At 71.2% G+C, this 52975-nt stretch carries 63 protein-coding genes and 1 tRNA gene (2 of these 64 running past the window's edge); 27 read left to right on the forward strand and 37 right to left on the reverse strand.

The annotated features are described in order from the left end of the window. The 3 genes from FHS08_RS03480 to FHS08_RS03490 all read left to right on the forward strand — a co-directional run. A protein-coding gene (locus FHS08_RS03480; protein ID WP_167035487.1) for a VOC family protein crosses the window boundary here: on the forward strand, window positions 1-18 show its final stretch. The gene continues 399 nt to the left of window position 1, outside the view; 18 of the gene's 417 nt are visible here — the last part of the coding sequence; its start codon lies off the left edge, out of view; the stop codon is at window positions 16-18. Window positions 19-88: 70 nt separating this feature from the next. After that, window positions 89-313: a hypothetical protein gene (locus FHS08_RS03485; protein WP_167035489.1), complete on the forward strand. Its 225-nt coding sequence runs from the start codon at window positions 89-91 to the stop codon at window positions 311-313. 53 nt (window positions 314-366) lie between these two features. Then, window positions 367-552: a DUF1918 domain-containing protein gene (locus tag FHS08_RS03490; protein ID WP_167039570.1), complete on the forward strand. Its 186-nt coding sequence runs from the start codon at window positions 367-369 to the stop codon at window positions 550-552. Window positions 553-865: 313 nt separating this feature from the next. Here the strand turns inward: FHS08_RS03490 and FHS08_RS03495 are convergent, their stop codons facing one another. Then, window positions 866-1705 (reverse strand): MerR family transcriptional regulator, encoded by an 840-nt coding sequence (locus FHS08_RS03495; RefSeq protein ID WP_341800297.1) that lies wholly within the window; start codon window positions 1703-1705, stop codon window positions 866-868. Window positions 1706-1833: 128 nt separating this feature from the next. Here FHS08_RS03495 and FHS08_RS03500 point away from each other — a divergent pair, with 128 nt between their 5' ends. Further along, the gene (locus FHS08_RS03500; protein WP_167035490.1) at window positions 1834-2577 is read left to right on the forward strand and encodes an SDR family oxidoreductase; all 744 of its coding nucleotides are present in this window, start codon (window positions 1834-1836) and stop codon (window positions 2575-2577) included. Here FHS08_RS03500 and FHS08_RS03505 read toward each other — a convergent pair. Further along, window positions 2541-3206 (reverse strand): hypothetical protein, encoded by a 666-nt coding sequence (locus FHS08_RS03505; RefSeq protein WP_167035492.1) that lies wholly within the window; start codon window positions 3204-3206, stop codon window positions 2541-2543. The genes FHS08_RS03500 and FHS08_RS03505 overlap by 37 nt on opposite strands. Then, complete coding sequence (locus tag FHS08_RS03510) at window positions 3203-3844, reverse strand: hypothetical protein (RefSeq protein WP_167035494.1); 642 nt, start codon at window positions 3842-3844, stop codon at window positions 3203-3205. Before FHS08_RS03510 ends, FHS08_RS03505 begins: the two co-directional genes overlap by 4 nt. Before the next feature lie 103 nt (window positions 3845-3947). Here FHS08_RS03510 and FHS08_RS16745 point away from each other — a divergent pair, with 103 nt between their 5' ends. Continuing rightward, window positions 3948-5414: a helix-turn-helix transcriptional regulator gene (locus tag FHS08_RS16745; RefSeq protein ID WP_167035496.1), complete on the forward strand. Its 1467-nt coding sequence runs from the start codon at window positions 3948-3950 to the stop codon at window positions 5412-5414. A gap of 13 nt (window positions 5415-5427) precedes the next feature. Here the strand turns inward: FHS08_RS16745 and FHS08_RS03520 are convergent, their stop codons facing one another. The 4 genes from FHS08_RS03520 to FHS08_RS03535 all read right to left on the reverse strand — a co-directional run bounded on the left by FHS08_RS03520 (window position 5428) and on the right by FHS08_RS03535 (window position 10170). After that, window positions 5428-6063 (reverse strand): NADPH-dependent F420 reductase, encoded by a 636-nt coding sequence (locus tag FHS08_RS03520; RefSeq protein ID WP_167035498.1) that lies wholly within the window; start codon window positions 6061-6063, stop codon window positions 5428-5430. A 199-nt stretch (window positions 6064-6262) separates the two neighbouring features. Continuing rightward, entirely contained in the window at window positions 6263-7108 is an 846-nt protein-coding gene (locus tag FHS08_RS03525; RefSeq protein ID WP_167035500.1) for an aldo/keto reductase, read from the reverse strand. A 54-nt stretch (window positions 7109-7162) separates the two neighbouring features. Next, window positions 7163-7978: a Cof-type HAD-IIB family hydrolase gene (locus FHS08_RS03530; RefSeq protein WP_167035502.1), complete on the reverse strand. Its 816-nt coding sequence runs from the start codon at window positions 7976-7978 to the stop codon at window positions 7163-7165. 98 nt (window positions 7979-8076) lie between these two features. Next, window positions 8077-10170, reverse strand: coding sequence for a glucose PTS transporter subunit IIA (locus FHS08_RS03535; protein ID WP_167035504.1), 2094 nt, complete (start codon window positions 10168-10170; stop codon window positions 8077-8079). Between the two features lie 150 nt (window positions 10171-10320). On the opposite strand from FHS08_RS03535, the gene pgi reads away from it, so the two are divergent. The 4 genes from pgi (at window position 10321) to FHS08_RS03555 (ending at window position 14165) form a co-directional block, all read left to right on the forward strand. Then, complete coding sequence (pgi, locus tag FHS08_RS03540) at window positions 10321-12003, forward strand: glucose-6-phosphate isomerase (RefSeq protein WP_167035506.1); 1683 nt, start codon at window positions 10321-10323, stop codon at window positions 12001-12003. A gap of 231 nt (window positions 12004-12234) precedes the next feature. After that, a complete protein-coding gene (locus FHS08_RS03545; RefSeq protein ID WP_167035508.1) occupies window positions 12235-13071 on the forward strand; it encodes an aggregation-promoting factor C-terminal-like domain-containing protein in 837 nt (278 codons plus the stop codon). A gap of 113 nt (window positions 13072-13184) precedes the next feature. Next, window positions 13185-13376: a hypothetical protein gene (locus FHS08_RS03550; RefSeq protein ID WP_167035510.1), complete on the forward strand. Its 192-nt coding sequence runs from the start codon at window positions 13185-13187 to the stop codon at window positions 13374-13376. 3 nt (window positions 13377-13379) lie between these two features. Then, complete coding sequence (locus tag FHS08_RS03555) at window positions 13380-14165, forward strand: sulfite exporter TauE/SafE family protein (RefSeq protein ID WP_167035512.1); 786 nt, start codon at window positions 13380-13382, stop codon at window positions 14163-14165. Between the two features lie 20 nt (window positions 14166-14185). Here the strand turns inward: FHS08_RS03555 and FHS08_RS03560 are convergent, their stop codons facing one another. Further along, complete coding sequence (locus FHS08_RS03560) at window positions 14186-15034, reverse strand: formate/nitrite transporter family protein (RefSeq protein WP_167035514.1); 849 nt, start codon at window positions 15032-15034, stop codon at window positions 14186-14188. A 200-nt stretch (window positions 15035-15234) separates the two neighbouring features. Here FHS08_RS03560 and FHS08_RS03565 point away from each other — a divergent pair, with 200 nt between their 5' ends. The 3 genes from FHS08_RS03565 to FHS08_RS03575 are packed head-to-tail and all read left to right on the forward strand — an operon-like array spanning window position 15235 to window position 16975. Next, the gene (locus tag FHS08_RS03565) at window positions 15235-15810 is read left to right on the forward strand and encodes an ArsR/SmtB family transcription factor (RefSeq protein ID WP_167035515.1); all 576 of its coding nucleotides are present in this window, start codon (window positions 15235-15237) and stop codon (window positions 15808-15810) included. Further along, window positions 15807-16349 carry an SRPBCC domain-containing protein gene (locus FHS08_RS03570; protein ID WP_167035516.1) on the forward strand — a complete coding sequence of 181 codons (543 nt, stop codon included), beginning with the start codon at window positions 15807-15809 and terminating at the stop codon, window positions 16347-16349. Before FHS08_RS03565 ends, FHS08_RS03570 begins: the two co-directional genes overlap by 4 nt. Then, the gene (locus tag FHS08_RS03575; RefSeq protein WP_167035517.1) at window positions 16346-16975 is read left to right on the forward strand and encodes an MBL fold metallo-hydrolase; all 630 of its coding nucleotides are present in this window, start codon (window positions 16346-16348) and stop codon (window positions 16973-16975) included. Before FHS08_RS03570 ends, FHS08_RS03575 begins: the two co-directional genes overlap by 4 nt. 1 nt (window position 16976) lies before the next feature. Here FHS08_RS03575 and FHS08_RS03580 read toward each other — a convergent pair whose 3' ends face one another. After that, window positions 16977-18227, reverse strand: coding sequence for a flavin-containing monooxygenase (locus FHS08_RS03580; RefSeq protein WP_167035518.1), 1251 nt, complete (start codon window positions 18225-18227; stop codon window positions 16977-16979). A gap of 97 nt (window positions 18228-18324) precedes the next feature. After that, a complete protein-coding gene (locus FHS08_RS03585) occupies window positions 18325-18795 on the reverse strand; it encodes a MarR family winged helix-turn-helix transcriptional regulator (RefSeq protein WP_167035519.1) in 471 nt (156 codons plus the stop codon). A 28-nt stretch (window positions 18796-18823) separates the two neighbouring features. On the opposite strand from FHS08_RS03585, the gene FHS08_RS03590 reads away from it, so the two are divergent. The 3 genes from FHS08_RS03590 (at window position 18824) to FHS08_RS03600 (ending at window position 20499) form a co-directional block, all read left to right on the forward strand. Continuing rightward, window positions 18824-19309 carry a cupin domain-containing protein gene (locus FHS08_RS03590; RefSeq protein WP_208382195.1) on the forward strand — a complete coding sequence of 162 codons (486 nt, stop codon included), beginning with the start codon at window positions 18824-18826 and terminating at the stop codon, window positions 19307-19309. 51 nt (window positions 19310-19360) lie between these two features. Continuing rightward, entirely contained in the window at window positions 19361-19519 is a 159-nt protein-coding gene (locus tag FHS08_RS03595; RefSeq protein WP_167035520.1) for a hypothetical protein, read from the forward strand. Window positions 19520-20025: 506 nt separating this feature from the next. Beyond that, window positions 20026-20499 carry a hypothetical protein gene (locus FHS08_RS03600; protein WP_167035521.1) on the forward strand — a complete coding sequence of 158 codons (474 nt, stop codon included), beginning with the start codon at window positions 20026-20028 and terminating at the stop codon, window positions 20497-20499. A gap of 736 nt (window positions 20500-21235) precedes the next feature. On the opposite strand, the gene FHS08_RS03605 is transcribed toward FHS08_RS03600, so the two are convergent. Next, window positions 21236-23050 carry a DUF2207 domain-containing protein gene (locus tag FHS08_RS03605; protein WP_167035522.1) on the reverse strand — a complete coding sequence of 605 codons (1815 nt, stop codon included), beginning with the start codon at window positions 23048-23050 and terminating at the stop codon, window positions 21236-21238. Between the two features lie 42 nt (window positions 23051-23092). On the opposite strand from FHS08_RS03605, the gene FHS08_RS03610 reads away from it, so the two are divergent. Then, on the forward strand, window positions 23093-23533 hold the full coding sequence (locus FHS08_RS03610) for a MarR family winged helix-turn-helix transcriptional regulator (protein WP_167035523.1): 441 nt from the start codon (window positions 23093-23095) through the stop codon (window positions 23531-23533). A gap of 20 nt (window positions 23534-23553) precedes the next feature. Here the strand turns inward: FHS08_RS03610 and FHS08_RS03615 are convergent, their stop codons facing one another. Beyond that, a complete protein-coding gene (locus tag FHS08_RS03615; protein WP_167035525.1) occupies window positions 23554-25179 on the reverse strand; it encodes a family 20 glycosylhydrolase in 1626 nt (541 codons plus the stop codon). Then, window positions 25176-26441, reverse strand: coding sequence for an MFS transporter (locus FHS08_RS03620; RefSeq protein WP_167035526.1), 1266 nt, complete (start codon window positions 26439-26441; stop codon window positions 25176-25178). The genes FHS08_RS03615 and FHS08_RS03620 overlap by 4 nt, the downstream gene beginning before the upstream one ends. A gap of 89 nt (window positions 26442-26530) precedes the next feature. Here FHS08_RS03620 and FHS08_RS03625 point away from each other — a divergent pair, with 89 nt between their 5' ends. Further along, window positions 26531-27178, forward strand: coding sequence for a TetR family transcriptional regulator (locus tag FHS08_RS03625; RefSeq protein ID WP_167035528.1), 648 nt, complete (start codon window positions 26531-26533; stop codon window positions 27176-27178). Here the strand turns inward: FHS08_RS03625 and FHS08_RS03630 are convergent. The 4 genes from FHS08_RS03630 to FHS08_RS03645 all read right to left on the reverse strand — a co-directional run bounded on the left by FHS08_RS03630 (window position 27153) and on the right by FHS08_RS03645 (window position 29767). After that, window positions 27153-27887 (reverse strand): ABC transporter permease, encoded by a 735-nt coding sequence (locus tag FHS08_RS03630; protein WP_167035530.1) that lies wholly within the window; start codon window positions 27885-27887, stop codon window positions 27153-27155. The genes FHS08_RS03625 and FHS08_RS03630 overlap by 26 nt on opposite strands. After that, complete coding sequence (locus FHS08_RS03635) at window positions 27884-28654, reverse strand: ABC transporter ATP-binding protein (protein ID WP_167039576.1); 771 nt, start codon at window positions 28652-28654, stop codon at window positions 27884-27886. Before FHS08_RS03635 ends, FHS08_RS03630 begins: the two co-directional genes overlap by 4 nt. A 205-nt stretch (window positions 28655-28859) precedes the next feature. Continuing rightward, window positions 28860-29150, reverse strand: a complete 291-nt coding sequence (locus FHS08_RS03640) for a DUF4287 domain-containing protein (RefSeq protein ID WP_167035532.1) — start codon at window positions 29148-29150, stop codon at window positions 28860-28862. Window positions 29151-29158: 8 nt separating this feature from the next. Beyond that, the gene (locus tag FHS08_RS03645; RefSeq protein WP_167035534.1) at window positions 29159-29767 is read right to left on the reverse strand and encodes a TetR/AcrR family transcriptional regulator; all 609 of its coding nucleotides are present in this window, start codon (window positions 29765-29767) and stop codon (window positions 29159-29161) included. Between the two features lie 64 nt (window positions 29768-29831). Here FHS08_RS03645 and FHS08_RS03650 point away from each other — a divergent pair, with 64 nt between their 5' ends. Then, window positions 29832-30422, forward strand: coding sequence for a thymidine kinase (locus tag FHS08_RS03650; RefSeq protein ID WP_167035536.1), 591 nt, complete (start codon window positions 29832-29834; stop codon window positions 30420-30422). Window positions 30423-30476: 54 nt separating this feature from the next. Here FHS08_RS03650 and FHS08_RS03655 read toward each other — a convergent pair whose 3' ends face one another. Then, on the reverse strand, window positions 30477-30929 hold the full coding sequence (locus tag FHS08_RS03655; RefSeq protein WP_167035538.1) for an Hsp20/alpha crystallin family protein: 453 nt from the start codon (window positions 30927-30929) through the stop codon (window positions 30477-30479). Between the two features lie 369 nt (window positions 30930-31298). Here FHS08_RS03655 and FHS08_RS03660 point away from each other — a divergent pair, with 369 nt between their 5' ends. Further along, window positions 31299-32426 carry a hypothetical protein gene (locus tag FHS08_RS03660; RefSeq protein ID WP_167035540.1) on the forward strand — a complete coding sequence of 376 codons (1128 nt, stop codon included), beginning with the start codon at window positions 31299-31301 and terminating at the stop codon, window positions 32424-32426. 694 nt (window positions 32427-33120) lie between these two features. On the opposite strand, the gene FHS08_RS03665 is transcribed toward FHS08_RS03660, so the two are convergent. The 4 genes from FHS08_RS03665 to FHS08_RS03680 form a co-directional block, all read right to left on the reverse strand. Continuing rightward, on the reverse strand, window positions 33121-34620 hold the full coding sequence (locus tag FHS08_RS03665; protein ID WP_167035542.1) for an L-serine ammonia-lyase, iron-sulfur-dependent, subunit alpha: 1500 nt from the start codon (window positions 34618-34620) through the stop codon (window positions 33121-33123). A gap of 113 nt (window positions 34621-34733) precedes the next feature. Then, window positions 34734-35099, reverse strand: coding sequence for a VOC family protein (locus FHS08_RS03670; RefSeq protein ID WP_167035544.1), 366 nt, complete (start codon window positions 35097-35099; stop codon window positions 34734-34736). Window positions 35100-35234: 135 nt separating this feature from the next. Further along, window positions 35235-35307, reverse strand: a tRNA-Arg gene (locus tag FHS08_RS03675). Between the two features lie 72 nt (window positions 35308-35379). Then, on the reverse strand, window positions 35380-35952 hold the full coding sequence (locus FHS08_RS03680; RefSeq protein WP_167035546.1) for an asparagine synthase: 573 nt from the start codon (window positions 35950-35952) through the stop codon (window positions 35380-35382). A gap of 188 nt (window positions 35953-36140) precedes the next feature. Here FHS08_RS03680 and FHS08_RS03685 point away from each other — a divergent pair, with 188 nt between their 5' ends. Continuing rightward, window positions 36141-36341, forward strand: coding sequence for a hypothetical protein (locus FHS08_RS03685; RefSeq protein WP_167035548.1), 201 nt, complete (start codon window positions 36141-36143; stop codon window positions 36339-36341). A gap of 90 nt (window positions 36342-36431) precedes the next feature. Here the strand turns inward: FHS08_RS03685 and FHS08_RS03690 are convergent, their stop codons facing one another. Continuing rightward, window positions 36432-37370, reverse strand: a complete 939-nt coding sequence (locus FHS08_RS03690) for an aldose 1-epimerase family protein (RefSeq protein ID WP_167035551.1) — start codon at window positions 37368-37370, stop codon at window positions 36432-36434. Window positions 37371-37616: 246 nt separating this feature from the next. Here FHS08_RS03690 and FHS08_RS03695 point away from each other — a divergent pair, with 246 nt between their 5' ends. After that, window positions 37617-38462, forward strand: a complete 846-nt coding sequence (locus FHS08_RS03695) for an NAD-dependent epimerase/dehydratase family protein (protein ID WP_167035552.1) — start codon at window positions 37617-37619, stop codon at window positions 38460-38462. A gap of 36 nt (window positions 38463-38498) precedes the next feature. On the opposite strand, the gene FHS08_RS03700 is transcribed toward FHS08_RS03695, so the two are convergent. Further along, window positions 38499-39155 (reverse strand): alcohol dehydrogenase catalytic domain-containing protein, encoded by a 657-nt coding sequence (locus FHS08_RS03700; protein ID WP_167035554.1) that lies wholly within the window; start codon window positions 39153-39155, stop codon window positions 38499-38501. 80 nt (window positions 39156-39235) lie between these two features. On the opposite strand from FHS08_RS03700, the gene FHS08_RS16750 reads away from it, so the two are divergent. Both FHS08_RS16750 and FHS08_RS03710 read left to right on the forward strand, forming a co-directional pair. After that, on the forward strand, window positions 39236-39871 hold the full coding sequence (locus FHS08_RS16750; RefSeq protein WP_243847211.1) for a PLP-dependent aminotransferase family protein: 636 nt from the start codon (window positions 39236-39238) through the stop codon (window positions 39869-39871). Beyond that, on the forward strand, window positions 39868-40473 hold the full coding sequence (locus tag FHS08_RS03710) for a DnaJ family domain-containing protein (protein WP_167035556.1): 606 nt from the start codon (window positions 39868-39870) through the stop codon (window positions 40471-40473). The genes FHS08_RS16750 and FHS08_RS03710 overlap by 4 nt, the downstream gene beginning before the upstream one ends. A 21-nt stretch (window positions 40474-40494) precedes the next feature. On the opposite strand, the gene FHS08_RS03715 is transcribed toward FHS08_RS03710, so the two are convergent. Continuing rightward, the gene (locus tag FHS08_RS03715) at window positions 40495-40713 is read right to left on the reverse strand and encodes a hypothetical protein (RefSeq protein ID WP_167035558.1); all 219 of its coding nucleotides are present in this window, start codon (window positions 40711-40713) and stop codon (window positions 40495-40497) included. An 88-nt stretch (window positions 40714-40801) separates the two neighbouring features. Here FHS08_RS03715 and FHS08_RS03720 point away from each other — a divergent pair, with 88 nt between their 5' ends. Further along, a complete protein-coding gene (locus FHS08_RS03720) occupies window positions 40802-41347 on the forward strand; it encodes a ribonuclease H family protein (RefSeq protein WP_167035560.1) in 546 nt (181 codons plus the stop codon). 150 nt (window positions 41348-41497) lie between these two features. On the opposite strand, the gene FHS08_RS03725 is transcribed toward FHS08_RS03720, so the two are convergent. From FHS08_RS03725 to FHS08_RS03755, 7 genes are read right to left on the reverse strand one after another with little or no spacing between them, the layout of a single operon-like run. Beyond that, window positions 41498-43123, reverse strand: coding sequence for an alkaline phosphatase family protein (locus FHS08_RS03725; protein WP_167035562.1), 1626 nt, complete (start codon window positions 43121-43123; stop codon window positions 41498-41500). 8 nt (window positions 43124-43131) lie between these two features. Continuing rightward, window positions 43132-43872, reverse strand: a complete 741-nt coding sequence (locus FHS08_RS03730) for a RibD family protein (protein WP_167035564.1) — start codon at window positions 43870-43872, stop codon at window positions 43132-43134. After that, window positions 43869-44858: a lysylphosphatidylglycerol synthase transmembrane domain-containing protein gene (locus FHS08_RS03735; protein ID WP_167035566.1), complete on the reverse strand. Its 990-nt coding sequence runs from the start codon at window positions 44856-44858 to the stop codon at window positions 43869-43871. The genes FHS08_RS03730 and FHS08_RS03735 overlap by 4 nt, the downstream gene beginning before the upstream one ends. Further along, a complete protein-coding gene (locus tag FHS08_RS03740) occupies window positions 44846-45655 on the reverse strand; it encodes an SAM-dependent methyltransferase (RefSeq protein ID WP_167035568.1) in 810 nt (269 codons plus the stop codon). The genes FHS08_RS03735 and FHS08_RS03740 overlap by 13 nt, the downstream gene beginning before the upstream one ends. Next, on the reverse strand, window positions 45652-46668 hold the full coding sequence (locus tag FHS08_RS03745; RefSeq protein WP_167035570.1) for a glycosyltransferase: 1017 nt from the start codon (window positions 46666-46668) through the stop codon (window positions 45652-45654). Before FHS08_RS03745 ends, FHS08_RS03740 begins: the two co-directional genes overlap by 4 nt. After that, complete coding sequence (locus FHS08_RS03750; RefSeq protein WP_167035572.1) at window positions 46665-47060, reverse strand: 6-pyruvoyl trahydropterin synthase family protein; 396 nt, start codon at window positions 47058-47060, stop codon at window positions 46665-46667. The genes FHS08_RS03745 and FHS08_RS03750 overlap by 4 nt, the downstream gene beginning before the upstream one ends. After that, complete coding sequence (locus tag FHS08_RS03755; protein WP_167035574.1) at window positions 47057-48046, reverse strand: zinc-dependent alcohol dehydrogenase; 990 nt, start codon at window positions 48044-48046, stop codon at window positions 47057-47059. The genes FHS08_RS03750 and FHS08_RS03755 overlap by 4 nt, the downstream gene beginning before the upstream one ends. Window positions 48047-48117: 71 nt before the next feature. On the opposite strand from FHS08_RS03755, the gene FHS08_RS03760 reads away from it, so the two are divergent. Together FHS08_RS03760 and FHS08_RS03765 are read left to right on the forward strand one after the other, a co-directional pair. Beyond that, window positions 48118-48849 carry a CDP-alcohol phosphatidyltransferase family protein gene (locus FHS08_RS03760; protein WP_167035576.1) on the forward strand — a complete coding sequence of 244 codons (732 nt, stop codon included), beginning with the start codon at window positions 48118-48120 and terminating at the stop codon, window positions 48847-48849. A gap of 291 nt (window positions 48850-49140) precedes the next feature. Then, window positions 49141-49743, forward strand: coding sequence for a DoxX family protein (locus FHS08_RS03765; RefSeq protein WP_170283220.1), 603 nt, complete (start codon window positions 49141-49143; stop codon window positions 49741-49743). Between the two features lie 97 nt (window positions 49744-49840). Here the strand turns inward: FHS08_RS03765 and FHS08_RS03770 are convergent, their stop codons facing one another. Continuing rightward, the gene (locus tag FHS08_RS03770; RefSeq protein ID WP_167035578.1) at window positions 49841-50932 is read right to left on the reverse strand and encodes an FUSC family protein; all 1092 of its coding nucleotides are present in this window, start codon (window positions 50930-50932) and stop codon (window positions 49841-49843) included. 203 nt (window positions 50933-51135) lie between these two features. On the opposite strand from FHS08_RS03770, the gene FHS08_RS03775 reads away from it, so the two are divergent. Next, a complete protein-coding gene (locus tag FHS08_RS03775) occupies window positions 51136-51648 on the forward strand; it encodes a methylated-DNA--[protein]-cysteine S-methyltransferase (protein ID WP_167035581.1) in 513 nt (170 codons plus the stop codon). 16 nt (window positions 51649-51664) lie between these two features. Here the strand turns inward: FHS08_RS03775 and FHS08_RS03780 are convergent, their stop codons facing one another. The 4 genes from FHS08_RS03780 to FHS08_RS03795 form a co-directional block, all read right to left on the reverse strand. Then, window positions 51665-52081 carry a glucose-6-phosphate dehydrogenase gene (locus FHS08_RS03780; protein WP_167035583.1) on the reverse strand — a complete coding sequence of 139 codons (417 nt, stop codon included), beginning with the start codon at window positions 52079-52081 and terminating at the stop codon, window positions 51665-51667. 135 nt (window positions 52082-52216) lie between these two features. Continuing rightward, a complete protein-coding gene (locus tag FHS08_RS03785) occupies window positions 52217-52519 on the reverse strand; it encodes a hypothetical protein (protein WP_167035585.1) in 303 nt (100 codons plus the stop codon). Between the two features lies 1 nt (window position 52520). Then, window positions 52521-52739 (reverse strand): hypothetical protein, encoded by a 219-nt coding sequence (locus tag FHS08_RS03790; protein WP_167035587.1) that lies wholly within the window; start codon window positions 52737-52739, stop codon window positions 52521-52523. Between the two features lie 115 nt (window positions 52740-52854). Beyond that, on the reverse strand, window positions 52855-52975 hold the 3' portion of the coding sequence (locus tag FHS08_RS03795) for a DUF7882 family protein (RefSeq protein WP_167035589.1). It continues 215 nt past the right edge of the window; only the last 121 of its 336 coding nucleotides appear in the window; its start codon lies off the right edge, out of view; it ends in the stop codon at window positions 52855-52857.

Consider the following 52975-nt stretch of genomic DNA (forward strand, 5'->3'; position numbering starts at 1 on the left):
AGCCCCGCGCAGCAGTAGCGCGCCGGCCAGGGCTGCGGCATCCCGATCCGTCGGCGACGGGATGCCGCAGCCCGCGTAGGCTGACGGCATGACGGAGCCCCGCACAGGCTGGCCGAGGGGACGCATCGGCTGGATCATCGGCACGGTCGTGCTGATCGTGCTCGGCGTCGTCGTCGGGCTGATCCTGCAGAGCGTGTTCCTCGGCCTGACGATCGCAGTCATCATCTCGATCGGCTGGCTCATCGCGTACGAGTCGTGGCGCGGCAAGGCGCCCGGGCTCGACGATCCCTTCGACGACGGGGCCCAGCTGTAGCGCTACCGGCGAGCCGACCGGCGTCGTATCGTGAGGCGCAGGAGGTGATCGACATGCAAGCCACCGTCGGCGATCGCGTCGTCATCCACGGACGTTCCGTCGGGGCTCCGGAGCGCTCCGGCGAGGTGATCGAGATCCGCGGTCACGAAGACACTCCGCTGCTCGTCGTCCGCTACGACGACGGCCACGAGGCGATCCTCTCGCCGGGGAGCGACTGCGAAGTCCGGCACGCGTCCTGAGCACCGCACGCATCCTGAGCACCGCACGCGTCCTGAGCACCGTACGCGTCCTGAGCACCGTACGCGTCCTGAGCACCGCACGCGTCCTGAGCACCGTACGCGTCCTGAGCACCGCACGCGTCCTGAGCACCGTACGCATCCTGAGCACCGCACGCGTCCCGCACGCACACCGCGATCAGGCGCGTGCCGGTTTCGGGAGCCGAGCGGGCCAGGGTCGGCGACGCCTGAGCCCGCGGCCCTGACGGGATCGACACCCGTGCAGGAGACCGCGGGCCCGGCATCCGTCTGCGAGGCGCAGCGACCGCGAGTCCTGTCAGGCCACGGGCTGCTGCAGCTCTGTGACCCACTCGGACTGCGGCAGCGGCTCGCTCTCGAGGTAGACCTCGCGGCACGCCCCGACGAACCGGTGCCCCGCTGCGGCGATCGCCTGCGAGAACTCGTTCCAGGCTCGACCGATGCCGGGCATGTCGCCACGGTAGGTCGTGACGGCCGCGCGCTCGATGGCGGGCAGTTCGACGATCGCATACCCGTCGCCCTCTCGCGGGTCGTCGCCCGCGAGCATCGAGACGGTGACCCGCAGGTCCTCGCTGCCCTCGACCTCCTCGTACCAGAAGATGCCGGGCTCGCGGTACTCGACGCCTGCCGCGTCGAGCGCCGCGATCAGCGGCGGGAGGATCTCGTCGACCAGCGGAGTGACGTTCTCCGGCCCCATTCCCCGCGCTATGCCGCTCGCGGCATATACCGTGACGGGCTCGATGCGGCGATACTCGATGCTTGTCATGAGAGGTGCTCCTTCCAGCGTGGAGAGTCGCGCGTCCAGGCGCGAGAGCCGGGCTGCGTCGTCGGCGAGGGATGCCGCGAGCTCCGCGCGACGCCGGACCAGGACGCTGCGCAGCGTCGCGGTCCCGTCGTCGGCACGGAGCACGGCGGCGGCATCCTCCAGCGAGCACCCGAGATCGCGCAGCTCGACGATCCGCAGCAGCTCGCCCAGCTGCGACTCGTGGTAGAGCCGGTATCCCGAGTGCACGTCGACACGCGCGGGCGTGAGGAGCCCGATCGCGTCGTAGTGTCGCAGCATCCGCACGCTCACGTGCCCGAAGGCCGCGAACTCTCCGATGGTGTACATGGTGGAGACCACGTTCGACCATGACACAGTGGAAGGGTCAAGCGATATCCGCGGCCGCCACGAACGCTCGCCATGGGCCGCGATGTCACATCCGGGGCGCCTGCCTGGTCTTCGCATCGAGGGGCGCGAAGCGCCGGAGAGAGAGGATCGGCTGCATGAGGATCGCGGTCGCAGGAGGAACGGGAGTCGTCGGCGCGCACGTCGTCGAGGCGGCACGCAGGGACGGTCACGATGTCACGGTGCTCTCACGAGGCCACGGCGTCGACCTCGTCACCGAGGACGGTCTCGCAGCGGCGCTCGACGGCGTCGAGGCCGTGGTCGACACGGCCAACGTCACGAGCCTGTCGGCGCGCACGTCGACCGGGTTCTTCACGGCGGCGACGGGCAACCTCCTGCGCGAGGCCGCACGCGCAGGCGTCGGGCATCTCGTGCTGCTGTCGATCGTCGGGATCGACAGGATCCCGTACGACTACTACGCGGGCAAGCTCGCGCAGGAGCGGGTCGTCGAGCGGTCCGACGTGCCGTGGACGATCATGCGGGCCACGCAGTTCCACGAGTTCGCCGGGCAGATGTTCGCGCGGGCGAAGGCGGGCCCGCTGCACATCGCGCCCCGCGCACGCGTCCAGCCCGTCGCGGCGGCCGAGGTCGGCGCTCGGCTCGCCCGGATCGCGGCGTCGCCCGCGCAGGGTCGATCCGAGGACTTCGGGGGACCGCGAGAAGAGCGTCTCGAAGACATGGTGCGCGCCTACGCACAGCGCACGGGACACCGCGGCTGGATCCCTGCCGTCTCCCTGCCGGGCGCGCAGATGAAGGGCATGCGGACGGGGCTCGCGCTGCCAGGCCCGGATGCCGTGCTCGGCCGTCAGACGTTCGCGGAGTGGCTCGCGGCGCTCGGCTGATCGGCGCGGGCGGAACCACGGGAACCGGCATCCGCGTCGCCACGAGCGGCATCCAGCCGGCGGAACGGGATCGCCGCCCCGATCATCAGCACGATCATGAGCGATCCTGCGAGCAGCATGACCCACGCTCCGCGGGGAGTCGTCACCGCGAGCCGAGCCCCTCCGACGAGAGGGACGGATGCGACGACCCCCGCGATGAGGACGATCGCGAGCAGACCGCAGACGATCCGGCCCCACGTCGGTCTGCCGCCCGCCGCGTACCCGCCCGCGAGCCCGCCGAGCGCGACGCCGACCGCGCCGCCGCCGAGGCCCGTCGTGACGAACAGCCACAGCTGACCGGGCAGCAGCATCGGGAACACCGCGAAGGCGAGCACGGCGGCGGCGCACCAGCCCAGCGCGATGCGCCCCCTGCGCTCATGAGCGTCGATGATGGTCGCCGCCCCCAGCGCGGCCCCCGCGACGACCCCCGGCAGGAGGATGCCGATGAACGTGCCCACCCAGTTCACGCCCGTCGCGCTCCCGCTGATCTCGGCCATGTACGAGCGCAGGCTCGCGGACCACGCCAGCCCGCAGATCGCACCGATCGCGATCCGCACCCCGATGCGCGACGTGACCGGCACGGCGCTCACGACGCGCCTCCCTCGGCCGCGACGGCCGGGCTCGAGCGCCGGGGCGCGGCATCCGTCGCCCATCGCAGCATCGCCCAGCCCAGCAGTGCGAACAGCAGTAGCCACGTGCCGATCGCGACGCGCCCGAGGACGAACCCGCCGGCGAGCGCAGGCGTCATCGGGACGAACACCCAGATGCCGATGGCGAGCACGACCCAGCGCCAGACTCCCGCGAGCACCCTGGCGCGCACCGCTGCGACCCCCAGCAGGACGAGCGCGACGCCGCTGAGCAGGCTCAGGGTGCCGTACCCCACGTCGATCCACACGAGGTCGTCGGACGGATACGGAGCGCCGTTGCCCGAGATGACGACGAGCTCCCACACGCCGAGCATCGCCATCGTCGCGGCCGCTGACAGCCCCGCCGCGTCGGCGAAGCGCCCACGGCCTGCGAAGCCCGCGCGCCAGAACGCCCACAGCGCGACGGCCGTCAGCACGTGGTGGATTCCGAATGCGACCTGCACCACCACGAAGCCCGTCGGCGACAGCGGGTAGTTGAACACGTCCGGCGACGCGGCCGGCGGGACGACGAGGAGGAACACCGCTCCCGCCACTCCCGTCACCCCCGCGACGACGGCGGCCCAGCCGCCGATCCGTGCCATCCGTCGAGCGTCCATGATCTGTCTCCCTTCGTCCCTGAGGCGACGATAGGATCGGCGGCATCCCGCGGGCATCCGTGGATCCACGCAATTGCCGGGAGATGCGATGCGTTCGGCTTCGGAGGCGCGGACAGGGGATGCCGTCGTGCAGGCCCGCAGGCACCTCGACCTCGCGAGGACGCAGGCGCGCGGCGGATCGCTCGAGCGCGCGTGGCAGGCATGCCTCGACGCTGCGGCGATCGCACGCACGCTGGGGGATGCCGAGCTCCTCGCCGAGGCGGCGACCGCCCTCTCGGACCCCTCCGTCATGTGGAGGAGCGCCGCGGCACGTCAGGCCCTCTGTCTCGAGTCGCTCGCGATGCTGGGGCCCGCTGCGGCGGACGGCGGCGAGCCGCAGCGCCGACGCGAGGCCCGTGATCTCGTGCGGACCCACCTCGAGGGGCTCTCCACGGGGTGGGCGGAGCGGATCGTCCCCGCCGAGCCCGTCGACGGAGCCGACGCCGAGCGCCGCTTCGCGGTCCTGCAGACGGCCTACCTCCGATCGATCGGGCCGGCCGGCGTCTCGGATCGTCTCGCGCTCGCCTACGAGGCCATCCGCCTCGGCGGCGCGGCGGCGGACGACCACATCCTCGCGTGGGGCTGGCACTGGCGTGCGGACGCCCTGGAGCAGCTGGGGCTGCGCATCGACTTCGACCGCGCCGTCGACGAGCTCGGCGCCGTCGTCGAGCGGATGGCCTCGCCCGTGTGGTCGTGGCGGGCGGCTGCGATCCGCGCGAGCATCGCTCTGCTGGAGGACCGCGTCGACGATGTCGGCCCCCTCGGAGAAGCGGCCCTCCACGCGGGGATGCGCGCGGGCGTCGACGATGCAGAGCTGTTCGACCTCATCCTCCGCAGCGCGCTCGCCCGTCGCACGCACGTGGGGCTCGAGGCGGTCGAGCGGGAGGTCCGCGCCCTGATCGCCGACGCTCCCCCGTTCGCCCGCGGGTGGCTCGCCGAGATCCTCCTCGCCGACGGGCGCGTCGGCGAGGCCGTCGACATCCTGCACGACCTCGCCCGGCACCTCGACGAGATCCCCGAGAACGTCCACGAGTGGCTCGTGGGTCACGCGGCGCTCGCGGAGCTCGCGATCGCCGGCGGGGACCGCGAGACGGCGGCGCGGCTGCTCGGATTGCTGCGCCCGGTCGCGCACCTTCACGCGACGGGGCCTTCGACCACGCCCTACGGCGGGCCCGTCGCGCTTCCGCTCGCGAGGCTCAGCGCCTTCCTCGGCGACGGCGAGTCCGCCGCACGGTACGCCGCCGACGCGCTCTCGCGTGCGGAGGCGATGGGAGCTCCGTGGTTCGCGGCATCCGCTCGCGCGCTCGTCTCCCCCGGGCGGGGCGCGCTCGCCCCGCTGTCGGCGCGCGAGGCCGAGATCGCCCGCCTCGTCGCTCGGGGCCGCACGAATCGCGAGATCGCGACGCAGTTGTTCCTGTCGGAGCGCACGGTCGAGCAGCACGTCCGCAGCACCCTGCACAAGCTGGGGCTCCCGAATCGCGCCGCCGTCGCGGCGTGGGTCGTCGAGAGGTCGTGAGGCGCGGGCGTCGTCAGCGGACGGCGCGGGCCAGGTTCGCCTCGAGCTCTTCCGCGGTCTGCGCGACGACGTACGCCGGCTGATCGCGCTCGACCCGCCAGCTCTCGCTCAGCGGTCCGACGACGACCGTGTCGAAGCCGAACGCGTCGTACAGCCCCGTCACGAGCTCGATCGCCTCGGGGAAGTCGCTGGCCGTCGCGAGCGCGCGTCTGCGCGGCGCCCCTGCGGGCGACCCCTGCGTGAGGATCTCGCCGGAGCGGATGTGATTGAACGCCTTCACGACCTTCGACGTCGCCAGATGCTCCTGCAGCAGCCCCGACGTCGTCGCGCGCTTCTCGTCCAGCTCGGCGATGCGCCCGTCGCGCTCCCAGTAGTAGTTGCCCGTGTCGAGCACGATCTTGCCGGCGAGCGGCTCGACGGGGATGTCGGCGAGTGCCCTGAGCGGCACCGTCACGACGACGAAGTCCGCCGTCGCGGCCGCCTCCTCGGGTGTCGCGGCCGAGGCGGCGGGGCCGAGCTCGGCGACGAGGTCCGCGAGCGTCTCCGGTCCTCGGGAGTTGCTCAGGACCACCTCATACCCGCGGTCGACGAGCCCGCGAGCCAGGGTCGCGCCGATGTGTCCCGATCCGATGAATCCCACGCGTGTCATGTCACGGTGCAAGTCCGCCGTGCGCCGCGGCATTCCCCGTGCGACATCCGGAGTCATCGACGACGGTCTCACGGCACACGACGGGGTGAGGAGACCTCACCGTGCCGTGGTCCTCCTCGCGGAAGAGGAGGAGGCGGTGGACGAGCGCGCCTGGTCGCCGAGGGACTCGAAGGGAGTCGGCATCCCTCGACGCCGACCGCTACATCTCCTCGTGCGTGTCCGGGTCGCCGCCCCACAGGCGTCCGCGCTCGAGCGCAGAGATCGCGTCGAGCTCGTCATCGGTCAGCGTGAAGCCGAAGACGTCGGCGTTCTCGCGCTGTCGCGCGGAGTGGGACGACTTCGGGATCGGCGTCGAGCCGAGCTGCGTGTGCCAGCGCAGCACGACCTGCGTCGGGCTGACCCCGTGCGCCGCCGCGAGGTCGTCGACGACGGTCTCGGTGAGCAGTTCGCTGCGGCGCGCGAGCGGGCTCCAGCTCTCCGTGCGGATGCCGAGCCCCGCGTGGAACGCGCGCAGCCGCGCCTGCGGGAAGTACGGGTGCAGCTCGACCTGGTTGACGGCGGGCACGACGCCCGTCGCGTCGATGATCCTGGTCAGCATCGGCTCGGTGAAGTTCGAGACGCCGATCGAGCGCACAAGGCCGCGATCGCGCAGCGCGACGAGCGCACGCCACGTGTCCACGTACTTGTCGACGCTCGGGTTCGGCCAGTGGATGAGATGCAGGTCGAGGCGGTCGAGGCCGAGACGGCGCAGCGACGCCTCCGTGCTCGCGATGGCCTCGTCGTAGCCCTGCTCGCGCCCGGGGATCTTCGACACGACGAGCAGCTCGTCCCTGTCGACGCCGAGGCGATCGCCGGCGCGGCGGACGGCCTCGCCCACCTCGCGCTCGTTCCCGTAGTTGACGGCGCTGTCGATGAGCCGATAGCCGACCTCGATCGCGGAGACGATCGAGGCGATCCCCTCTTCGTCACGGAGCTTGTAGGTGCCGAAGCCGAGCTCGGGGAAGGCGGAGCCGTCGTTGAGGGTCACGGAGGGAATCGTCAGCATGACTCCATCCTGGCCCCCGGCGGCCGTCACGGCGGAATCGGCATCCGCTCGTCGTCAGCCGTCGATGAGCGCGCGGATCGTGGTCAGGACACCGAGCTCGGTGTTGGCGGGCGCCCGGAACCGTGCACGGGCGATCACCTCGGGGTGCGCGTTGTCCATCGCGTGCGACCACTCCGCCGCGTCGAGCAGCTCGAGGTCGTTGAGGTAGTCGCCGAACGCGGCGGTCTGCGCGCGGTCGATGCCGAGCCTGGCCTGCAGCCGCTCGAGGGCCACTCCCTTGTTGACCCCCTGGTTCATGACATCGATCCAGTGGTGGCCCGAGACGACCACCTGGTGTCCCGCGCGGAACACGTCGAGCTCCGGCGCGAGCCGCTCCGCCTCGTCGAAGTCGTAGATCGCGACCTTGAGGATCTGGTCGTCCGGCTCGAGCACGTCGTCGACGATCCGCAGCCGCTCGTAGTACTTCTCGGACTCGGCGCGGAATGCGGCGTCCGCCCGCTCGATGTACGCCGACCGTTTGCCGCAGACGACGACGCCGAGGTCGTGCCCCGCGTCGCCGAGATCGCGCAGGCGCCCGACGAGCCGCGCGACGAAGCCGGCGTCGAGGGCGTCCGAGCTCAGCTCGACGTCGCCGCGCACGACGTACGCGCCGTTCTCGGCGATGTAGACCATCTCGTCGTCGGGGGCGCGCGAGAACGACGCCTGGAGCGTCGCGAGCTGGCGGCCGCTCGCCGGCGCGAAGAGGATGCCGCGCTCGTGCAGCTCGTCCAGCAGCGGCCACAGCTCGTCGGGGATGCTTCCGGCCCCGTCGAGCAGCGTGCCGTCCATGTCCACGGCGATGAGTCGGATGTCGCGTGCAGCGTCGGTCATGGCATGCCTCCCCGGATCAGCCTACGCACGCCGACGCGTCGCCAGACGGGGCGGGATGCCTCCCCGGATCAGCCTACGCACGCCGACGCGACGCCGGGTCAGACGCCCGCGCCCTCCGACGCCTTCGTCTCGACCGACAGGATCGGCGTGCCGTGCGTCGTCGCCCCCAGCGCGATGGGGTCGACCGTGTCGAACTGCTCGGCGTTGAGCACGATGACGGGCGTGATGAGCGGATAGCCGGCGTCCTCGATGATCTTCCGGTCGAAGGTCACGAGCGGCGTGCCGGTCTCGACACGGTCGCCGTTCTTGACCTTGACGTCGAAGCCTTCGCCCTTGAGGTTGACGGTGTCGATCCCGACGTGGATCAGCAGCTCGATCCCGCCGTCGAGGACGAGGCCGAACGCGTGGCCCGTCGGCTGCGCGGCCGCGATCGTGCCCGAACCGGGCGAGTACACCGTGTCTCCCGACGGGATGATCGCGACGCCCGGTCCCATCGTCCCGCCCGCGAAGACGGGGTCGGGCACCTCGGAGAGCGCGACGACCTCGCCGTCGAGCGGCGAGGCGATCTGCAGGACGCCTCCCACGATGCCCGCGGCGGTGGCTGCCGCGCCCGCGGCGGACGACGCGGCGGCGGCTCCGTCGGTGGCAGCCCCGGTGGCGGCCCCGCCCTTCGCGGCGAGCTCCGCGGCCTCGGCGGCCGCGCGCTCCGCCTCGACCTCGGCCTTCTGCTCGGGCGTCTGGTAGCCCGTGAAGAGGATGAGGAGCATCGCCGTCAGGAACGCGGCGAGGACCGCGATCCCGTACAGGCCGATCGGGTTGAAGGCGGGGATCGTCAGGAGCGACGTGAACACGAACGCCTGCGTCGTCACGCCGTCGGGAAGGCCCATGAACAGGCTGCCGAAGCCGATCACGAGACCGCCGACGAGGCATCCCACGAGCATCCGCGGGTAGATCCGCTTGAACCGCAGATGGATGCCGTACAGCGACGGCTCGGAGATGCCGCCCAGCAGGCCCGCGGCGAGCGCGCCCGTCGCGGTCTGCTTCATCGCGGCATCCTTCTCGCGCCACGCGATGATGAGGACGCCCGCCGTCGCACCGAAGCACGCGAAGTTCCAGGCGCCCATGGGACCCTGGATGAAGTCGTACCCGAGCGTCTGGATGTTCAGCAGCATGATCGCGTTGATGGGCCAGTGCAGGCCCAGCGGAACCATGAACGGATACGCCAGAGGGATGATGATGGCGAAGATGAACGGCGAGAACGAGTTGATCGAGCTGAGCACCTGTGCGAGGCCGGCCCCCGCGTAGACGCCGATGGGCCCGATGAGGAACGCGGTGAGCGGGATCATGATCAGCATGCTGAAGAAGGGCACGAAGATCAGCTGCAGGTTCGGCGTGATGATCCTGCGCAGGCCCTTGTAGAGCGGGCCGAGGACGGCCGCCATGAGAAGCGGCGGGAACACCTGCGAGCCGTAGTTGAAGATCGTGAGCGGCAGGCCGAAGATCGGCACGACCGTGATGTCCTGACCGAGGAAGTGCAGCTGCTGAGCCTCGTCGCTGCTCGCGAGCGCCGCGAAGCCCGGGAGCATGACGACGGCCATGACCGCGAACCCGACCCACGGGTCGGCGCCGAGCTTCTTGGTCGCGTTGTAGGCGACCATGAGCGGCAGGAACACGAAGACGCACTGCCACATGAGGTTGACGAACTGGAACGACACCGGCAGCTCGGTGCGCGGGTCGGCCCAGTTGCCGATCCAGCCGAGCGTCGACGCGAGCGCCATGAAGGTGATGAAGAACGACGCGCCCAGCAGCGCGCCCAGGATCGGGCGGAACGAGTCCGACAGGAACTCGAAGAGCGAGTCGAGCCACGCGACCTTGCCGCGCACGCCCTGCTCTCGTGCGGCCTTCTTGAGGTCGGCGTCCGACAGCGTCTTCTTGGCGTCGCCGGCCATCTCGGGCAGCGCCATGATGTCGTTGTAGACGGTCTGAACGCCGCCGCCGATCACGACCTGATAGCGGTTGCCGGCCTGCGGCACTGCCCCCATGACGCCCGGGATCTTCTCGACGACCTTCTGGTCGACGCCTGACGAGTCCACGAGCTGGAACCGCAATCGCGTCGCACAATGGCTGAGGCTCTCAATGTTGCCGGCTCCGCCGACGCTCTTCACGATGTCGCTTGCAGGGCTCCCGGCCATCTGTTCTTCCCCTTCACGATGAAGGCAACGTCGGCTGACCTGCCAGCCGCATTGTTGCGTGTGGAGTGTCGTCCTGCGGGCGACTCTATCGTCACGATGCGTGACGGTCGAGGGTGCACGCGGCGCAGCGGCGGCACTAGCGTTGGGGGCATGTCCACGCCGATCGATCCCACGACGACGCCTGCCTGGGGAGAGCTCTCCTCGCTCCGCGAGTCCTTCTCGCCCGACCTGCGCGGCTGGTTCGCCGCCGACCCCGGCCGCGTCGAGCGGCTCACGTTCCCGCTCGCCGATCTGCACGTCGATCTGTCGAAGAACCTCGTGACCGACGAGATCCTGGCGTCCCTCCTGCGCCTCGCGGAGCAGACCCGGGTCGCCGAGCACGCCGCTGCGATGTTCGCGGGCGAGCACATCAACACGACGGAGGACCGCGCCGTCCTGCACACGGCGCTGCGCCGCCCCGCGGGCGCGGCCCCCGCGCTCGTGGTCGACGGGCAGGACGTCGACGCCGACGTGCAGAGCGTGCTCACGGCCCTCACCGACTTCGCCGACCGGGTGCGCTCGGGCCAATGGCTCGGCGTCACGGGCAAGAAGGTGCAGACCGTCGTCAACATCGGGATCGGCGGCTCCGACCTCGGACCGGTCATGGTCTACGAGGCGCTCACGCCGTATGCCGACGCCGGCATAGAGGCCCGGTTCGTCTCCAACATCGACCCGTACGATCTCGCGCACACGACCGAGGGGCTCGATCCCGAGACGACGCTGTTCATCGTCGCGTCGAAGACGTTCACGACGCTGGAGACCCTCACGAACGCGCGGCTCGCGCGTGAGTGGCTGTGGGCGGGGCTGTCGGCATCCGGCGCGATCGACGGATCGGATGCCTCGAGGACGGATGCCGTGGCCCACCACTTCGTCGCCGTGTCGACGGCTCTCGACAAGGTCGCGGCGTTCGGCATCGACCCCGCGAACGCATTCGGGTTCTGGGACTGGGTGGGCGGCCGCTACTCCGTCGACTCGGCGATCGGCCTCTCGCTCGCCATCGCGCTCGGCCCGGACGCCTTCCGCGAGCTGCTCGCGGGATTCCACGCCGTCGACGAGCACTTCCGCACGACGCCCCCCGCGGCGAACGTGCCGCTGCTGATGGGGCTCCTGAACGTCTGGTACACGAACTTCCTCGGGGCGCAGTCGCATGCCGTGCTCCCGTACGCGCAGCAGCTGCACCGCTTCGCCGCCTACCTGCAGCAGCTCACGATGGAGTCCAACGGCAAGTCCGTCCGCTGGGACGGCTCGCCCGTCACGACCGACACGGGCGAGGTGTTCTGGGGCGAGCCCGGCACGAACGGGCAGCACGCGTTCTACCAGCTCATCCACCAGGGCACGCGCCTCATCCCCGCCGACTTCATCGCGTTCGTCAACCCCGCGTATCCGCTCGAGGACGACGGGCGCGACGTGCATGGCCTCTTCCTCGCGAACTTCCTCGCGCAGACGAAGGCGCTCGCGTTCGGCAAGACCGCTGAGGAGGTCGAGGCGGAGGGCACGGCGGGTGCGCTCGTCGCCGCGCGCACGTTCGCGGGCAACCGCCCGACGACGTCGATCTTCGCGGACTCGCTCACTCCGCGCGTGCTCGGCGAGCTCATCGCGCTGTACGAGCACATCACGTTCACGCAGGGCGTCGTCTGGGGCGTCAACTCGTTCGATCAGTGGGGGGTCGAGCTGGGCAAGCAGCTCGCTCTGCAGATCGCTCCGGCGATCGAGGGCGACGACGCCGCCGTCGCGGCCCAGGATGCCTCGACCCGGGCTCTTCTCGCCTACTACAAGGAGCATCGCCGGGGCTGAGCCGCACTCCTGCCGACCGCCCGCGCGCCGCGATTCCCGGCGCGCGGGCGGTGCGCTTTCACGCCCGGTGCCGTGCCGTGCGTTCAGGCTCCTCCCACGTTCCTTCCAGGTCAGCCAGGGTTACCGTCCAGAAAGTCAACGCAGACTCGATGACTTGTGCCGGCGTCTCGTGCCCGACGAGACGCGACGACCCGAGTCGCGGCACGCAGATCTGGAAGGACGTCGTCCACCATGCCCTCACGCAAGGCTCTTCGTCGCGCGCGCCGGATGCGCGCACTCACCCGCCCCGCGATCGCCGTCGCGGCGGCCACCGCCATCGTCGCGCTGACCGGAGGCGCCGCGTTCGCGGCCCAGACCCAGTCCGAGGTCACGGCGACCTCGCTCAGCGCGATGTCGGAGAACGCGCGCAAGACGCTGCACGACGCCCGCGAGGCCGTCGGCGCCGCCACGAAGACGACGACGGAGGCCGAGGCATCCGGACTCGACCTCGGCGGAGCCGACACGAAGGTCGACACGTCGGCGCTGCGCGACGAGATCGAGCGCCTCTCGACGCTGGACGTGCTGCCCGTGTTCCTGCTCACGGACGTCGTCGCCGAGACGCGGGCCGAGACGGCGCGCGTCGGGCACGAGACGTTCCTCGTGCACTCCGCGCTCGCGACCGCTCAGGCGCGCAAGGCGGCGGAGGAGGCCGCCGCGCGCGCAGCGGCCGAGGCGGCCGCACGGGCCGCTGCCGAGGCGGCCGCGCAGGCCGCGGCGAACACGCCCGAGGGCGCCAAGGCCACCGCGCGTCAGATGGCGTCCGACCGCTACGGCTGGGGAGACGGCCAGTTCTCATGCCTCGAGTCGCTGTGGAACCGCGAGTCCAGCTGGAACTACCAGGCGTACAACGCCGGCAGCGGCGCGACCGGCATCCCGCAGGCGCTCCCGGGCAGCAAGATGGCCAGCGCCGGCAGCGACTGGCAGTCGAACGCCACGACGCAGATCGCGTGGGGTCTCGACTACATCTCGCGCGCGTACGGCACCCCGTGCGGCGCGTGGGGCCACTCGCAGGCGACGAACTGGTACTGAACCGAGGGGCGGATGCCGCGGCACGGCCCCGCCGCGCGTCGACAGGGTGCGGAGGGAATGATCCTCCCGATAGCGTGTGATCGACGCGAGTTGCGCCGAGCGGAAGGGGCCCCGTGATCGCGAGCCGTCGCAGTGCGCTGCCGCTCAGTGCGCATCCCCTCGGTGCGCATCCCCTCAGTGCGCATCCCCTCGGTGCGCATCCCCTCGGTGCGCATCCCCTCGGTGCGCATCCCCTCAATGCGCATCCCCTCGAGCTGGCGTGGGATGCCGCGGCCTCACGCGTCTCGACGGCGGACGGCGGCTGAGCCATGTGGCTCGAGTCGCTCGCGATCCTCGGCGCCGGCGCGTGGGCCGGCATGATCAACGTCATCGTCGGCTCGGGGACGCTCGTGACCTTCCCCGTGCTCATCATGCTCGGCTATGCGCCGATCACGGCCAACATCTCGAGCGGGATCGGGCTCGTCGCCGGCTCCGTCACGGGCGCCGTCGGCTTCCGGCGCGAGATCTCCGAGCAGCGCACGCTCGCTCTCCTGCTGCTTCCCGCGGGCTGCGCCGGCGGCCTCGCGGGCGGTCTGCTGCTGCTCGCGCTGCCGCCTGAGGCGTTCCGCAAGATCGTGCCGGCTCTCGTGGGCCTGGGCATCGTCATGGTCGTCGTCGGACCCGCGCTGCAGCGCTGGCTCGCGAAGCGCCGGGCGGGAGCGCCGAGCGAGGGCGTCGAGAGCATGAGCGTCGGCAAGCGCATCGGAAACCTCGTCGCGGTCTTCCTCCTCGGCGTGTACGGCGGCTACTTCGGCGCCGCGCTCGGGGTCATCCTGCTGGGCGCGCTCGGCATCCTCTCGACGATCGCGCTGCCCAAGCTCAACGCGATCAAGAACCTGCTGGTCGTCGGCATCAACGGCGTCTCGGCGACGCTGTTCATCGTCGTGGCCACGGGCTACATCAGCTGGCGCGCCGTCGCGCTCCTCGCGATCGGCTCGACGCTCGGGGGCCTTCTCGGCGCGCGCATCGGGCGTCGCATCCCGTCATGGCTGCTGCGAGCGACGGTCGTCGTCGTGGGCACGATCGCGCTCGTGAACCTGATCGTCAACTCCTGACGCGGCGGTTGGCGCCGCACTCAGGCGGCGATGCGCTCGCGCTCCGCCTGCGCCGGCACGGCAGCCGGGACGTCGGCCGCGGCATCCTTCGCGACCCGCGGCGATCCGCCGACGACCCAGTACGCGATGCCCACCACGACGGCTCCGCCGACGAGGTTGCCGAGGCCGACCCAGAGCAGGTTGCCGCCGAACAGGGCCCACGTCGCGTTGGGGTCGCCGAGCACGAGACCCATCGCGTACGTCGTCATGTTCGCCACGACGTGCTCGAAGCCCGATGTGATGAAGGCCAGGATCGCGGCGAAGATGACGGCGATCTTGGCGCCCTCGCTCTTCAGACGCGCGCACATCCAGATCGCGAGACAGACCAGCACGTTGCACAGGATGCCGCGCACGAACAGCGTGAGCGGCTCCTCGGCGGCCTTCGCCGCGAGCATGTCGCCGAGCATCGTCCCGGCCGCGGCATTGGCGTGCAGCACGCCCGAGACCGCGACGAGCGATCCGAACACGAGGGATCCCGCGAGATTCGCGAGGAACGTCACCGACAGCGCGCCGACGGCAGGACCGACCCGCACCGCCCGCATGAGGCTCCCCTGGGTGAGCGTCATCATGCCCGAGGTGACGAGCTCCGCGCCCGCGAAGACGACGAGGGTCAGGGCGACGCCGAAGACGAGACCGCTCACGAGCTTGCCGAACCCCGTGCCGGCGGCGAAGAGCGGCCCTGCGGCGTTCAGCATGAGCACGACGGCGACGCCGACGTACGCGCCGGCGAGCATCCCGGAGATCCAGAAGCGCGCAGGCGTACGCAGTCCGTCGACCTTGTGCCGCGCGGCATCCGCCTGCACGTGCAGTGTCTGTTCGATCGTGAGCACGCTTGCCCCCCTAACCAGACCATGATACATGTGGTCTGACCATAGCGCCAGGCGGATGAGCCGATGCGCCGCCGACGGGGCGGCCTCGGTCGAGATCGGGCGCGGGCGGTCGCGGTCTCCGATCACGACCGGCGGGGATCGCCACCGCTCATTTCGACAATCCTTGACAATATTTCCTGTCAAGGGTTATCGTGACGTCCATGGAGAATGTTCACGTACTCTCGGACGCCGCGGTCGTCGAGGTGGCACTCGATCCCGTTCGACGCGCGATCCTCGACGCGCTGACCGAGCCGGGGTCGGCATCCACGATCGCGGCCGCCGTGGGATCGACGCGCCAGAAGGTGAACTACCACCTCAAGGCCTTGGAGGCCTGTGGGCTCGTGGAGCCCACCGAGACACGCGCGTGGGGCGGCATCACCGAACGGTTCGTGCGCCGCTCGGCGCGTCATCTCGTCGTCTCGCCCGACGTGCTGCAGAGCACCGCCGTCGAGCCGGACAGGATCGCCGATCGTCTCTCGGCCGCGTACCTGATCGCCGTGAATGCTCGGACGGTCTCGGAGGTGGGGGCGATCGCGAGCAGCACGGCGAGCGGAACGCGTCTGCCGACCCTGACCATCGACACCGTCATCGGGTTCGGCTCGCCCGAGGACCGCGCCGCGTTCGCCGCCGATCTGCAAACGGCCGTCGCGGCCCTGACCGCGAGGTATCACCGCGACGACGGGCGGCCGCACCGGCTGACCGTCTCGTCCTACCCCCGACCGAAGGAGTCATCATGACCGGTCCCGACCGCCGCGTCGAGCACAGGATGGAGCGCGCCTACGAGGTGGGTGCGACCCCCGAGCAGGTGTGGGAGGCGATCGCCACCGCCGACGGCATCTCGTCGTGGATGGTGCCGACGCGGCTGGATCCCCGCGTCGGCGGCGAGGTGTCGTTCGATCTCGGCGACGTCACGTCGACCGGCGTCGTCACCGAGTACACGCCGAACGCCCGGTTCGCCTACGAAGAGCCGTGGCCGATCGCCGAGCGAGCGGAGGAGCTCCCGGCCGAGATGGCCGAATGGTTCCGGGCGCTCGGCGTGCCGCTGGCGAAGGTGTACGACGACCTGTCGTCGGTCACGCCGATCGCGACGGAGTTCCTCGTCGAAGCGGCATCCGGCGGCAGCTGCGTGATTCGGATCGTCACGAGCGCGTACGGGACCGGCGCGGACTGGGAGAACGAGTTCTTCACCGAGATGGTGGCGAGCCTCGCCCCCATCCTCGACCAGCTCGCGGCGCACTTCGCGCGCGCGGCGATGAACACGGAGATCACGAGATGAACGCCGCCGCCTCGATCGTCGTCACGCCGGTACACGTGGCCGACCTCCTCGTGGAGGGCGAGCCGATGCCCGTCTACGTGCACGTGATCGACCATCCCGATGCGCGCGTGCTGGTCGACACCGGCATGATCGACCTCCACCCCGCCGTCGCCGACCTCGATCCGCGCCTTCGCCCGCTGAGCCGGCAGCACGACGTCGACCTCGCCGGCATCGACATCGTGGTCAACACCCACCTGCACTTCGATCACTGCGGCGGCAACCGCCTCTTCGCCGGCAGGCCGATCCACGTCCAGCGCCACGAGCTCGACGACGCCCGCACCGAGGACGACTACACCATCCGAGAGTGGGTCGACGCGCCCGGCGTGAGCTATGTTCCCGTCGACGGCGAGGTGGAGCTGCTTCGCGGGCTGCGTCTCATCCCGGCACCGGGCCACACGCGCGGCTCGCAGATCGTCGTCATCGAGGATGCCGAGCATCCCGTCGTCGTCGCCGGCGACACGGCCGTCTGGTTCGGCGAGCTGGACGACCCGCGCACCGACGGCCAGCGCCTCGTGCGCTCTCTGCAGCCAGAACGCGTCTGGCTCTCCCACGTCCGCGATCCGTGGAGACCAGCACTGCCTGGCTGACTCACGAAGGGTCGACCTTGTCACGCGAGGGGTCCTGAATCGTGTGCAGTCGAGCTCCAGCCACGACGGATGCCGCACGCCGCCGAACGCCGCCGAAGACACGGGACGAGGTCACCCCACCCCCGACGCGGCGACGCTCGCCGTGCGTGCGTGCTGGCGATGGGGCTGCCGCGACGATGTGGGAGGCGACATGGGCCGCATCGCGCCCCACACCGGCGAGCAACATGGAGGAGAACGCGTACTGGAAGCTGAGGCCGCAGAAGTACAGGCCGGGTGCCCGCTCGACGACGCCGCGGAGTTCGATCGGCCAACCGTCCTCACCGACGATCGGGACCTGGATCCAGTCGAACGCCTGCCGGAAGCCGGTCGCCCAGATGACGTTGGCGACCGGGCGTGGCTCGCCGCCGACGACCGGGCGCCCGGACCGAACCTCCTCGACGCGGTCATAGGCCCGCTCGACGCCTCGCGTCGCGAGGTCGGAAGACTTCACGCGCAGCATGGGCGCGCCGTGGAAGCGCAAGTGAGCCATCTCCTTGCGTCCCATCGACGTGCGCCTCGTCAGAAGATGGCGCCAGGCGAAGAGCAGGATCGGGAACAGCAGGCGCATCCGCCACGACTCGTGGCGCACGGGGATCTGTCCACAGTCGCGTCCGACGAGGGTCGTCGCATGGGTCCCTGCCGTCTCGTAGGCGATCTCGGTTCCGGAGTGGGATGCCCCGACGACGAGCACCGGCCCGTCCCGGAGCTGGCTGGGACGTCGATACTCGCTGGAGTGCAGCTGAACGATGGCCGGATCCAGATCGCGGGCGATGGCCGGCACGTGGGGCGTCTTCCCGAAGGTTCCCGTGGCGACGACGACATTGGAGCACACGTACGTCTCACGATCTGTCGTGACGAGGTACCCGCCGTCCGACGTCGGACTCAGCCTTCGGACGTGCACGCCGAGACGGATCGGAAGCTGCCAGTGCTTCGCGTACTCCTCGAGATAGTCGGCGACGTCGTCCTTGCCCGGGAACGACCAGCCCTTCGCGGGGAACGGCAGGCCCGGCAGAGCGTCATACTTCGCGGGGGTGAAGAGCCGCAGGCTGTCCCACTGCTGCCGCCAGTGATCGCCGACCCGGGCGTTGGCGTCGAGGATCACGAAGGGACGGCCCTGGCGCTGCAGGTGATAGCCGGTCGCGAGTCCGGCCTGACCGGCGCCGACGACGACCGTCTCGATGCCGATCCCGATATCGACAGGTTTCTTGTCCATAGTTTGCACGATAGACAAGAAACCTGTCTTCTGTCAATCGCCGCACCACCGCCCGCAGGCCGTGGTCAGCACATCCGTGCGCGCGTCCGGGGGCAGGTCAGTCACCGACCCGGGCGGCGAACTCGGTCTGGATCGCATCCAGGTCGGCGCGGAGCTGACGGAGCCGATCCTGGCCTATCAGCGCGACCACCCGACCCTCCAGTTCCGGCACGAGCACCTGCGCGGCTGCGAGCACGCGGCGTCCGCGATGTGTGGGAAGCACGAGCTTCGCCCGGCGATCCGTCGGATCGGGCGTTCGTGCGACGTAGCCCGTCTGCTCGAGATGGACGACGAGTTCGGCCATCGCCTGCTTGGTCATGTGGGCGCGCTGGGCAAGGCTGCTCACGGTCGTGCCCGTGTCGTCGAGATACTGGAAGACGGCGGCGTGGGCGGGCCGGAGGTCGGAGAACCCCTCCCGAACGAGATGCGGAATCACGAGATCGTTGAGCGCGGTGAAAGCCTCACGGAGGGCGACCGCCAGGTTGCGAGGACGCTCGCGGCCGCTGAGCCCGGGAACACTTCTTGACATAGGCAGGTCTCCTGTCTAACTTGACGGTATGGACATGCTACCTGTCGAATCACCCGTCACGACCGAGACACTCCGCGTCGGCTCCGAACTGGCCGCCGTTCTCGCCACCACCGAGGAGACGAACGGGGACCTGTTCGCCGTCGAACTGCGGATGCCCCCGGGCGGCGGCCCGCCCGTCATGCATCGGCACGCGCCGAGCGAGATCTACCAAGTGCTCTCCGGAGAGTTCACCTTCTACATCACGGGGGACGACGGCGTGACCGCCCGCCGCGTCGCACGCGCGGGCGAGACCGTGACGATGGCCGGCAACACGCCCCACACCGTCCGCAACGAGTCGAACGAGGACGCGGTGGCCTTTCAGGTGCATGCACCCGGCGGGCCGATGGAGGGATTCACCCGCAGCGCGGCGCGGCTGGCTGCCGACCACACGCCGACGATCGAGGAGGTCCTGACGATCGCACAGCGCAACGGCATCGAGTTGCTGGGGCCTGTGCCGCACGTCGGGTCCGCCTGACGGGACTTCATCGTCCTCGGCATCCCGTTCTTCATGCTGTGGACGCCGTCAGTGGTCGTGCTGCCCGGAACCGAGGGCATGCGCGAGTACCGCGACTGGCGGTTCCACGCCGTGGGATTCGCACGCGGCACCGGTGTCGCCCTCATCGGCGCCCTCCTCTGCGGCGCCGTGGCAGTCGCTATCGAAGCGCTCGTCGCCCGGGCGGCGTGAACAGGTCTGGCCTCGATCATCCCGGTGATCCTCACGACGCCCGCGTTGGTTCTGTCGGATCTCGCCAGGTGTCGGATCGTGATGCACCGACCTGGGCTTCTCTCGAAGGAAAGGACGGTCGTAGAGAGTGATCCCTCTCAGGACACCTGTCATGAACCTGACTCTTCAGAGTTGAGATGCGTGTGTGTGAAGGTGCTGGGTGCGATAGCGGGGGCACGTGTGAGGCCAGGCCTCGACGCCGGGGGGACCAAGCAAGCCCGCAACCGAGGCTCGCATCGTGTTCGACCCTACGGCCGACGCTCTCGCGTGCTGCGCACGGCGCCTACTTCCGATTTGATCTGCGGGTCGGGCATGGCAGGCAGAGAAGCGTCGACTGCTGACGTGGGGTGTCAATCAGTTCCACGACTGCGTAGTCTCAGCGTGACAGTCGAACGTGAAGCCACCAAGACGAGATTGGTGAGGCAACGGTCCCGGCGAATTCTCCGAAGGAAACACAGTCCGCGCCCATGTACGCACACGAGCTCACCCCTGAAGAGATTTCGAGGAGACGCTCCATCTGGTTGGAGCACGTCAGCACGACGCCTGTGCTCCTCTATGCATTGAAGCGCATCGGGGACTACCAGGTTTCGGACGGGGCGGAGTCCGGGCCAAACTTCACCGGCCGGTACTTGCGCTACCGGCGAGGCAACGTGGAGTCGCTTGTGATCTACTCTCTTGAAACCTCGGATGTCGATCAAGCAACTGCACACATCTGGTTTCGCAACTTCCAGACCCCGCAACCGGAGCTGAAGCAGGACGACGACGGCACTGAACTCTACATCGATGGCCGGCAGGTACAGTGCGGCTTGCGGTCCGATACAACAGCGTGGCTGCTTGTAGCGTCCGACAGCACGCTGGTTATTCTTGGCCGAGGCGCGAGGCCTCGCGAGCTCCAGTTGAAGCGGATCGACCGCTTGGACCAGGTGCCCCTTAGCGCGTGACCGGAAGCGTGCGAAGGAGTTCCTGCACGCTCCCGGTTCCGCGAACGCCTCAGGAGATCAGTGCGCTCGACGCCGGGTCGAGAACAGTACAGTCCCAGAGAATTGTTTCGACGGTGCCGCCCAGCTCCGCACTGGCGCGTCCGTTGCCGGTGAACACAACGTCGCTCTGTTCCCAGTCGGCGGGCGGGAACGAGGCCTCGTCGAGGAAGGTATCGCCGTTGCTTTGTCCGTCATACGTGACGTAGAGCCCGCGAGTGCGTTCGTCCCGTCGATCGCGGCGAGCCAGTCTTGGGTCAAGGTCACGGAGAACTCTCCCTTCCGGAGAATCCCGCACCCGATCAGAGCGCTCCTGTGGAACCTCCCGGCTTGAACCGGAAGCTACTCCCGCCTCGGAGCAGCGCTACGCGGCGCGCCGCTCTGCCGACAACTGGAGTGAGACGACTCGACAGGTCCGTGAGAATCGGACAACTGGAGTGAGACACGACAGTCCCAAAGAATCACGAAAAGATAACGCTCACCCCTTCCTTTCGTTATCTCGTCGTTATAGAGTGCTTGCACGGTAGTTGTTTTGCTGTGGCAGCTGCCGGCATGTGATTGCAGGACACTCTTGGTGCAAGGGACAAGGGCCGGTCGGGAGCCTCTCCGACCGGCCCTTACTCTGTCCGTGCCCGCCCCGCGGATGCCGCGCCGAGCCGAGCGCCCCGGTCTCCCGTGAGGACGGCCGCGGCATCCGGGATCAGACGCCGCCCGCGCCGCCGCCGCCCCCGCCGCCCCCGGCGGAGCCGCCGCCCGACGAGCCTCCCGACGTCGACGACGATGACGCCGTGCTCGCCGACAACGATGAGATGCCGGACGAGAACGATGCCGCGTGGAACCCGCTCGCGCCCGCGTACCATCCGGGCGAGTTGCCGTCGCCGTAGAGCACCGCAAGGCGCTCGGCCCACTCCTTCTCCTGGCCGAACACGACGGCGTAGGGCAGCAGCGTCTCGTAGAGCCTGAGCATGACCCGCGGGTCGTTCGTGTCGACGGGCACGCGCTCGGCGCCCTGCGGCGACTGCAGCATCCGGATGCGGTCGGCCTCGGCCCACTCGATGAACACCCGCAGACCCGCGAGGTGGTCGCGCACCTCCGAGCCCTTGGCCGTGAGGGGTTTGCGGGCCATGATTCCGCTCACGACGACGATCGCGACGACGGCCACGGTCATGAGGCCGACGGGCAGGAGCGGTCGCACGAACCCCCCGAGCGCCAGCCCGCCGAAGACGATCACGAGCGTCGCGAGCGCGACCGTCAGCAGGACCGGCCACACGCGGGTCCACGCTCCGACGGACGTGCGCAGGCCGCGGCGGCCCAGCTCCCTCTCCGCGGCCCGCAGGATCCGCTGAGCCGCCGTCGACAGGCGCGTGTCGCTGCGGCCGAACTCGAACTCCTCCCCCGGCATCCCCGTCGGGAAGAGCCCGTCGAGCAGCATCCGCCCGTCGCCGTCGGCGCGCGACGGATCGACGAGCTGCGCCTTGAGCTTCGTGCCGCCGAAGAGCTTGCGATCGCCTTCCACGATCCGGATGCTGCCGACGACAGCCTGCTCGAGCACCTCTGCGGGGATCGCCTTCGTGGGCCTGCCCAGCAGCACGGCGCTCTCGAGGGCATCGATGTCGTTCGGGGGCGTGTACTCGGCGATGATCGTCGGCCGTCCCGGTCCGTCGCCGAGCCTCCGCGCGCGTGTGACGCCCGCCGCGGTGACCGCGCCGGCGAGCCCCACGGCCGAGATCCACTGCGCCCAGCCCCACCCTGACGCGAGGAAGGACGAGTCGAATCCCGCGAAGGTGTCCGGCTCGAACGCGACGGCGATCGTCATCGTCTGGTACGGCGCGATGTCGGATGCCGCTGCCCGCACCTGTGTCGTCCCGTCGGGTGCCGCGGTCGCCTCGATCTCGCACGGATCCGTCGACTCGGCGTATCCGCGATAGCACGCCTGCGCTCCCGTCAGGGCATCGGACAGGTCCGCGTCGAGATGAAGCGTCGCCGTCACTCGTCCGTACGGCTGCGCCGACTCGAGTCCGTTCACCTGCCAGTAGAACTCGTCGACGCCCGTGTCTGCGAAGTGCCGCGTGACGTTGCGCAGACGGTAGGTGAACACGTAGGTCTGCGCGCCGTGCACGTAGTCGTCGGCGCGCGACGTCATCGTGAAGACACCGTCCTCCGTGTCGACCTCGGCGGGCCGTGGGGCACCCTCGCCGTCGGTGATCGAGACGAACTCGGGCTTCATCGGAGCGCCGAGGTAGCTGTCGGGGATGCTGCGGCGCATGCCGCGGTTCTGGTCGAACTCGGGGAACACCGCGACGAACGTCTCGACGACCTCGAGCGTGCTCGTGCCGTCCTGCGCACGCCCGAGCGTGTAGTCGACGTCCATGCTCTCGAACGTGAAGTCGTCGACGCCGAACGGAGCGATCGCCTCGACCGCCGCCTGCGAGGCGAGCGCCGCCGGCGCCGCCAGCGCGAGGGATGCCGCAGCCACGACGAACGCGATTCCGAGGGTGCGCAGCATCCGTGCCATGCGGCCAGCCTAGGACCGAGGCGGACGAGTACTCTTGTGCCGATGACTGACCGGCGACTCGCGATCGATGCCTGGGAGAGTCTCTTTCGTGCCCAGCACGAGATCTTCGAGGAGATCAGCGCGGACTTCGACACGGGCGTGCTCGCGCAAGGCGAGTACGACGTGCTGCTGACCGTCATGCGCGGGCCCGGCCGGACGGCGCGGCTCCGCGATGTCACCGCGAACATGCTCATCAGCCAGCCGAGCGTCTCGCGCCTGGTCGATCGCATGGCCGCGCGCGGCCTCATCTCGAAGTGCCCCGATCCCGACGACGGGCGCGGCGCCCTCGTGCGCGCGACCGAGGAGGGCGCGTCTGCATTCCTCGACGTCGCGACGGTGCACGGGAGGTCGATCATCGAGCGGATGTCGGGGCTCACGGACGAGGAGCTCGAGCAGCTGCGTGCCCTGACCTCGAAGCTGCGCAGTCCGAGACCCGTCGACTGAGCCCGCTTCGCCCGCGCCGCTCACGGCGTGAGGACGGGCCACGCCACCGAGTCCGCCTGGTACCACTCCCACCCGCGATGCTCCCACAGCGTCGCCTGGGCGGCGAGCCGGTGGCGGTACTCGTCCCATTCGGTCGGACGGGCAGACCATGCCCGCTCGGCGGCGCCGGGCAGACGCGGGAGCAGCAGCAGCTCGAGGTCGGAGCGCGAGGTCACGGTCTCGCACCACACCGCCGCCTCGACGCCCGCGACCTGATCGTCGGACTCGATGTGCGCGACGTCCGCGACGACGTCCCACGCGACGCCGTCGCGGAGGCGCGCGGGCGGATAGACCGGCATCCCGAGTCGCGCGCGGACGGCGTTCTGTGCGGGATCGACGGAGTCGTCGCCGTGGGGACGGTCGAGGTACAGGCGTGCGCTGGGTGAGAGGAGGACGCGGGCACCGCGCGCCAGCGCACGGGGCACGTCGTCGACGGCTGCGCGCAGATTGTCGATCAGGATGTCGAGGAATGCGTTCGGCACGCGGCCGCGCAGAGACTCCGCCGCCGCCGCAGGGATGTCGATCCAGTGCTGAACGACGGTCTCGGCGTCGACTTCGGCGCGAGCCGCCTCCTGCCAGCCGACGACCTTCTTGCCGCGGCCGCGCACGAGTGCGGCAGCCTGCTCGACGAATGCGATGTGAGCCGAGGAAGGCATGCCGAACGCCTCGTCGCCGCCGAGGTGGACATATGCGCTGCGGGGGAACTGGGGCAGCACGCCGTCGAGCACGTCCTCGACGAAGGCCCAGACGTCATCGCGCGACGGATCGAGGAGCCCGCCCGCGACGGCGAGGCCTTCGACGTCCGACGGCACGACGCCTGCCGGGGCGAGCCCGGGGTACGACCGGATCGCGGCCGACGCGTGCCCCGGCATGTCGATCTCGGGCACGATCGTGACGAAGCGCTCGGCGGCGTACGCATCGAGTCCTGCCATGTCGGCGAGGGAGTAGAAGCCGCCGGGGCGGTCGCCGCCGGCGCCGCGCGCGCCGACCTCCGTGAGCGCGGGCCGGGCCGGCACCTCGATGCGCCATCCCTGGTCGTCTGTGAGGTGAAGGTGCAGCACGTTGAGCTTGTACAGCGCGCACATGTCGATGACGCGCTGAACGGTGTCGACGTCGTGGAACGTGCGCACGACGTCGAGCGACAGTCCGCGCCACGCGAAGCGCGGGCCGTCGACGAGCCGGGCCGCCGCCAGCTCCGCCGTCGCGCCGCGCAGCTGCGTCGCGACCAGCTGACGCAGCGTCGTGAGGCCGCGGTGCACGGCCTCGGGGGTCGGGCCCCACACCTCGATGCCGTCCGCCGTGATGCTCAGCGCATGGCGCTCGTCGCCCGGGCCGTCGACTGCTGCACCGTCGGCGCGCACACCCGCCGCGATCCCGACGGTCTCGATGCCGTCGGCGCCGAGCCGCACCCGCACGGCCGGCGCACCCGGCTCAGGAGCAGGCTCGAGGCCCGTGTCGCGGCGCAGGTCGTCGACGAAGCGGCGCACGACGCTCGTGAGAGCATCGGATGCCGCGACGACGGGCGTCGCCGCGGTGAACAGGAACGGGCAGTCCCCGCTGCCGCCGGATGCTCCGGCGACAGCGGGGACGATCGCGGTCGAGGTCAACGAGCCGCCTTGATCGGGACGATGCACAGCGCACCCACGATCGCGAGGGCGAGACCGAGCGGGAAGATCGGCGCATAGCCGAACGACACGACGATCAGGCTGCCGATGAACGGGCCGAGCGACTGCGGCAGGGTCGCGGCGATGTTGAGCACGCCGAGGTCCTTCGCGTACGTGTCCTGCGACGGGAGCAGCTCGCTCATGAGCGCGGCATCCGCCGACAGGTACGCGCCGAAGCCGAGGCCCGCGATGCCCGCGTACAGGAACATGCCCAGCATGGTCGGCATGACGAACGGGATCAGCATGCCCGCGCCCATGAGCAGCGCCGCGACGATCACGATCGGCTTGCGACGTCCCACGCGGTCGGACAGCGGACCCGAGATCGCGAGGGCGATGAGGGCCGCGACCAGCAGGACGAGGCTCAGCCTGGGGACGGTCGAGACGGCGTCCTCGCCGAGGCCGATGTAGTCCTGAAGGATGTAGAGCGTGTAGCCGTAGATCAGGAAGTACCCGGTGAACAGCGTGATGCGGCCCCAGAAGCCCCACGCGAAGTCGGGGTGCTTGCGAGGGCTGACCCAGAACGTCTTGAGGAAGAGCACGATCGAGAAGCGCTCGTTGACCTGGTCCTTCGACGACGCGTCCGGCGCGAGGACGACGAACAGCACGACGAGGATCAGCAGGATGCCGGGGAGCAGGAGGTAGCCGGCGGAGATGTTCTTCGCCATGGCGGCGCCATAGATCGATCCGCCGAGCGTGCCGAGCATGAGGCCGATGCCGGAGAGCGTCGAGAAGACACCGCGCGCAGAGACCGGGACGCGCTCCGGGAGCAGCGCGGTGAGCGGACTGATGATGAAGTTGATCGCGACCTGCACCATGATCCACCCGATGAGCAGCTGGATGAAGCCGTTCGCGACCCCCATGAAGATGAGCGCGAGACCCGTCAGGAGCGCCCCGCCCAGGATCCACGGGGTGCGGCGTCCGAAACGCGATCGGGTGCGGTCGGAGAGCAGACCCAGCACGGGGCTCGCGACGATCGCGACGGCCGCGCCGACACCCGTGATGATGCCGAGGTTCTGCGCCTTGTTCGCCTCGTCGAGGGCCTGGAGCTGCAACGGCAGGAACATGCCGGGGACAGCGCCGACGATCGTATAGAGGACGATGTTGAGGGGTGTGATGAAGCCGAACAGGCGCCTCACGGGAGGCGTGAGCTTAGATTTCGTGATCGCCGTCGCTCCGGGTGCGACCGCGGGGGGAGTGCTCGTCATCGGACGTGTCCGCCTATCTAACGGGGATAAGATAGTGTGACTATACGGATGAGGTCGTCACGGCACAACCGGCGGATCGAGGAGGATGCATGCGCAGGCGTCTGACCCCTGAGGCGCGGCGAGCCGAGATCGTCGAGGTCACGAAAGCCGCGATCACCGAGGTCGGCTACCGATCGCTGACGATGCGCGAGGTCGCCCGTCGATGCGGGATGTCGGCCCCCGGCATGATGCACTACTTCCCCGATCTCCCCTCCTTGCTCGGCGCCGTGCTCGACGGACGCGACGAAGCCGACATCCGGGCGATCGTCGGCGACCTCGCTCCCGATGCGACGCTGGCCGACGTGCTCGATCGTGCGCGGCGCTACTACGCCTCGCGGCGACGCGAGATGCGGGCGTTCGACGTCCTGGAAGCAGAGGCGCTCGATCCGAGCCATCCCGCACACGAGCACTTCCGCGCTCGGGCGCAGCGCACGCTCGACCATCTGCGGCCGCTCGTCGAGCGCGAGTTCGCCGACCCGCACGAGACGGTCCGCATCGTGCGGATCATCCTCGACGGCATGCGCGTCGAACGGCTGCGGTCCGCGACCCCGCTGGAGGACGCGGGCGATCACGAGGCGAGGGAGGATGCCTCGGACGCCGATTGGGCTGCCGCGCGCCGCGTCATCGATCTGCTTCCTCGCCGCGCCGACGTCGCCGCTTACGCGGCGAGCGCTACGGCGTCCGGCGGCGCAGCGTGAGCGACGCCAGGATCAGCGCGCCGACCGCGAACGCGGCGACCACGAGGAGGGGCCGGTACACGTCCCACCCTTCGTCGCCCGCGGTGACGGCGTTGATCGCGTCGATCGCATAGCTCAGCGGCAGCCAGTCGCTGATCGCGTGCAGGACGTCGGGCATCTGGTCGCGCGGCATGAACAGCCCGCCGAGGATGATCTGCGGGAACACGAGCACGGGCATGAACTGCACGGCCTGGAACTCCGTGCGCGCGAACGCGCTCGCGAGCAGGCCGAGCGCAGTGCCGAGGATCGCATCCACGACGGCGACGAGTCCCAGCTGCCAGATGGGCCCCTCGACCTCGAGCCCGCACACGGCGACGGCGAAGGTCACCGTGATGATCGCCTGCAGCGTCGCCATGAGCCCGAACGCGAGGGCATAGCCGAGGATGAAGTCGGCCTTGCCGATCGGAGTCGTCATGAGGCGCTCGAGCGTGCCCGACCGCCGTTCGCGCAGCGTCGTGATCGATGTGATGAGGAACATCACGACGAAGGGGAACAGGGCGAGGATGGCGCCGCCGAACTGGTCGAACACGCCCTCCTGGTCGCTGAAGAGCCACGCGAACAGGCCGACGAGCAGGCTCGGGGCCACGAGCATGAGCGCGATCGACCGGTGGTCGTGGCTGAGCTGCCGCAGCACGCGCCCCGACGTCGCGAAGGTGCGCGTGAGGTTCATCGCTCGCGCTCCTCTCGCGCGTCACGGCGTCTCGGCGCATGGGTCGCGGCATCCCGTTCGATGAGGGCGAGGAACGCGGCGTCCGGGTCGTCCGTGCCGGTCTCGGCGAGGAGGGCCGCCGGCGTCGTGTCGGCGATGATGCGGCCCGCCCGCATGAGCAGGAGCCGGTCGCAGCGCAGCGCCTCGTCCATGACATGGCTGCTGACGATGAGCGTCGTGCCGGCGTCGGCGAGTCCGCGGAAGACCGTCCACAGCTCCGCGCGCAGCACGGGGTCCAGACCCACGGTGGGCTCGTCGAGAACGACGAGGTCGGGCGAGCCGAGCATCGCGACGGCGAGCGAGACGCGGCTCTCCTGCCCTCCGCTGAGCGACGCGATCGTCTGGTTCGCATGGTCGACGAGTCCGACCTGCGAGATCACGCGGTCGACGTCGGCCGACGCGGCGCCGATGAGCCGCGCGAAGTAGCGCAGGTTCTGCCGGATCGTGATGTCGGCGTACACCGATGCCGCCTGCGTGTCGTAGGCGACGCGGTGGCGAAGGGATGCCGAGCCCGCCGGCTGTCCGAGGACCTCGACCGTGCCGCCCTTGACCTTCTGCACGCCGACGATCGAGCGCATGAGCGTCGTCTTGCCGCAGCCGGACGGTCCGAGCAGACCCGTGATCTGGCCGCGCGGAATGTCGACGTCGAGCCCGTCGAACACGTCGATCGCGCCTCGGCGCACGTGCAGGCCGCGGATGGCGACGGCATCCGTCGTCGATTTATTCATCACGTGATGAATTATGCGCCTGCCCGCCCGGCGGGTCAAGGGCTGCCCGCCCGGCGGGTCAAGGGCTGCCCGCTCGGAGGGGTCACGGGCTTCCCCACCGGCGGGTCAAGACCTGCCCGTTCCGCGGGTCAAGGGCTGCACAATCGGCGGGTCGAGACCCGTCCGCTCCGCGGGTCACGGGCTGCCTGCTCGGCGGGTCGAGAGACTACGGCGCGGGATTCGTCGCCTTGCCGTCGAGCCAGAGCGTGTCGGACGCGTCCGCATGCGCGCCGCTCGACCCGACGTGCGCGGCACTGATCTGCGGACCCTTCGTGATGACGTGCACGAGCGCCATCGCGTGCCCGCGACCGAGCCCGTAGTCCTCCCCGAGCCACGCGACGATCTCGCCCGCCTTCGTGCCGGGGCCGAAGCCCTTCTCGGTCGCGAGGTCGATGAACTGGCGAGGCGTGAGCCCCGTCTTCTCCTCGATGTTGTCGAGGTACGCCTGGAACGACACGCGCTCTCCTATCCCGTCAGGTAGTGCTGGACATTGGGGGCGACGCGGGCGACGAGATCGTCGACGGATGCCTCCGCCAGCGCCGGCAGCTTCAGGATGTAGCGCGTCACGATGAGCCCCGCGATCTGCGAGCCGACCAGGCTCGCGCGCAGCTCGGCATCCGGAGTCCCGAGCTCCGCCGCGATCCGGCCGATGAGCTCGCGCGCGAGGAATCCCGCGAGCATCGGGGTTGCGAGCCTGTTGCCGATCGCTCCGCGCATGAGCGCAGTGCCGCGCTTGCGGACGTCGGGCTTCTCCCACTCGGTCAGCACGTAGCGCACGATGCGCTCGCCGAGCTCGTCGCGAGGCCCCGCGAGGATGAGCGGGATCTGGATGTCGGGACGCATCGGCGCGCCGATGGTCTCGGCGAACAGGTCGGCCTTCGTCCCGAAGTAGTGGTGCACCAGGGCCGAGTCGACGCCCGCGCGGGACGCGATGCCGCGCATGGTGGCTGCGTCGTACCCGAGCTCGCCGAACTCCTCCTCGGCCGCCGCGAGGATGCGCTCCCGAGCGCCCGACGTCCCGCCCCGCGGCCGACCGCGCCGGCGCTTCGTCGACGGGGCGGCGTGCTCTGGCATGGCGTCAGCCTACGCGCGGGGCCGGGGCTCGGCATCCGTGTCGACCGGACGTAGTGTGAGCCGCATGCACACTCGCACTCAGGCTCGACTGCAGGTGGTGGCCGGCCCGATGTTCGCCGGCAAGTCCGAGGAGCTGATGCGCCGGGTCCGCCGCGCCCGGATCGCCGGGCTCGCCGTCGAGGTGGTCAGCCATGCGCTCGACGACCGTCGCGGCGCGGGGCAAGTCAGCTCCCACTCGGGGCTGAGCGTGCCGTCGCACGCCGTCGCAGACGTCGACGCGCTGGTGGCGGCCGTGCGCGCTCGGCGCCTCGACATCGTGGCCATCGACGAGGCGCAGTTCTTCGGCCACGGCCTCGTCGCCGCGGTCGACGAGCTCGTGGCCGACGGTGTCATGGTCATCGTGGCCGGGCTGTGCGTCACGTTCGACGGACGCCCGTTCGAACCGCTGCCCGCGCTCATGGCGGTCGCCGAGGACGTCGTCAAGCTGACGGCGGTCTGCGCGGTGTGCGGTGAGGATGCCGCGTTCCACGAGCGGATCCTCGCAGGCGACGTGGGCGATCCGAACGTGCCGACTCGCGCGCAGGTGGGCGGCGTCGAGACGTATCAGGCGCGGTGCCGGCGCCACTTCCGCGGCGGCCCGCGCGCTCCTGCATGAACGACGGATGCCCCGTCCCGGGAGGACGAGGCATCCGTTCCAGAGCGCGCCGGACTACTGCTCGATCGGCTGCGGCGCGTCGGTCTCGTGCGTCGTGATGGTCGAGGCGCCCGCATCGGACACGACCTCGATCTTGCGCGGCTTGGCCTTCTCGCTGACCGGGATCGTCACACTCAGCACGCCGTTGGTGTAGCTCGCGGCGATGCGCTCGGTGTCGATCCCCTGGCCGAGGTTGAGCTGACGCAGGAAGCTCGCGGCCTCGCGCTCGCGCGTGATCCACTTGACGCCGTCGCCCTCGGTGAGAGTGCGCTCGGCGCGGATCGTCAGCAGCTGGCCGTCGACGTCGATGTCGACCGATCCCGGGTCGACGCCCGGCAGGTCGGCGGTCAGCACATAGTGGTCGCCGTCGCGGTAGAGGTCCATCGGCATCCGGCGGGGCCCGCGGCGCGTGTCGAAAAGACTCGACGCCAGACGGTCGAGGTCACGGAAAGGGTCGTACGTGGCCATGTTGTCTCCTTGGTCGAAGTGGTCTCAAAGTTGAGCCAAGTCGGCTCAACTGTGTTCAGATTAGCACTCTCCCCATGAGAGTGCCAATAGTTGGCGCTGGTGGCTACCCGGCGAGAGCTACCCGGCGAGAATGTGCGCCGAATGGGCGCCCGCAGGCCGCGGACCCGACCACCTGTGACACCTTCAGGACGCCGCCGCCGGGCCGTCCGACGAGAATGTGCGCCGAATGGGCGGTTGCGAGGCGCCGACCCGACCATCTGTGACACCTTGCTGCATGGACACTTCTCCCCAGGCACGAGACCGGCGTGATTGTCCACACTCAGCGCGCGAGCAGGCCCGGCACGCGGAGCGCGCGATCAGAGTGAAGGGATGCCGCGGCCCCCCTCTCCACTCCCCGATGAGCTCGGCGACGCGTTCACACGCGCCGACGGCCTCGCCGCCGGAGTCACCGCCCGGCGGCTGCGAGCCAAGGACCTCGAGTCGCCGTTCCACGGTGTTCGGCAGCGGCCCGTGGCCGAGCCTCGACGGGCGGCGGCATCCGCTCGGCAGCCGCAGTGGGCGGCCGAGGCCACGCGCACGGGAGAAGGGTCGCGGGCGACTGAGGCCAGGCGGACGGGAGAAGCGCAGCGGGCGGCCGAGGCCGCTCGGGCGGGAGAAGGGACGCACGGCGACGCCGTCGAGTCCAGCCCGCCGCTTGCTGTCGATCGGATGACGCGCAAGGCCGTGCTGCGGCGTGCGCGCGCCTACCGCGAGGTGATGGCCGAGCAGGCGTTCTTCGTGGGCCGCTCGGCGGCGGTCGCCTACGGACTCCCGATCGCGCACAGCGGCGAGCTGGAGGTGGGTGTACGTGCGCCGGCCACCGCGCCGCGAGGCCGCGGCATCCGCGGGATCAAGGTGCAGCCTGCGTTCGTGCACGTGCGCGACCACGAGGGGCTGCGCATGTCGAGCCCTGCGTCGACGTGGGCGATGCTGGGGCGCGAGCTGAGCGTGCGCGAGCTCGTGATCGTCGGCGACGCCGTCGTACGGATCCCGCGCGACGATCGCGGTCGACCGCAGCCCGACGAGCAGCTCGCGACCATCGCACAGCTGCAGCGCGCGGTGCAGGCAGGTCCACGTCGCGGGGTGGAGAGGCTGCGCGAGGCCTTGGTGCACATCCGCGTGGGCAGCTCCTCTCCCCTCGAGACGGAATACCGCCTCGATGCCGCGACGGCCGGCCTGCCCGAGCCGGAGCTGGACGTCGCGATCCGCGACCGGCATGGTGCACTGCTCGGAGTCACCGAGGTCGTCTACCGCGAGCAGCGGACGCTCGTCGAGATCGAAGGCGACCACCACCGCACCGACAAGAGGCAGTGGGACCGCGACATCGAGAAGTACGCCGCCTATGTCGCCGAGGGATGGGAGGTCGTGCGTCTCACCGCGCGGCACATCCGGGGTCGGCATCCGCGTGCCGCGGGCATGGTGGGCGACGTGCTGGCTCGTCGCGCCCAGCGCCCCTGACTGACACGCGCGCCGGCACCGCGCGAGTTTGTGCGCCATGTGGTCGCCTGCGCTGCCGCGAGGCGACCACGTGTGACACATCCTTCGCGGTCCGGGGCGAGTACGGGGGCCAGATGGTCTCGTGGGCAGGAGCGAGGCGACCAGGTGCGAGACATTCTCGGACGGCCAGAGGACCAGAGGGCCAGAGGTCAGGGCAGGGGCAGGGGCCAGGAGCCAGAGATCCAGAGAGGGCAGCGCCAGGAGCCAGAGATCCAGAGAGGGCAGCGCCAGAAGCCAGAGATCCAGAGAGGGCAGCGCCAGAAGCCAGAGATCCAGGAGCCAGGAGCCAGGAGCATCAGAGGACCAGGGGCAGGACCAGGCCAGGGGCAGGACCAGGCCAGGGGCAGGACCAGGCCAGGGGCAGGACCAGGCCAGGGGCAGGACCAGGCCAGGGTCAGGACCAGGCCAGAGTCAGGACCAGGCCAGAGTCAGGACCAGGCCAGAGTCAGGACCAGGCCAGAGTCAGGACCAGGCCAGAGTCAGGACCAGGGGCTCGGACAGGACCAGGACCAGGACCAGGGGCGGGACCAGGACCAGGACCAGGACCAGGACCAGGGGCTCGGGCAGGACCAGGGGCCGGGGGCCGGGGCCCGGGGTCCGGGGGCCGGGGTCCGGGGTCCGGGGCCCGGGAAGGATGCGCAGAGCGGGCGCGGCATCAGCACTCGATGACGTTGACCGCCAGGCCGCCCTCGCTCGTCTCCTTGTACTTCGTCGACATGTCGATGCCGGTCTGGCGCATCGTCTCGACCACGGCATCCAGCGACACGTAATGCGAGCCGTCGCCGCGCAAGGCGAGGCGCGCGGCCGTGACGGCCGTCGACGCGGCGATGGCGTTGCGCTCGATGCACGGGATCTGCACGAGCCCTCCGACGGGGTCGCACGTGAGGCCCAGGTGATGCTCCATCGCGATCTCGGCGGCGTTCTCGATCTGACGGGTCGTGCCGCCCATGACGGCCGTCAGCCCGCCCGCGGCCATGGCGCAGGCCGATCCGACCTCGGCCTGACAGCCGCCCTCGGCGCCCGATATCGACGCGTTCGCCTTGAAGAGCGACCCGAGCGCCGCCGCCGTGAGGAGGAAGCGACGGATGCCGCGCCGCCGGTTCAGCTCGGCGACGGCCTCCTCGCTCAGCGTGTCGACGAGCACGGGTCCGAGCTGCTGCCGGCCGGGGAACCCGAGCAGGGCGCTGCCGACGAGCTCGCCGTACGGCGTCACGGCGTTGCCGGAGCCGAGGCCCGAGTCGGCCATGAACCGCCACCAGTACATCGCGACGGCGGGCACGATCCCGGCCGCGCCGTTCGTGGGGGCGGTCACGACCCGGCCACCCGCCGCGTTCTCCTCGTTGACCGCGAGCGCGAACGCGCCGAGCCATTCGCCGGGAAGCTCCCGACGGCCGTCGGCTTCGGCATCCTCCAGCTGCGCGCGGATCGCCGCGGCGCGGCGCTTGACCTTGAGCATGCCGGGAAGCACCCCGCCCGACGCGAGCCCCGCCTCCACGCAGCCGGCCATCGCGTCCCAGATGGCGTCGAGCCCCGCCGCGATCTCCTCGTCGGAGCGCAGGGCCGCCTCGTTGAGTCGCGCCGCCTCCGCGATCGTGATGCCGCGCTCGTCGCAGAGCGCGATGAGCTCCTCCGCCGAGTCGAACGACAGCGGATAGGGATGCGCCGCGACCGTGAGCGCCTCGCCCTCGCGCCGGATGAACCCTCCGCCGACCGAGTAGTACGTCTCCTCCGCGAGCACCGCGCCCTCGGCATCGAGCGCCGAGAGCGTCATGGCGTTGGGATGACCCGGCAGCCGCGTGCGCGGCACGAACGTCACGTCGGACTTCGCGAACGGCACGGGATGCGTGCCGGCCAGGACGAGCGCCCGCCCGTCCGGCCAGTCCGTCCACGCCGAGCGGACGGCATCCGGATCCACCGTCTCCGGCTCGAGCCCCAGGAGTCCGGCCACGACCGCGTCGGGCGTGCCGTGGCCGATGCCGGTCGCGCCGAGGGATCCGTACAGCACGCAGGTCACGCGGGCCGCTCGGGCGAGGGCGCCCGCCGAGCGCAGCCGCGCGGCGAAGTCATGGCCGGCGCGCATCGGACCCACGGTGTGGGAGCTGGAGGGACCCACACCGATGGAGAACAGCTCGAACGCTGAGACGTAGGCGCTCACACGCTCAGGCTACGCTCTCGCGGCGGCAGGATGCCTCGCTCGAGGCGAGAAGTCCGCGCAGGATGCGGCATCCCGATCGCACGGCCTCCGCATTGTGCGCTGAAGGAGGACCGTCACGGGCGCTGGAAGGCGACGAGGCCGACCGTGTTCGACTCGGAGTCCTTGATGAAGGCCTGCCACTCGTCATGACCCGCGGGCCCGAGCGCGTCGTCGTCGTGCGTGAAGATGACGTGCGGCGGTGAGACGACCGTCGCGATCCCGTCGAGTCGCTCGAGGGCCTCGTGCACGTTGTCGACCCGCAGGTAGAGGACCGCCGAGGGCGCCTCTTTGTCGAGCAGCAGCCGGACGCCGTCGAGATCGAAGAACAGCAGCCCCGGCGGATCGAATCTCGCCGTGGGCTCGCTCTGGAGGAGGATCGTGTAGAAGGCGGCCGCGCGGTCGAGATCCTCGGCGCGCTGGGCCACCTGGACGAGCTGCATGGCGAGTCCCCCTCGTGTCGCGACGGATGCCGCCGCTCACGCTAGCACCGGGCGGTGCCCCGGAGACGCGAAAGGCCCCGGAGACGCGAAAGGCCCCGGCGAACCGGGGCCTTTCACCACTGTCTCAACACAGTGTGCGCCCGAAGAGACTCGAACTCCCAACCTTCTGATCCGTAGTCAGATGCTCTATCCATTGAGCTACGGGCGCTCGGTTCGCCCTCACGAGCAAACCGACGTCCAGCATAGCCGACGGCGGCGCGACTCGCGAATCGACGGGGCCTCAGCCCTCGGCCGCTGCGGCGGCTGCGCCCTCCGCGAGCTTGCGGCGGTGGGCCGCGAGCCTCGGGATGTCGATCATCCGCAACGACTGCATGCGCGCCTCGCGCATCGTCGCGTAGTCGGGGTCGAGCTCGGGGCGCAGCGCCTCCGCCTGCAGCCGGCGCTGGAGGTTCGACTCGACATCGCCCCACGCGGCATCCCGCGACTCCTCGATGAGTCGCCGCACGGCATCCGTGTCCTGCGCCTGCGCCCGCAGGTGCCTGGCGACTCCGACGTACTGGCGGTGGCGCTTGCGCAGGTTGCCCGTGTCGCGGTCGCGGTAGTCGTGCGTCCCGTCCGGGTCGCTGTGCCGGCCCCACGCCTTCTTGCGCTGCTTCAGCGTGCGCTCGGCGGCCTTCTCGTGCTCACGCGCGAGCCGCTCGAGGGTCTTGCAGGCGAACGGCACGAACAGCTCGACGTCGAACGGCTCGTCGTTCGCGATCGTCTCCACGAGGATGCGGTTGCGCACGGCGAGGCGCGCCGCGGCCGCGGCGATCGACATCCCCTCCGCGATCGCGTCCGCGGTCCGCCCCATCTTCCGCCACCTCCCACACACGAGGGTAACGGTCGGCGGCGCTGCGGAGCCCGGGAGAGGGTCGAGCACGGCTCGGCGGCGAGGGGGACGAGGCGTATCACGCGACCCTGCGGCGCGCAATCCCCCTGGTGAACCCTCCGGCGTCGCCTACCGTGACGGGACCGAGTCCTTCACGAGAGGAGCATCCGATGGGAATCATGGACGACGCGAAAGAGGCCGCGGAGACGACCGGCCGCAAGATCAAGGAAGCGTGGGAGGACACGACCGACAAGATCGGCGACAAGGTCGACGAGATGAAGGCCGACGCGAACGTCAAGAAGGCAGAGGCCGAGCGCGACTCCGTCGAAGCCCGCAACGACTTCAAGGAGAAGCTCCGCGACGAGGAGTGATCGCCGGATCGCGATCGCAGGAGGGGCCCCCGGACGATGGCGTCCGGGGGCCCTGTCGTGCGGCGCCGCCCATGCGACCCCGATGCCGTGTCAGAGCGCGGCGATGCGCCAGGACGCCTCGGCCGACGCGCCGGGCTCGAGCACGATGAGGCCCGTGTCGTAGTCGTACGAGTCCGCGTTGAACGCGTCCGGTGCGCACGTCATGGGCTCGACGGCGAGGCCGGCGCGGTGGCCTGGCGCGCCGGGGACGCCGTCGGCCGTGTGGACCTGAACCCACGGGCACGCGGCATCCCAGCTCATCTGCACGCCCGTGCCCGACGGGTCTGAGAGACGCACGACCGCGAGGCCGTCCTGTCCGCGCACGAGGCCCGTGAAGGCGTGGTCGAGCGCGACGGCGCCGATCGCGCGGGCCGCGCGGAAGTCGAAGCGGGCCGGATCGACGTCGACGCCCCGCAGCTCGGTCGGGCTCAGCCGGTCGTCGGTGAGGAGGACCTCGGCGGCGGGAAGCTCGAGGGTCCAGCTGTCGAGGGCGCCGGGCCCCGCGACGAGGTAGGGATGGGGGCCCGTCCCCCAGGGCGCGGCATCCGCGCTCTCGTTGCGGGCGGTCACTGTCTGCGTGAGCCCGTCGGCGCGCAGCGAGTACGTCGTCTCGACGACGACACGCCACGGATAGCCCGTCTGCGGCTCGACGACGGCTGCGAGGGTCACGTGACCCGAGCCCTTGTCGACCGTGTCGAACTCGAGCCACGGCGAGAGCCCGTGCAGCGCGTGTCCGCGGGCGGGCTCGGTGAGCGGCACCTGGTGCTCGGACCCGGCGAAGGAGTACGCGCCGTCGACGATTCGGTTGGGCCACGGCGCGAGGGTCACGCCGCGATAGGCGGGGCGAAGCTCGTCGGCGTCGAAGGGCACGACGAGGTCGCGCCCCTCGAAACGCAGCGACCGCAGCGAAGCGCCGACGCTCGCGACGACGGCTTCGTAGTCACCCGCCCGCAGGGCGTGCTGAGTTCCGGAGAGGGGGGTGCGTGCCATTGGTTCGATTCCCTGTGCGAGTCGGTGGTGGGGCTGATTCCAGCGAGCCGGCGCTGGATGCCGCACGCCGTCGTGGACTCGTCGATCACGACGAGGTCGGTCTTGGCGAGGTCGGTCTTGGCGAGGTCGGTCTTGGCGAGATCGCGGAGCACCTCGATGCCGACGGCGGCCGACACGACAGCCGACATAACAGTATGGTGCGCAACGCCCGTCCGTCGCACGCCGCCGTCGTGGCACGCTGGGAGCATGCGCATCGCACTCACGGGATCTTCGGGCAAGCTGGGCGCCGTCGTCGCCAGGGAACTCCGCACAGCAGGGCACGACGTCATCGGGATGGACGTCGTGGGTGCCCGCGGCCACGACTTCGTCGAGGTCGACCTCACCGACTACGGCCAGGTCGTCGACGCGTTCACGTCGGTGAACGACCGCCACGACGGGATCGACGCCGTCGTGCATCTCGCGGCGATCCCGGCACCCGGCATCCGAAGCGACGTCGCGACCTTCCACAACAACATGCCCGCGACGTTCAACGTCTTCTGGGCGGCCGTGCGGCTCGGCATCCGGCGCATCGTCTACGCGTCGAGCGAGACGGTGCTCGGCCTCCCGTTCGACGTGCCGCCGCCGTATGTGCCCGTCGACGAGGAGTATCCGGCCCGGCCCGAGTCGGTGTACTCGCTCGTGAAGCACCTCGAGGAGCAGCTCGCGATCGAGCTCGTGCGGTGGCATCCTGACCTGTCGATCACGGCGCTGCGCTTCTCGAACGTCATGGTCCCGGAGGACTACGCCGCATTCGGCGCGTTCGACGCCGACGCGCGGCGTCGCAAGTGGAACCTGTGGGGGTACATCGACGCGCGAGACGGCGCCCAGGCCGTGCAGCGCGCCCTCGAGGTCGCTCCCGCCGGGTTCGACCGGTTCATCATCGCGGCGGCCGACACCGTCATGAGCCGCCCCGACGACGAGCTGCTCGCCGAGGTCTTCCCCGACGTGCCGCGCAAGAGAGAGTTCGGGCCGAACGACACGCTGCTGTCGATCGAGAAGGCCCGTCGCCTCCTCGGCTACGAGCCGCGGCACTCGTGGCGCGATCACGTCTGACACGATCACGTCTGACGCGTCCCCGCGCGCTGGCGGCTACGGCCGGACGAGCACCTTGAGGGCCTCGCGCGCATCCATCGCACGGTAGGCCCCTGGGGTCTCGTCGAGAGGCACCTCGCGGTCGAACACACGGCCCGGGTCGACCGAGCCGTCGAGGACGCCGGGCAGGAGCCGCTCGATGTACGCACGGACGGGCGCGACGCCGCCCGTGACGGCGGCGTGCCAGCCCGTGCCGTAGACGTCGGAGAGCGTCAGCAGCGACGGGACGAGCGACTCGTCGACCGCCGCGTGGACGACGACGAGCGTGCCGTCGGCCTGCGGCACGCGCACGGCCTCGGCCTGGCCGCCGACCCCCGGCGCCGTGCCGAACACGCCGCCGTGACGGCACGAGGTCTGCAGCCCCTCACGGCAGAAGTCGCACGTGCCGTCCGACCACACGAACGGCGCGATGACGAAGTCGCCGCGGCGGATCGTCGTCACCTCGGCCCCGACATCCTCCACGATGCCGACGAACTCGTGGCCCATCGCTCGCCCAGCCGGGGTCTCGGGCAGGCTGTGGAAGGGATGCAGGTCGCTTCCGCACACGCACGCCGCCGTCACCCGCACGAGCGCATCGGTCGGCCGCTCGATCGAGGCGTCGGGCACCTCGATGACGCGCACGTCGCCGGCTCCGAACATGTAGGTCGCACGCATGGGGCTCCTCCGTCAGCTCTGCTCCGATTCAAGCAGGGATGACTCCGCCCTCGGTCCCGCGAAGATCCTAGGCTCGGAGCATGCGCCGCATCCCGGTCGATGAACGCGACTCCATGTGGGAGGCGCACGGCGCGCGCTATCGCATGTACACGTTCAGCGGCCCGCGCTACACCGTCGAGACGTTCGACCTCCGAGACACGACGCTCGACCGGGCGCTGGAGATGGGCGCGATCGCGACCCGTTCGGGGATGCTGTGGGCGCTCGCGCTCGTCGTCGACGCCGAGCGCGGACGCGGGCTCGTGTGGCTCTCGGGCATGGACTATCACGACCACCCGCGCACGGCGGCCGAGTGGCAGCAGCGTCGGCGCATGCAGGACAGGTACCTCGCAGAGCGGAGCAGCCGCCGCGAGCGCGTCACGCTGCCCGACGGGCGTCGCGTCATCCGCCTCATGCCCGAGTGGGGCGTCACGTGGCCTCTGTGGGAGAGCTTCACGGATGCGCATCTGCTCGACGCGGCCGATCTCGGGCTGAGCGACGAGCTCTCGGAGGCGCTCCGCGCGTGGAACGCCGAGTGGAACGACCGCTCCGAGACCGAGCCGCTGCGCGATCGGGCTGCCTGGCTCGCGGAGGGCCGGCGACTCCACGCCGCGCTCCAGGCCGAGGTCGCCGCGTTCGCCGAGGTGCGGCCGGAGTTCGGAGGGGAGGGAGAGCCGTGAGCGACGACCCGCGCGAGGCCGCGACGCGGTACCGGATCGAGCGCGAGCTGCGCGAGCAGGGGCTGATCGACGAGGAGACGGATGCCGCATCCCCTCCGACGGACTCGGGGATCGGTTCGGCGAAGCCGGGCACCCCGACCTCGGCCGACCGCGCCGCCTATGTCGAGACGGCGATCCAGCAGGCGATCCGCCGGGGCGACTTCGACGACCTTCCCGGATACGGCAAGCCCCTCGAAGGGCTCGGCGACCACCACGACCCGGACTGGTGGATCCGCCGCAAGATCCAGACCGAGCAGCTGCGCGGCCTCGGGCCGCCCGCGCTGACGCTCCGCGTCGAGCATGCCGAGTTCGCCGAGCGCGTCGACGCGCTCACGCGCGAAGAGGACGTGCGCGAGTACGTCGAGGACTTCAACACGCGCGTCATCGAGGCGCGGCGTCAGCTCCTCGGCGGCCCGCCCGTCGTCACGCCGACGCACGAGGTCGAGGCGGAGGTCGTCGCGTGGCGCGAGCGGCGGGCGGCGCGAAGGGATGCCGAGACCGCCGCGACGGCGCAGGCCGAGGCATCCGCTCGCCGCCGCCCGTGGCTGCGCAGACGCCGCTGACGACGCCGTCCGGCGCGCACGCTACAGCGCGCCGATCCGCTCCTTGAGCACGGCGACCGTGTCGGCGGGCACCTGCCCCGCCGACATCGCGAGGAGCTGGTTCACGGGCAGGCTCTTGACGAACCCGATCATGGGGTGCGCGGGCAGCTCGGGGACGAGCTCGTCGATGATCGCGCGGGCCTGCGGATCGTCGAGCAGCTCGGCGAGGGTCGTGGTGTCGAGGTCGAAGCGGCCGGCCATGCGATCTCCTTCGATGTGCGGTCCTGCAAGGATGCCATGGAAGGATGCCATGGAAGGTCGCGGCATCCGATGCCGTTAACCTGGCTTGATGACTTCCGACAGCCCGTACATCGTCGCGACCGACGGCGCCTGCAAGGGCAACCCCGGCCCCGCGGGCTGGGCGTGGGTCGCCGAGGACGGCCATTGGGCGGCCGGATCGATCCCCGAGGGCACCAATAACATCGGCGAGCTTCTCGGGCTCCTGCACGCGATCGACGACCACCGCGACGTCGCGCACCTGGTCGTGCAGGCCGACTCGAGGTACGCGATCGACACGTACACGAAGTGGATGGACGGCCACCGCGCGCGCGGCTGGAAGACGTCGGCGAAGCAGCCCGTCAAGAACCGCGAGATCCTCGAGCAGCTCATCGCGGCCCGCGACGCGCGCCGAGCCGCGGGGCTTCCGGATGTCGTGCTCGAGCACGTGCGCGGGCACTCGGGGCACCGGCTGAACTCGTGGGCCGACGAGCGCGCCGTGCGCGCGTCGGAGCACGCCGCGAAGGGCGTCGCCTCGGCGTGGTCGTCGCTCGGAGCGCAGGATCGCATCGACGTGTCGGTCGCGCCCCCCAAGAGCGCAGAGGACCGCGTCCGGTAGCGCCGGGACGCGGCATCCGCCCCCGGTCACCCGGCCCCCGGTCACTCGGCATCCGCCCCCAAGTCACTCGGCATCCGCCCCCGGTCACTCGGCATCCGCCTGCGGTCACTCGGCATCCGGTCACTCGGCATCCGGTCACTCGGCATCCGGTCACTCGGCGCCGAAGGCGCGGAAGAACCGGTCCCGGAAGGCGTCCATCCGCCACACGGGGGCGTCGGGAGAGGGGCGGACGCCCTCGTCCCAGCCCCACGACGCGATGCGGTCGAGAACGGCGCGATCCTGCGCGATGATCGTGACGGGCACGTCGGCGGCGGCATCCGGCCCGCTCACGATCCGCGCAGGCTGATGGTCGCCCAGCACGACGAGCACGAGGCCGGGCTGATCGTGCTCGTGCAGGAACGAGAACATCGCCCCGAACGAGTACTCGATCGACTCGCCGTAGAGCCGCTGCACGGTCTTCGGGTCGCTCCACGCCTCGGCCGGCGAGAGGCCGCGCGAGGGCTGGGGATCGAACACCGACCCGTCGCCGAGCTCGTCCCACGGCACGAGCTCGGGCAGAGGGGTCCAGGGCGTGTGCGACGAGACCAAGTCGATCTCGGCCATCACCGGCTCGTGCGGCGCCGCGAGCTCCCGGTCGAAGAAGTGCTTCCACGTGTACTGGTCCGGCACGCGCGCGTAGCTGAAGGCCGGGCCGCGGTAGCCGACGTTGCGCGCGTTCAGCTGCGCGTCGTACCCGTAGAACGAGGCGCCGACCGACCACGGCGCGCCGTTGGACGGCACGTCCGCGACCGTGCGCCAGCCGGCCGCGCCGAAGGCTCCCGCGAGGGTCAGGCGGTCGGTCGACGTGACCTGGTCGTACTTCAGCTGCGAGTCGACCCACAGCCCGCTCTGCAGCGTCGCATGCGCGAGCCAGCTCACGCCGCCGAACGTCGGAGACGTCAGGAAGGCGCTCCGGGCGGAGTACCCGTCGCGCTCGAGCTGCCTGCCGCCGTCCTCCAGAACGCGGCCGACGCCCGCGGAGAAGGTCGTGCCTTCGACGGCTGCGCGCCCGTAGCTCTCGACGAACGCGATCACGACGTCCTTCCCGTCGAGCCCCGCCAGCAGCTCCTCCGCGGGGACGTCGCGGAACGGGTCCGCGCGCCGCGCCTGCTCGAACGCCGCCTGCTCGCGCAGGGCCGCGACGGTGCGCGACGACGTCGCCGCGACCGTGTCGACGGCACGGGATGCCGCGAACCGCGCGCCGGGCGCGATATCCGCCCCCGCGAGCGCGAAGGCCGTCCACACGGCGACCGCCGCCGCGAGGACGGCCCGTCCCCGCCCGTCGTGCCGGCGGACGACGTCGGCCGTGCGCAGCGCCGCCCACGCGATCCCGGCGACGCCGCCGGCAGCGGCCGCCACGACGAGGCCGAGCAGGAGCCCCGCGACGACGGGGCCCGCGGCATCCTGCACGACCCCATACGCATCCGCGACGCGCGGGCCGTCGCCGACGGGCTCGAAGGCGTGGTCGACGGTCGCGCGGAAGCCCGCGTCGAGCGCCGCGAGGACGATCGCGGCGACGACGAAGACGCCGAACGAGGCGGAGACCACGCGGCGCACGAGCACCCACGGGGTCGCGACGAGGACGAGCAGCACGGCGACCGACTCGAACGGCAGGGCGATCGCGGCGAGCGCAGCCCCCGCCGACAGGATGCCAGGGACGGCCGGTGCGACCACGAGCACGACGATCGCGACGACCGTGCGCGCCGCGGGGGGCACGCGGATCGCTCGCCGCCGCATCGAGCGCCTCAGGAGTGCGCGGGAAGGCGCTGCGCCGCCGACGACGCCGCGCCGACGGCGCCGAACCGGTCGGAGAGCGCGTACCGCAGCAGCACGACGTCGCCGATCGTCCGAGCCTCGGCGAGCGTCGCCCGGCGCGACGCCGTCCACGGGAACCGCGCCGCCTCGACGAACCGCGGAGCCCGCGCCTCGCCGACGAAGAACGGCGCGACGACGAGCTGCAGCTCGTCGACGAGGTCGGCGGAGAGGAACTGCGTGTGGAGCTTCCCGCCGCCCTCGACCATGAGTCGATGCACACCGCGGGAGTGCAGATCGGCGAGGACGTCGGTCATGTCCACGCGGGTCCCCGTGCCGAGTGGCACGACGGTGGCGACGGCGCCGAGGCGCATCGCGATGCGATCGCCCTGCTCCGCCGGGCAGTACACGAGCTTCTCGCTGTCGCCTGCCGCGAAGAACGCGGCCGTCGGCGCAAGGTCGCCGCTCGCGGTGACCGTGACCTTCGCGGGCGAGCACGGACGCCCGACGGCGGAGCGCAGCATCCGTCGCCCCTCGTCGCGGATGAGCAGACGCGGGTCGTCGCGGCGCACGGTGGAGGCGCCCACCATGATCGCGTCGCTCTCGGCGCGCACCTGATCGACGCGGTCGAAGTCGGCCGGGTTCGACATCGCAAGGCGCCGCGGATCGGCGCTGTCGAGATACCCGTCGATCGACATGGCGCAGCTGAGAGTGACGTAGGGACGATCGCTCATGCGGACGACTCCTGACGGAAGGCTACTCCGGTCTCGGGCCGTTCCGCCGGGAGAGCGACCCTCACGGCGCGTGGGCGGCGGGCGGATGCCGCGAGCACGGCCGCGCCCGGCAGCACCGCGATCGTCGCGAGGACGCCGAACGCCGTCGACGCGGCGACGCCGTCGGCAGCCCCCAGCCCGAGCATCGCGAACGCCCAGGCCGCGACGGTCTCGCGCGGCCCCCACCCGCCGATGCCGAGCGGGACCGAGCCCGCGAGCACCGTCAGCAGCGCGACGGCGACGAGCTGCGGCGGCGAGGCCGGCACGCCGACCGCGAGACATGCGACGACGAAGGTCGCGGCGTGGCACGCGACGACGACGATCGACGTCGCCGTGACGTACGCGATCACGCCGGCGCCGCCGAACGCGATCCGCGCGTGCGCGAGCTCGCGTCGCAGGGCGCGACGCAGCCGGGCGCTCGCCGCGCAGGCGACCGCGACGACCGCCGCTACGACGGCGGCGAGGCCGAGAGCGCCCGCGACCGGCTCGTACGCGCGCGCTCCGATGATCACGAGGACGGATGCCGCGAACACGAGCTGCACGATCTGCCCGCCGATCCGCTCGGCCGCGACGGCGCGGGACGCCTGCGCGACCCGCCCGACGTCGAGTCCGTGCGCGACCGCGCGGTGGACGTCGCCCACGACCCCGCCGGGCAGGACGCTGTTGAGCAGCTGCGAGCGGTAGCAGGCCGCGACGGCGGCGGACAGCCGGATCGGCACGTCGAGTCGGCGGGCGACGGTGTGCCAGCGCACGGCCGCCGCGACGGTCGCGACGGCCGACAGTGCGAGCGCCGCCGCCACCGTGAGCGGCGACACGGCGGCGAGACCGCGGACGAACGCGCCGCCGCCGACCGCCACGAGCACCGCGATCAGGATGCCGGCGCCCGCGCCTGCACGGAGGATCGCGCGGGCGCGCCGCGAGAGCGAGAGGAGCCTCAGCGCGGCCATGCGAGCACGTCCCGGTGGTCGACGACGACCGTGAGCTCGTCGCGGGCGAGCTGCCCTATCCGGCGCGCCCGGAACTCCTCCGCCCATTCCGACAGCGCCGGCCTCTGCTCGACGGCGGCCTCGATCCATCCCTCGAGCCATTCGGCGATGAGGTCTGCATCCGGCGCGGCGAGCGTCCACGGCGTGTCGGCGGCCTGCACGTCCCAGCCGGCCGCCGCGAACAGGTCGGCGACGACCCTGGGCGCATCGGGACCGAGCAGGCGCCGACCCTCCACCGCCCGCCGCTGATGACGATTGAAGGCGGCCTGGAAGATCCGGTCGGCCGGATCGACGGGGTCGAGCCGCACGAGCCCCGTGACGGTGAGGCTCGCGAGGAACGGCGCTCCCGTCGCACGACACGCCCGGACGATGCTCTCGAGCTCTTCGCGCGTCAGCACGTCGAGCAGCGCAGACGCCGTCACGAGGGAGGCTCCCGCGAGGTGGACGGCGTCGAGCCGCGCGAGGTCGCCGACGCGGGCCGAGACCGCGGCCGGCCGTCCGCCCGCGTCGAGCGCGGGCTCCGCAGCCGCGAGCAGTGCGGAGTTCCAGTCGTGCAGCATCCACGTCTGCGGGCCCGGCAGAAGGGGCGCCAGCCAGCGCATCATCGAGCCCGTGCCGCTGCCGAGGTCGTGGATCGCGAGCGGGCCGCGCGGCATCCTCTCCCCCACGAGGGCGGCGAGGCCCGCCGCGCGCGCCCGCGCATCGGCGGACTCGCGCAGCGTCAGCCATTCGGGCGCGACGATGACGATGTCGCTCATCGCACCGACTCCAGGACCTGTGCGACGTGCGCGACCGCCTCGTCCCAGCGGGGCAGGGTGTCGCGCTCGCGGACGGCGTCCGCCTTCAGGCGCGCCCGCAGCACCGGGTCGATCATCCACCGCCGCAGCGCGAGGCTCAGCGCGAACGGCTCGTCCGGCGGCAGGAGGACGACCGCGCGCCGGTCGCCGAACGCCTGAGGGATGCCGCCGGTCGCCGTCGCGACGACGGGGACGCCGTGGCGCAGCGCGTCGGCGATCGCGATGCCGTAGCTCTCGACCCGCGACGGCGCGACGAGCACGTCGGCCTCGGCGTACGCCTCTTCGAGCCCCTCGTCCGTCAGCACTCCGGCAAGGACCACGCGCCCGCCGATGCCGGCGTCCGCCGCGTCCGCCGCGATCCGATCGGCGAAGTCGGGATCCGTCTCGGTCGACCCCGCGATCGTGCATCGCCAGCCCTCGAGATCGCCCAGGTCGGCGAGGGCGCGCACGAGGAGGTCGTGCCCCTTGTGCGGGGCGACGACGCCCACCGCCAGGAGGTGCCCGCCCGTCGCCGTGCCTGCGGCCACGGGCGCGGCATCCGTCCCCGGGACGGCCACCTCGATGCGGTCGGGGTCGACGAGCCCCCGGCGGACGAGCTCCGCCCTGGTCCACGGGCTCGTCGCGATGACGCATCTGGCCGCCGCGAGCGCACGGCGCTCTCCGTCGGCGTCGGCGTCCGACAGCGCGGAGGCCAGCATGTGGGCCAGCACGACGACGGCGATGCGTCGCGAGGCGGCCTCGATCGCCGCGGGCGCCCGCACGGCGACGAGCCCGTCGACGAGCGCGAGCGCCCCGTCGGGGATCGCGGTGAGGACGCGCGCGACGTGCTCCTGGGCCGGCTCCACCGAGTCGACGCGCACGTCCCACCCCGTCAGCCGCAGCCCGTCACGCACGTGACGGTCGTAGACGCCGCCGCCGCTCACACGCGCGGGGTCATCGATCGCATCGGGCACGACGACGTGCACGACGGTCACACCGTCACCTCGCAGCTGGCCCACGCGAGGTGCGACTCGTGAAGCGTCGCGGTGATGGTCGAGATGCGTGCGCCTCCGAGTCCCCCCTCGCGCGCCGCCGCGGCGAGCCGTTCGGCCACGACCTGGCACAGGCGCTCGGTCGTCGTGTTCACGCCCGCGAAGTCGGGCTCGTCGTCGAGGTTGCGGTATGAGAGCGAGCCCGTGATCGCGCCCAGGACGGCCGATGCGCGCCCGATGTCGACGACGACGCCGTCGGCGTCCAGCTCCTCCGCGCGGAAGGTCGCGTCGACGACGTACGTCGCCCCGTGCAGCTGCTGGGCCGGGCCGAACGCCTCGCCCGTGAGGCTGTGCGCGATCATGACGTGATCGCGGACCGTGAGCGTGAACGTCATGCGTCCCTCCAGTCGATCGTGTGGCACAGCCCCTGCGACGACCCGTCGGCGAGCGCGGCCATGACCGTCGGCAGGTCCCGCCACGACGAGTCGTCGGTCAGCAGCGCGTCGAACGCGGGGTCGCGGAGCAGGCCGATGGCGAGCGCGAGCCGATCGGAAGGGGTTCGCGTGCCGCGGCGGCGCTGCGCGACGGCCCCCACCTGGCTCGCGCGGATCGTGAGCCTGCGCGCATGGAAGTCGCCGCCCAGATCGAGCCGCACGGGCCTGTCGCCGAACCAGCTCGCCTCGATCACCTCTCCGTCGGTCGCGACGGTCTGCAGCGCGTGCTGCAGGCCCGCCTCCGACGCGCTCGTGTCGACGACGAGATCGCGGCCGGGCGGAGCGTCGCCCGGGCCGCAGAACGCGACGCCGAGCCGCTGCGCGACACCCGCTCTCGACGGGTCGACGTCGACGAGCAGGACATCGAGGCCCGGGATGCCGCGGGCCAGCCGCGCGACGCAGCACCCGATCATGCCCGCCCCGACGATCGACACGCGGTCGCCGAGGAGGGGCGCGGCATCCCACAGCACGTTGACGGCCGTCTCGACGGCGCCCGCGAGCACGGCGCGCCGGGCGGGGACGTCGTCGGGAACGATCGTCACGGCGCGCGCAGGGACGACGAAGGCCGACTGGTGCGGGAAGAGCGCGAACACCGTGCGGCCGACCAGCCCGGCGGGACCCTGTTCGACGACGCCGACGTTGAGATAGCCGTACTTGACGGGCCACGGGAAGTCTCCGGACTGGAAGGGTGCGCGCATGCGCTCGCGCTCGGATGCCGGGACTCCGCCGCGCAGCACGACCGACTCCGTGCCCCTGCTGATGCCCGTGAAGAGCGTGCGCACGAGCACGTCGTCGCGACCCGGATCGGGCAGCTCCTCCTCGCGGAGCGTGCCGCGGCCGGGTCCGTCGACCCAGTACGCCGTCGCCCGCTCGGAGGCGCGCGTCATCGCGAGTGAACCATCCGGTGCCGCGGATCCGTGTCATCAGCGAGGTCCATGAGGAGAACACGGAGAACCCGGTGGGAAAGGTTCAACTCGGACCGGCGATCTCGGTCGTCGGCGGCGGCGTCGCGCTCGCGCTCGCGCATGTCGTCAGCCCGCTCTCGCCGCTCGGCTGGACGGTCGGGCTGGCCTATCTCGTCGCATCCAATGCGCTCGTCGGCGCAGGGCTGCGGCGCCGGCGCGCAGTTCGGTTCGGGTGGGGCAACGACGCGACGGCGACCCGCTCCGTCCTCGTCGGCGTGATCTCGGCGCTCGTCGCGACGTCGTTCACGACCTCGATCTCGGTGCCCCTGCTGATCGGGCTCGCCGCGCCCGCGCTCGCACTGGACGCCGTCGACGGGTGGCTCGCGCGGCGCACCGGCACCACGAGCGAGCTGGGCGCGCGGTTCGACATGGAGGTGGATGCCTTCCTCCTGCTCGCGCTGAGCATCTACGTCGCGCGATCCCTGGGCTGGTGGGTGCTCGCGATCGGCCTTCTGCGCTACGCCTTCGTCGCGGCGGGATGGCTCCTGCCCTGGATGCGCGCGACGCTCCCGCCGCGGTACTGGCGCAAGGTCGTCACGGCCGTCGCGGGCATCGCGCTGACGATCGCGGCATCCGGGCTCGCGCCGTCGTGGATGGGCGCGGGGATCGCGGGCGTCGCTCTCGCGCTGCTCGTCGAGTCGTTCGGACGCGACGTCGTCTGGCTGTGGCGGTCGCGGCGGTCAGCGGGCAGTCGGATGCCGCGCCGGGCCTGGGCCAGGCCGTGACGGCGGAGCGGGTCCCGGATCGCTCGCGGCGGGGTCCGCTCGCGCATCGTGCGCCGCCTTCATGCGCCGGTGGCCGAGAGGATGGGCTTCTCCCCCGCGTGGAGCGATGAGGTCGCCGCCTCCGTGCTGGCGATCCGCTCGCTCGCGGACGGCGGCTGACCCCGGGGCGGCCTCCCATGCTGAGCGTCTCCTGAAAGAACCTCTTGCGGACGGTGTGAGTCGAGAGTAGCGTGTGGTCTGACCACAAGGGATCGGAACCCACAAGGCTCCGACGAACGAGGAGGACACACCATGACCACCCACACGGTTCCGACCGTCGCACCCCGCACCGCGAGCGCCGCCCGCTCCCAGACCGAGCCCAGAGCGATCCCCGCCCAGAAGGAGATCGTCACGACCGCGACGGGCCGCTATGCCCTCGCCGTGACGCGCTTCGCGACGGGCTTCATCTTCCTGTGGGCCTTCCTCGACAAGACGTTCGGCCTCGGCTTCTCGACGCCCCTCGATCGCGCCTGGATCAACGGCGGAACCCCTGCCCAGGGCTTCCTGAACAGCCCCGGCGTCACCGGCCCGCTCGCGCCCTGGTTCCAGGGCATGGCGACGCCGCTCGCGGACTGGCTCTTCATGGCCGGCATGCTCGGCATCGGCCTGGCCGTCATGCTCGGCGTCGGCCTGCGCATCTCCGCCGTCGCCGGCGCCGTCATGATGCTCCTCATGTACCTCGCGGAGTGGCCGTTCGCCGCGAACGCCGGCTCCACGAACCCGCTCGTCGATTACCACATCGTGTACGCGCTCGCCCTGATTGTGGTCGCAGTCCTCGCGGCGGGCGACACGTGGGGCCTCGGCGGCTGGTGGAAGAGCCTGCCGATCGTGCAGCGGTTCCGCTGGCTCGTCTGAGCACCCCGCGTCGGCGCGGAGCCCCCACCAGGGCTCCGCGCCTTCTTCGTGCGCGGCACGCCCGCCGCGGCATCCCGATCCCGGCTCCGGGGCGAGATCAGGCGTCGCGGCGGGGATGCAGGAGACCCGACAGCGCGCCGATCGCGGCGCCGATGACGGTGTCGAGCACGCGCGCCGCGATGAGCCCCGACGGGTCGGCCCCCGGCGCTGCCGTCGTCGTGATGAACAGGACGAGCGGCGTGATGAACACGAGCGCGAGCGCGTAGTTGCGCACGACGAGGATCTCGATGACGAACTGGAGCCCGCCCAGGAGCAGCGGCAGCGCGAGGGGCGGGATGGCGAGCGCCGCCGATTCCGCGAACACCGCCGCCCCGACGAGCGTGCCGACCAGACGCTGCGTGCCGCGCACGAACGCGGCCCGCCGTCCGACGTTGACGCCGACGACCGCGAGCCCCGAGCACACCGCCCAGTACGCGTGCTGCGGATCGACCCACAGCGCCGCGCCGACAGCACCGACGACCGCGACGATCGCGACGCGCACGAGCAGCAGGCGCGCGTCGGCGTCGAGCCGGGGTCCGGGGAGGATCTCGTGCACGCGTCGCGCGGGCTCCCGGCGCAGCCGCGGCACGACGAGGGGACTCAGCGCGGCGAGATATGCGAAGGCGCAGCCGAGGGCGAGGGCGCCCAGGAACGCGAGCGGCTCCACCGCCCGCCGACCGTCGACGGCTGCCGTCACGTGCGCGGAGAGCCCGTACACGAGCACGAAGAACACGGGCCCGGGCGGGCCGAGCGCGAAGCCGTAGACGAGCGCGGCCGCGACGATCGACACGACGATGAGTCCCACGACGGCGACGACCGGGTCGGCTCCGGCCACCGTGCCGAGCGCCGCCGACGCGATGAGGCCTGCTCCGACGAAGGGGAGGACCCGCACCCGCTCCTTCGCGGAGCATGCGGCTGCGTAGAGCGCCGTGAACGCGCCGCCCGCCGCCTGCAGGCCTACCTCGGGCAGGCCCAGGAGCGTGAACAGCAGGAGGGGCACCGCCATCGCGAACGCCGCCTGCAGGCCGATGGGCCAGCGCGCGTGCGGTGCGGGCGCGATGGCGACGAGTCCGCGCAGCCAGTCGCTCACGAGTCCGCGGCGCGTGCCGCGCTCGCCGCTCTCCTCGTCGTCCGTCCGCTGCTCGCTCATGCCCGGGCCATCCTATTCGCCGACACGGACTGCGCGTTCGGCCCGCGTCGCGGCACGAGACAGACCGCGCGTTCGGCCCGCGTCCCCGCGCGAGACGGAGCGCGTGTTCGGCCCGCGTCCCCGCGCGAGACGGACCGCGCATCTCACGTTCGGGCTCCGCCGCGCGTCTTCTCATTAGGGTGAGACGAGAAGGAGACCCGGTCATGACTGCACGGCACGCGTACGCGATGACGAGCCTCGGCGAGCTGATGTTCGTCACCGACGGAGAGGCGCTGACGGGCGTGTACTTCCCCGCGCATCGCTATCCCCCGGCCCCCTCCGCGATCGGCGAGCGCGTGGCGGAGGGCGAGCACCCCGTGCTGGCGCAGGCCGCGCGGGAGGTGCGCGAATACCTCGCGGACGAGCGCGCCGCGTTCGACGTGCCCGTGCGCACGGCGGGCGACGAGTTCTCCGAGCGGGTCTGGGCGCTCCTGCGCGAGATCCCGCACGGCGAGACGACGACGTACGGAACGCTCGCCGAGCGCCTCGGCGCCAGGGGCCTCGCGCAGCGGGTGGGCCAGGCCGTGGGGCACAACCCCGTCAGCATCGTCATCCCGTGCCATCGGGTCGTCGGGGCGGACGGATCGCTCACGGGGTTCGCGGGCGGCCTCGATCGCAAGCGCGCCCTCCTCGAGCTCGAGGAGCCCGCGGAGGTCGCTGCGGCCCGCCTGTTCTAGCGGGCCGCGCAGCCGGTCAGGCGACGACGGTGCCGCAGTTGCCGCAGGCGCCCGTCGCCGAGACCTCGATGAAGCACTCGGGACACATGGCGCGCACCTTGTCGTCGACGTGCGACTTGCGGGTCGGGATGCGCTCGGCGCGCACGGCGGGACGGGACGCGGGACGCGCCGCCGCACGGGCGGCCGGGCGCGCGTCGGGCGTCACGCGCGTCTGCACCGCCGGAACGTGCTCGCGGCAGTAGATGCGCACGAAGCCGTGATGGTGGTTGGGATGCCGGTGCTTGTAGGCCCACAGCTCGGTGCGAGGACGCGGTGCGGACTCCGGACCGCAGGCCGCGCAGCGCGCATCCTCTCCCGGGACCACGTCAGCCAGGAGCACGGGAGTCTCGAAGTCGACCGCGTCCCGCCAATCCGATGCGGGTGCCACTCTCATGAGTCGTCGTCCTTCCGCTCCGCGCGCGGCCGCCCGGGGTAGCGGAAGGCGTGGATGCCTCCTTCGATCGTAGGCGCGTTCCCTGAGAGCGGGGTGCCACGCGGATGAACGTCGGGTGCGGCATCCGTCGAGGGCTCAGACGGGCGGTGGGGGGAAGTGCGGAATGGGGACGGGGCGGCCCGGACCCTCGCGCGGGACCTCGGCGATCCGCTGCGCGGCCTCGGTGAGCACGTCGGCGAGCGCGGAGAAGCGCGTCTCGCCGAGCCCTCCCTGCAGCCACACGACCTCGTAGCCGTCTGCCGTCCGCTCGATGTAGGCGAGGACGCTCGCGGCGTCCTGGTGCGGAGCGCGGCGATCGCACAGCCGCCACGAGTTCTGGGAGAGGCCGATGAGCTGGAGCCGCTCGACGATGCGCGCCTCGGGGAGAACCGTTGTCATGTCACTCGATCCCTTCGACCTCGACCGCGAGGAACCGCAGATCGTCCTCGCTGATCCGGCTCCCCTCGACGACCGGACGCCCTGTCGCCTGTGCGATCTCGTCGCGCACGCGCGCGCCGAGCACCCGCGTACGGTTTCGCAGAACCGCGTCGCGCGCACCGATCGTCAGGTACGGCCACCACGTCTCGATGGGCGGGAGCGCGCTGTCATCCGACGGCATCCGCGCCGATCCTTCGGTCGTTCGAGGGGAACCTCATGCCTGAGAGGATGCCCCGCACCCGGATCGGCGATCGAGGGGGTTGACAACCGGCGAGGGTGCCGTTCCACGACCCGGGTCAGGCGTCCTCGTCCGTCAGGGCCCTCTCCTGGTCGTACTCGGCCGGCTCCGGCACGACGTACAGGCCCCCGGGGGAGTTCGCCGTGTAGGTCAGCGCATCGAGCCACGCGCGGTTGAGC

Source organism: Microbacterium ulmi, from assembly GCF_011759705.1.
Taxonomy (GTDB): Bacteria; Actinomycetota; Actinomycetes; order Actinomycetales; family Microbacteriaceae; genus Microbacterium; species Microbacterium ulmi.

Bases quoted from the DNA above. Each gene is read 5' to 3' on its own strand.
- FHS08_RS03750 (WP_167035572.1), bottom strand. From the start codon at position 47,060: ATGACGTTCACGCTCACGGTCCGCGATCACGTCATGATCGCGCACAGC.
- FHS08_RS03635 (WP_167039576.1), bottom strand. From the start codon at position 28,654: ATGAATAAATCGACGACGGATGCCGTCGCCATCCGCGGCCTGCACGTG.
- FHS08_RS03570 (WP_167035516.1), top strand. From the start codon at position 15,807: ATGACCGGTCCCGACCGCCGCGTCGAGCACAGGATGGAGCGCGCCTAC.
- FHS08_RS03580 (WP_167035518.1), bottom strand. From the start codon at position 18,227: ATGGACAAGAAACCTGTCGATATCGGGATCGGCATCGAGACGGTCGTC.
- FHS08_RS03780 (WP_167035583.1), bottom strand. From the start codon at position 52,081: ATGAGAGTGGCACCCGCATCGGATTGGCGGGACGCGGTCGACTTCGAG.
- FHS08_RS03725 (WP_167035562.1), bottom strand. From the start codon at position 43,123: ATGCGGCGGCGAGCGATCCGCGTGCCCCCCGCGGCGCGCACGGTCGTC.
- FHS08_RS03510 (WP_167035494.1), bottom strand. From the start codon at position 3,844: ATGGCACGGATCGGCGGCTGGGCCGCCGTCGTCGCGGGGGTGACGGGA.
- FHS08_RS03565 (WP_167035515.1), top strand. From the start codon at position 15,235: ATGGAGAATGTTCACGTACTCTCGGACGCCGCGGTCGTCGAGGTGGCA.
- FHS08_RS03555 (WP_167035512.1), top strand. From the start codon at position 13,380: ATGTGGCTCGAGTCGCTCGCGATCCTCGGCGCCGGCGCGTGGGCCGGC.
- FHS08_RS03645 (WP_167035534.1), bottom strand. From the start codon at position 29,767: ATGCCAGAGCACGCCGCCCCGTCGACGAAGCGCCGGCGCGGTCGGCCG.
- FHS08_RS03765 (WP_170283220.1), top strand. From the start codon at position 49,141: ATGACCACCCACACGGTTCCGACCGTCGCACCCCGCACCGCGAGCGCC.
- FHS08_RS03660 (WP_167035540.1), top strand. From the start codon at position 31,299: ATGCCGCGGCCCCCCTCTCCACTCCCCGATGAGCTCGGCGACGCGTTC.
- FHS08_RS03585 (WP_167035519.1), bottom strand. From the start codon at position 18,795: ATGTCAAGAAGTGTTCCCGGGCTCAGCGGCCGCGAGCGTCCTCGCAAC.
- FHS08_RS03525 (WP_167035500.1), bottom strand. From the start codon at position 7,108: ATGCTGACGATTCCCTCCGTGACCCTCAACGACGGCTCCGCCTTCCCC.
- FHS08_RS03700 (WP_167035554.1), bottom strand. From the start codon at position 39,155: ATGCGTGCGACCTACATGTTCGGAGCCGGCGACGTGCGCGTCATCGAG.
- FHS08_RS03530 (WP_167035502.1), bottom strand. From the start codon at position 7,978: ATGACCGACGCTGCACGCGACATCCGACTCATCGCCGTGGACATGGAC.
- FHS08_RS03735 (WP_167035566.1), bottom strand. From the start codon at position 44,858: ATGGCCGCGCTGAGGCTCCTCTCGCTCTCGCGGCGCGCCCGCGCGATC.
- FHS08_RS03600 (WP_167035521.1), top strand. From the start codon at position 20,026: ATGTACGCACACGAGCTCACCCCTGAAGAGATTTCGAGGAGACGCTCC.
- FHS08_RS03490 (WP_167039570.1), top strand. From the start codon at position 367: ATGCAAGCCACCGTCGGCGATCGCGTCGTCATCCACGGACGTTCCGTC.
- FHS08_RS03620 (WP_167035526.1), bottom strand. From the start codon at position 26,441: ATGACGAGCACTCCCCCCGCGGTCGCACCCGGAGCGACGGCGATCACG.
- FHS08_RS16745 (WP_167035496.1), top strand. From the start codon at position 3,948: ATGCGTTCGGCTTCGGAGGCGCGGACAGGGGATGCCGTCGTGCAGGCC.
- FHS08_RS03630 (WP_167035530.1), bottom strand. From the start codon at position 27,887: ATGAACCTCACGCGCACCTTCGCGACGTCGGGGCGCGTGCTGCGGCAG.
- FHS08_RS03500 (WP_167035490.1), top strand. From the start codon at position 1,834: ATGAGGATCGCGGTCGCAGGAGGAACGGGAGTCGTCGGCGCGCACGTC.
- pgi (WP_167035506.1), top strand. From the start codon at position 10,321: ATGTCCACGCCGATCGATCCCACGACGACGCCTGCCTGGGGAGAGCTC.
- FHS08_RS03655 (WP_167035538.1), bottom strand. From the start codon at position 30,929: ATGGCCACGTACGACCCTTTCCGTGACCTCGACCGTCTGGCGTCGAGT.
- FHS08_RS03590 (WP_208382195.1), top strand. From the start codon at position 18,824: ATGGACATGCTACCTGTCGAATCACCCGTCACGACCGAGACACTCCGC.
- FHS08_RS03610 (WP_167035523.1), top strand. From the start codon at position 23,093: ATGACTGACCGGCGACTCGCGATCGATGCCTGGGAGAGTCTCTTTCGT.
- FHS08_RS03545 (WP_167035508.1), top strand. From the start codon at position 12,235: ATGCCCTCACGCAAGGCTCTTCGTCGCGCGCGCCGGATGCGCGCACTC.
- FHS08_RS03605 (WP_167035522.1), bottom strand. From the start codon at position 23,050: ATGGCACGGATGCTGCGCACCCTCGGAATCGCGTTCGTCGTGGCTGCG.
- FHS08_RS03785 (WP_167035585.1), bottom strand. From the start codon at position 52,519: ATGACAACGGTTCTCCCCGAGGCGCGCATCGTCGAGCGGCTCCAGCTC.
- FHS08_RS03690 (WP_167035551.1), bottom strand. From the start codon at position 37,370: ATGGCACGCACCCCCCTCTCCGGAACTCAGCACGCCCTGCGGGCGGGT.
- FHS08_RS03520 (WP_167035498.1), bottom strand. From the start codon at position 6,063: ATGACACGCGTGGGATTCATCGGATCGGGACACATCGGCGCGACCCTG.
- FHS08_RS03790 (WP_167035587.1), bottom strand. From the start codon at position 52,739: ATGCCGTCGGATGACAGCGCGCTCCCGCCCATCGAGACGTGGTGGCCG.
- FHS08_RS03625 (WP_167035528.1), top strand. From the start codon at position 26,531: ATGCGCAGGCGTCTGACCCCTGAGGCGCGGCGAGCCGAGATCGTCGAG.
- FHS08_RS03535 (WP_167035504.1), bottom strand. From the start codon at position 10,170: ATGGCCGGGAGCCCTGCAAGCGACATCGTGAAGAGCGTCGGCGGAGCC.
- FHS08_RS03695 (WP_167035552.1), top strand. From the start codon at position 37,617: ATGCGCATCGCACTCACGGGATCTTCGGGCAAGCTGGGCGCCGTCGTC.
- FHS08_RS03575 (WP_167035517.1), top strand. From the start codon at position 16,346: ATGAACGCCGCCGCCTCGATCGTCGTCACGCCGGTACACGTGGCCGAC.
- FHS08_RS03740 (WP_167035568.1), bottom strand. From the start codon at position 45,655: ATGAGCGACATCGTCATCGTCGCGCCCGAATGGCTGACGCTGCGCGAG.
- FHS08_RS03650 (WP_167035536.1), top strand. From the start codon at position 29,832: ATGCACACTCGCACTCAGGCTCGACTGCAGGTGGTGGCCGGCCCGATG.
- FHS08_RS03770 (WP_167035578.1), bottom strand. From the start codon at position 50,932: ATGAGCGAGCAGCGGACGGACGACGAGGAGAGCGGCGAGCGCGGCACG.
- FHS08_RS03730 (WP_167035564.1), bottom strand. From the start codon at position 43,872: ATGAGCGATCGTCCCTACGTCACTCTCAGCTGCGCCATGTCGATCGAC.
- FHS08_RS03685 (WP_167035548.1), top strand. From the start codon at position 36,141: ATGGGAATCATGGACGACGCGAAAGAGGCCGCGGAGACGACCGGCCGC.
- FHS08_RS03775 (WP_167035581.1), top strand. From the start codon at position 51,136: ATGACTGCACGGCACGCGTACGCGATGACGAGCCTCGGCGAGCTGATG.
- FHS08_RS03485 (WP_167035489.1), top strand. From the start codon at position 89: ATGACGGAGCCCCGCACAGGCTGGCCGAGGGGACGCATCGGCTGGATC.
- FHS08_RS03720 (WP_167035560.1), top strand. From the start codon at position 40,802: ATGACTTCCGACAGCCCGTACATCGTCGCGACCGACGGCGCCTGCAAG.
- FHS08_RS03670 (WP_167035544.1), bottom strand. From the start codon at position 35,099: ATGCAGCTCGTCCAGGTGGCCCAGCGCGCCGAGGATCTCGACCGCGCG.
- FHS08_RS16750 (WP_243847211.1), top strand. From the start codon at position 39,236: ATGCGCCGCATCCCGGTCGATGAACGCGACTCCATGTGGGAGGCGCAC.
- FHS08_RS03680 (WP_167035546.1), bottom strand. From the start codon at position 35,952: ATGGGGCGGACCGCGGACGCGATCGCGGAGGGGATGTCGATCGCCGCG.
- FHS08_RS03755 (WP_167035574.1), bottom strand. From the start codon at position 48,046: ATGACGCGCGCCTCCGAGCGGGCGACGGCGTACTGGGTCGACGGACCC.
- FHS08_RS03715 (WP_167035558.1), bottom strand. From the start codon at position 40,713: ATGGCCGGCCGCTTCGACCTCGACACCACGACCCTCGCCGAGCTGCTC.